The organism is Methylophaga sp., assembly GCF_009711715.1.
Taxonomy (GTDB): Bacteria; Pseudomonadota; Gammaproteobacteria; order Nitrosococcales; family Methylophagaceae; genus Methylophaga.
Genome location: NZ_VENF01000003.1, coordinates 170,539 through 214,222 on the forward strand (window position 1 = coordinate 170,539; position 43,684 = coordinate 214,222).

The window sequence follows — 43,684 nt, forward strand, 5'->3', positions numbered from 1 at the left end:
GGTCATATTCTGCATGCGCCGGTGATTTCCCCACTGCAGGTGCCGCCGCATAACAACTCGGCGATGGATGGCTATGCCATTCACAGCGGGGATATGCAGGCTGACAGTTACTCGCTGAGATTGGTGGGTACCGCCTTTGCCGGTCAGCCTTATCAGGGGCCTGTCGCTCGCGGGGAATGCGTGCGGATCATGACCGGCGCAATGATGCCGCCGGAATGCGATACCGTGATCATGCAGGAACACGTTGAAGTCAACGGTGAACAGATTACGGTTCACGGTGATCATCAGCCCGGACAGAATGTACGCATGGCTGGTGAAGATATTCAACAGGGTCAGACCGTTTTGCCGGCAGGTCATCGTATTATGCCGGCTGATATGGGACTGATTGCCTCGCTGGGTATCGGTGAAATCAGGGTCAAACGTAAAATCAGGGTCGCCTTTTTCTCCACCGGCGATGAACTGCGTTCTATTGGCGAACCACTGGAAGCCGGTCAGATTTACGACAGTAACCGCTACACACTCTACGGCATGCTCAAAAGGCTTGATGCCGATGTGCTCGATATGGGTGTGATACCCGATGAAAAAGCCGCGCTCAAAAATGCGCTGGCTCAAGCAGCCGCCGAAGCCGATGTGGTCATCACTTCCGGTGGCGTATCGGTCGGTGATGCGGATTACGTGAAGGAAATGCTGGCTGAACTGGGCCAGGTCAATTTCTGGAAAATCGCGATGAAACCCGGTCGTCCGCTCGCCTTTGGTAAAATAAATGACGCCCTGTTCTTCGGTCTGCCCGGCAACCCGGTGTCGGTGATGGTGACCTTCTATCAGTTTGTGCAGCCGGCTTTGAAAAAAATGGCTGGTGAGAATGCGCACCCGCTGCCTTTAATGCAGGTGGAAACTGACAGCCGAATCCGCAAACGACCCGGCCGTTTCGAATTTCAGCGCGGCATTCTGTTTGAAGATGAAATCGGCCGCCTGAAAGTAAACACCACCGGACAGCAGGGCTCGGGCATTCTGCGCTCGATGAGCGTAGCCAACTGCTTCATCCTGCTGGATGAAGACTGTGACGGCATTGAGCCCGGCACTCTCGTTACCGTTCAACCTTTTGCAGGTCTGGTTTAATCATGTCTGAAGCACTCGTAAAGCAACAACGCGAATTCAATAAACTGCGTAAGCGTCTGCGCCGCAATGTCGGCCAGGCTATCGCCGATTACAATATGATTCAGGACGGAGACAAGGTCATGGTATGCCTCTCGGGCGGCAAGGACAGTTACACCATGCTGGATATCCTGATTAATCTGCGCGACCATGCACCGATTAATTTCGAACTGATAGCGGTCAATCTGGATCAGAAGCAGCCCGGCTTCCCGGAACATGTGCTGCCGGAATATCTGTCGTCGATTGATGTGCCTTTTCATATTATCGAAAAAGACACCTACAGTATCGTCAAGGAAGTCGTACCGGAAGGCAAAACCACCTGCGGCATCTGCTCGCGGCTGCGCCGCGGTTCACTCTATGGCTATGCCCGTGAAAACGGCATCAGCAAAATCGCATTGGGCCACCACCGCGACGATATTATTGAAACCCTGTTCCTGAACATGTTCTACGGGAGCAAGATCAAGGCCATGCCGCCCAAGCTGCTCAGTGATGATAAAAGCAATATCGTGATTCGGCCTTTGGCCTATGCCTGTGAGGCTGACATTGCCCGTTATGCCGAGGCGATGCAATTCCCGATTATTCCCTGCAATCTGTGCGGTTCACAGGAAAACCTGCAACGTCAGAAAATCAAGGAAATGCTGCAAAGTTGGGAACGGGAAACCCCCGGGCGACTGGAAAATATCTTCCGCAGTATTCAGAACATCTCGCCATCTCAGCTGGCTGATGCAGATTTATTTAACTTCACTGATCTGGAACTGGAACGTGAAGAATCCGCTGAAGAGAAAAATCTGTTTTCGGATGATCTGCAGCAACCGGCTCTGGCCCGCTGAGATTATTAAACCGGTATTTGGAAAGAAAGTTATCACCAGTTAGCAAGCAAATTATTCTTGCTTGATAAGATTCACCGCTAAGTCATTGAATCTCTCAAAAATTAATATAAGTTATTGTTTTTAATTAGCAATTTATTATTGACGAGATTTTAACCATTGCCGTGCAGGCTGTTACAGAATAATGACTTAGCGATTTTCCCATCAGTTAACCACAGAGTTATCCACAGAAAATGTGGGTAACTCTGTAAGTCACTGATCAAGACTGCAAGTGCTTATTTTTGCAGTGGTGGTGGCGTAAAATCTTCCGCAAACTCCAATGCATTACCATCAGGATCCCGGCAGAAAAACGCGGCCCGTCCGGACTTACTGCGCGAATATTCAATATTGGCCGCATCCAGCCGGGTTGCCAAAGCCTCCAGATCCTCGACAACCAGTGCCAGGTGGCGATCACGGCCACCATGAGCCGGACGGCCTTCAGTGGAATCCGGATTGGGCAACTGCATCAGGTGAATCATCTGATCGTCACCGATATCCAGCCAGGCGCCGTCAAACGGAAAGTCGGGGCGATTGGGATTGAGCGGCAACTGCAGCACATCACAATAGAATTTAAGTGAGCGCGGAACATCTTCGACAAGGAAACTGGCGTGCGCGATTGATTTGATCATGCTTTAACCCGATTGGTTGATGAAAAACAATCTGCTTGCCACTGTAAGGCAAAACAGCTGATTGCTTATTTTAACGTGAAGCGACAGCTGTACCCAAGATTCAGGGCATTTTACCGAGTCGTGCCATGCCGTAGGCGGCGATGAATATCAGTGCCCCGCCCAGCCATTCAGCACCACTCATACTTTCATCCGTCAGCAGCCAGGCGGATACTGCTGCGACCAGCAATTCAAACAGCATCAAAATGGCTGCACGGAATACGGCAATGCGCGCCAGCCCATAAAGCACTGCCACGGTCATTGACACAAAAGCCAGGCCGCCGAATATGGCCACCATGAGCCAGATATTGATGCTGACCTCGGGTAGTGTGGCCTGCTGCAGGAAAAGCACGGCAATCGCCACAATCACCACGCCCCAGTAAACAGTAAAAGTTTTGATTTCCATCGGCACTACCGCCAGCTTGCGGCTGAGCACGTTATTTACCGAAAACATAAAACTGGCAAACAGCGCCAGCCAGTCAGCCAGCCCGTGTGGCCAGGGAAAGCCGATTTCCGGATGCCACAGCATCATAAAAGTGCCTGACATCGCGATCAGAATCATCAGCAGCGACTGCCGCGATATACGTTCACCCAGCCACCAGTGACCGAGTAGCACAGACCACAGTGGGGACAGGTAAAACAGCAGCATCACGCGCACGACTTCACCTTCAATCAGGGCCACCAGAAAAGCCAGGTTGGTCAGTCCGGCTGCCAGCGCCAGGGCCCATAGTGTCGGTGGCCAGTGATGCTGAAGCCGTTTTCTGATCCAGAGCAGTTGTGCCGTCGCCGTCAGTGCCGCAGCGACATAGGCAATCAGGGTCGTCCACACCACCGGCATACCGACTTGTTCCAGCAAACGCATCGGATACCAGATAAGTCCCCACATCGCGGCAGAGAAGAGGATGGCACCGACGGCCAGTGAATATTCTTTGTTGTATGTATTACTCATCGCCACACCTTATACCACGAGAGGCAGCTAACCCGTTATAATGGTCTGATTTTTCATTCTTCTCTGGTCGTTATGAATCCGGAACTGGCAAAACTGCATCCCTATCCTTTTGAAAAACTGGCGCAGCTCAAACAAGGTTGTCATCCGCCGGAGGACCTGCCCCATATTGCGCTTTCAATCGGTGAACCCAAACACCCGACACCCGGCTTTATCACTGAAGCGGTGATTACTCACCTGCATGGATTGTCGAGCTATCCGACCACAGCCGGCACGAATGAACTGCGTCATGCGATCGCAACCTGGCTGGATCAACGGTTTCAGCTGGACGGTCATATCAATGCCATGACCCAGGTCTTACCGGTTAACGGCACCCGTGAAGCCTTGTTTTCCTTCGCTCAGGCCGTGATCGACCGCAGTGAAAATCCGCTGGTCGTGATGCCCAATCCTTTCTATCAGATTTATGAAGGCGCCGCGATTCTGGCCGGTGCCGAACCGTTTTATCTTAACTGCGATGCGGGAAATGGCTTTATTCCTGATTTTGAATCAGTCAGTGAAGCCACCTGGCAGCGCTGCCAGCTCTTGTATATCTGCAGCCCGGGCAATCCGACCGGCGCCGTGATTGATGAACAAACCCTGCAGCGACTTATCGAACTGGCTCACCAGCATGATTTTGTGATTGCCGCCGATGAGTGCTACTCGGAAATTTACCATGATGAAGCACAGCCACCGGTGGGCCTGCTGCAAGCTGCCTATAACGGTGGATACACGGATATGAGCCGCTGCGTGGTCTTCCACAGCCTGTCCAAGCGTTCCAATGCACCGGGCTTGCGCAGTGGTTTTGTCGCCGGTGATGCCGCCATTCTCAAACAATTTCTGCGTTACCGGACCTATCACGGTTGTTCGATGCCTCCGGCGACCCAGGCTGCCTCGATTTCAGCCTGGGAGGATGAAGCGCATGTGGCGCATAACCGCGATCTTTATCGGGAAAAATTCGAAGCGGTTCTGGAAATCCTGTCACCGGTCATGAACGTCTACATGCCGGAAGCCAGCTTTTATTTATGGGCGGAGACACCGCTTGCCGACACCGAATTTGCCCGTCAGCTGTTTGAACAGCAGAATGTCACCGTTTTACCGGGCAGCTATCTGGGGCGTGACACGGCCGAAGGCAACCCGGGTGCCAACCGCGTTCGTATGGCCCTGGTGGCACCACTGGAAGAATGTATTGAGGCTGCTCACCGCATCCGCAGCCTGATCGAAAAATTAAATTAAATCAATGGAGAACCTCATGAGCGATATTCAGAATATTATCGAAGAGGCGTTCGAGCGCCGTGCTGAAATCAACCCTGCCAATGCTGACAGCGATGTCCGTAATGCGGTCAATGAAGCGCTAGCTATGCTGGACAACGGCAGCGCCCGGGTGGCTGAAAAACAAAATGGTGACTGGGTCGTCAACCAGTGGCTGAAAAAAGCCGTACTGCTGTCATTCCGTCTGAACGACAACCATCCGATGGCCGGCGGCGAAACCCAATACTTCGATAAAGTCGAACCCAAATTCGCCAACTTCTCTGAAGCCGATTTCAATAAGGCCGGGGTCCGTGTTGTCCCGCCCGCCGCTGTGCGTCGTGGTTCCTATATTGCGCCGGGCGTTGTACTGATGCCGTCTTACGTTAATATCGGCGCCTATGTCGACTCCGGCACCATGGTCGATACCTGGGCCACCGTCGGCAGCTGTGCCCAGATCGGTAAAAACGTGCATCTGTCTGGCGGCGTTGGTATCGGTGGTGTGCTGGAACCGCTGCAGGCCGGTCCGACCATTATCGAGGACAACTGCTTTATCGGTGCCCGTTCTGAAGTCGTGGAAGGCGTCGTGGTGGAAGAGGGCTCTGTAATTTCCATGGGCGTTTACATCGGCCAGAGCACCAAGATTTTCAACCGCATGACCGGTGAAATCACCTATGGCCGCATACCTGCCGGTTCGGTTGTAGTATCCGGTAATCTGCCATCCAAAGATGGCAGCTACAGCCTCTACTGCGCGGTGATCGTCAAACAGGTCGATGAGAAAACCCGTGGTAAAGTGGGTATCAACGAATTGTTGCGCGATATTTAATTCATCGTCTTTCAACAGGCTCTTAATTCCTTCCACAGGTAGGAAATCACTCTTGCCTCTCCACTCCCTGGAGAGGCAGGGTGAGGAGACTAAATAAAAAAGAATCTATGATTGTTTACGGCATCAAAAACTGCGATACAGTGAAAAAAGCGCGACGCTGGCTCGATGAGCATGGCGTCCACTACCAGTTTCATGATTTTCGTCAGGATGGGCTGGACGAGGCCACGATTCATCACTGGCTGCAATCGGTTGACTGGGAAACCCTGCTGAACAAGCGCGGCACCACCTGGCGCAAGCTTGACGATCCACGTAAAGACAATCTCGATCAGTCGACTGCTGTAGCATTAATGCTGGCTAATCCGACGCTGATTAAAAGACCCGTTGTTGCGTCTGACAATGGCTGTACAGTGGGCTTCAAAGAAGCTGACTTTGCCGACAAATTCGGGAAATAACGATGTCTGATACTCTCGCACTGACCCAGGAACTGATTCGCCGCGACAGCGTTACGCCGGAAGATAAAGGCTGTCAGATTCTGCTGTCAGATCGCCTCGCACCGTTGGGTTTCAAAGCCGAGCACATGTATTTTGAAGAGGTCGAGAACCTGTGGCTGCGTCGTGGCAACAGTGGCCCGGTCATTGCCTTTGCCGGCCACACCGACGTGGTCCCAACAGGCCCATTGGATAAATGGACTCATCCGCCCTTCGAGGCTGAAGTCGTTGACGGTATGTTATTTGGACGCGGCGCTGCCGATATGAAAGGCAGTATCGCTGCCATGGTCACCGCCTGTGAGCGTTTTGTCAGCCAACACCCGGAGCATGAGGGCAGTATCGCTTTTCTCATCACCAGTGATGAGGAAGGTCCGGCGGTGAACGGTACCGTTAGAGTCATTGAAACCCTGCAAAGCCGTGGTGAAAACATTGACTGGTGTCTGGTCGGTGAACCCTCCAGCACGGAAAAAGTCGGGGATATTGTTAAAAATGGCCGCCGCGGCTCTTTGAACGGCAGACTGTCCGTCAAGGGTAAACAGGGTCATATCGCCTATCCGCATCTGGCTTTAAACCCGATTCATCTGCTGGCACCGGCCTTAACCGAGCTCTGCAACATTGAATGGGATCAGGGCAATGCCGACTTTCCGCCTACCAGCTTTCAGGTGTCCAACCTCAATTCCGGCACCGGTGCGACCAATGTGATCCCCGGTACCGCCGAGATGGTATTTAATTTCCGTTTCTCCACTGAAGTCACTCATGAGGAACTGCAAAGCCGGGTAGAAGCGGTGCTGAACAAGCATCAGCTGGACTATGAGCTGAAGTGGGAGCTTTCCGGTAAACCGTTCCGTACTGCCAGCGGTGAATTACTGGAAGCAGTGCAGCATGCTGTCAAAGCCGTCACCGGTTACGAAACAACCCTCTCAACCTCCGGTGGCACCTCAGACGGCCGCTTTATTGCACCGACCGGTACCCAGGTCATAGAACTGGGTCCGCTCAATGCCACCATTCACCAGATTGATGAATGTGTCTCTGTCGCTGATCTTGACACTTTGTCGGAAATTTATGAGACTTTGCTGTCTCGGTTACTTATCAAGTAAATATCATCGTGTTCAACAGACATCTCAATCGACACACTATTTTTGCGCTGGCAGCGATCGTGCTGCTGCTGCAGTCGTTTGCCGTCTGGCATGATGCCGAACATCCCTTCCACACTGCTGAAGTCCAGTGTGAACGCTTAAATGCGATTAATCATCTTCCTGTTGCCGACATCACGCCTGCCCTGACGGTCAGCCTGCAGACAGAAAGCATCGTTTTTGAATCGCCTGTCTATGCGTTTCAACTGCCGGCAACCAATCGCCAACAACACGCTATCCGCGCCCCACCTGTTTTTTCCTGAAACACCGCCCTTTTGTTGAATTGAGGTCGTCGCATTGAAATGGCGATCTGCCCCGTCTGTGATGGTAATTCAGTAACGGCCGCCGCGCTTATCGAGCCAGCGTTGCCTAATTACTGAACCAATGATCAGCGGGACGTGTGTATGAGGAAAAAACATGTTCCAGAAAAAACAGTCTGCACTGCTGATCAGTGCAATCGTTGCTACCCTGCCAGCCAGCGTTTTCGCGGCTTCAGACCATCAAACCGAAAAACCGGTTGAAATTCCCAGTCTGACGGTCACCGCCGATCCGCTGGGTGCCCGAACCGCTGATGAGCTTATCTTTCCAGTCACTGTACTGGCTGATGAAGAGTTGGATAAACACCGTGCCGCCACTTTGGGTGAAACTCTGAATAGCGTGCCGGGCGTTTCCAACTCTGATTTCGGTCCCGGTGTTGGTCGCCCGGTAGTCCGCGGCCTGCAGGGCTCACGGGTTCAGGTCCTGGAAGACGGTCTGAAAACAGTCGATGTCTCAGGTGAAGGCGGTGATCACACTGTCGCCATTGATCCGGGTCGCGCCGAGCAAATCGAAGTCTTCCGCGGCCCTGCCACCCTGTTGTTTGGCAGCGGTGCCGCCGGCGGTGTCATCAATGTCAAGAGTGGCCGTTTTGATCCCGAATTCGGCGACGCGCCCCGCGTCAATGGACAGCTGGGCTATGGTTATAACGGCAATGAGCGCCAGGGCAACATCGGCCTTGAACTACCGGTTACTGACAACTTTGTATTACGCACTGATTACGGTCTGCGTCGCAGCCACGATTTTGATATCGATGGTTACCAGCAAATCGGTCAGACAAGTGGTGACAAAGATACCCTGCAGAACAGTGACGCTGTCAGTGATAGCTTCTCGGTAACCGGCCTGTACAAAGGAGACTGGGGCCATGCCGGCCTGGGTTATAGCCGCTGGCGCACGGATTACGGTATTCCTGAAGTCTTCCTGGGTGAAGGTGAAGAGGAACAGGAGCGTATTCATGCCGATTACGATCGCGTCGATTTCCGTAGCGAATTGAACAACCCGCTGCCGGGCTTCAGCACTGCCCGGCTGAAACTCGCTCATACCGAGTTCAACCAGCAGGAAGTCGGGAGTGAATTCTTTAATGGTGAACTGGAAGAACGTGGTGTGGAAACCGAATTCACCAACGACGAGACAGAAGCCCGTCTGGAACTGGTTCATAACCCTATCGGGCTATGGCAGGGTGTGATCGGTCTGCAGTTGAATAACCGTGAGTTCGGTGCCGAGGGTGCCGGGCATGGTCATGGCGGACATGGTGGCGATGGTTTCTATATCCGAGATAATGACACCCGTTCAATGGGTGTATTTGCACTGGAAGAATTACCGACCGACTTCGGCCGACTCGAATTTGCGGCCCGGGTGGATCATGTTCGTTCTGATCCGGTCACGCTCGATGAAGAACGTCATATCGATCTGCCAAGCGGTGAAGAACTGCATCAGGAAGCCAATCTGGGTAGCCGCAGCTTCACCCCGTTCAGTCTCTCAGCCGGTTCAATTATTGATCTGGATGAAAATCATCACCTGCGTCTGGCCGTCACCCGTTCTGAACGGGCACCATCTGCTGAACAGCTGTATGCCTTTGGTGCACATGCTGCTTCCGGCACGGTTGAAGTCGGTGATACCGGTCTGGATGAAGAGACTTACACCAACTTTGAAATCGGTCTGGATCGTCATGCCGGGGCTTTCCGTTTTGATACCACCCTGTTCTATAACTATGTGCAGGACTTTATCTATCTGGCCTCACGCGATGACGGCACCGGCAATCCGGTCATGATTGACGGTGATACCCTGGTTTTCAACCAGCAGGATGATGCCCGCTTCTATGGTGCTGAATTCACCGCTGCCTGGGATGTGAAACAGGGTGCCGTACCGGTCACCCTGCGCCTGTCCGGCGATTATGTCCGTGCCAAGCTGGATAATGGTGACAACCTGCCGCGAATCAGTCCGGGGAGACTGGGCTTTGGCGTCGATACTGCCTACCAGGACTGGTCGCTCAGTGTGGATTACCGCCATGTGTTCAGACAGAGCAAAAGCTCAGCACTTGAATCAGATACCGATGGCTACGACCTGCTGTCATTGAATGCCAGTTGGGCACCTGACAGCCTGAAAGGCGCCGAGGTATTTGTTCAGGGCCGCAACCTGCTCAATGAGGATGGTCGTCGTCATCAAAGCTTCCTCAAGGATGAAGCACCAATCATCGGTCGCACTGTGATGACCGGTATTCGCTTTGATTTCGGCGGCTGATAAACCGGGTAAAGCTGCAGCCGCCGGTCGGCGGCTGCAGTTAAGCACTCAGGCATCAGCGCTGCAAATTTGCTAGATTAGTGGATGATTCCAACACAAGGAAATGGGCATGGCAGATAAAGAGCAAAACAGTCAGAATACAGCCAAGATTGTCTATCTGCTGTTTCTGGTCAATATCTTTATTCAGTTTCTGGGCATCATCGGCGTCATTATCGCTTATGTAAACAAAGACGATGCACCGGCCTGGTTGCAGACACATTATCAGTTCCAGATCCGAACCTTCTGGATTGGTTTGCTGTATCTGTTTATCGGCGTCATCCTGGCGATGGCAGTGGTCGGTTATTTTATCTTGCTGTTCTGGGTGATCTGGGTTATCGTCCGCTGCGTTAAAGGTATGAAGTATCTGGACCAGAACCAGGCTTATCCCAACCCGACAACCTGGCTTTTCTCCTAGCCAGAGTTTGAAAACACCGCGCTTCGGCGCGGTATTTTATTCCCGGTGAAAAGACATCGGCCCATTCGCTTCATGAGTGGGCATCAGTTCCATTGTAGTCACATTGACATGTTCCGGCGTATTCACCAGCCACCAGACGGTATTGGCAACATCCTCAGCGCGCAGGGCAACGGTACCCTCGTAGACTTTGTCAGCACGGCTTTTGTCATCCTTGAAACGCACCAGCGAAAACTCGGTTTCGGCATTGCCCGGCTCAATATTCGTCACCCTGACATTGCTGCCCAGCAGATCGGCTCTGACTGCCAGTGAAAACTGACGAACAAAGGCCTTGGTGCCACAATAGACATTGCCGCCGGGGTAAGGCCAGTTGCCGGCTACCGAGCCGATATTGATAATGTAACCCGCCTTGCGTTCGACCATATTCGGTAATACTGACCGGGTACAATAAAGCAGGCCCTTGATATTGGTATCCACCATGCTTTCCCAGTCATCAAGCCGGGTTTCATGGGCAGGCTCCAGCCCCAGCGCCAGTCCGGCATTATTGATCAACACATCGATCTGACTGAATGATCGGGGCAAGCTGGAAAAAGCCTGCTCCACCGCTTGTCTGTCACTGACATCGAAACAACAGGTATGGGTTTTTTCTGCACCGCCCAGTGCCTGTTGCAATTCATCCAGCCGCTGCTGTCTGCGACCGGTGATAATCAGCCGCCAGCCCTTGTCGGCAAATAGCCGGGCACAGGCTTCACCGAAACCGGAAGTGGCACCGGTAATCATGATGACAGGAGATGTACTCATCACGGATCCTCAGTTTTCCTCATTATGATAAATAACATTGGCCGCAGCCACGGCAGCGCCCTGATTAATTTCGACGCCCATACTGCAGAGCACATTATCCAGCGCGCCCAGACACAAGAGCACATTTTTCTTATTCGCTGAATGGCCCATCAGACCGATGCGCCAGACCCGGCCTGCCATGGCACCGAGGCCAGCACCAATTTCAAGCTGATAGTCATTCAGCAGATGACTGCGCACGGCAGCGTCATCGACCCCGGCGGGAATTGTTACCGAATTCAGTTGCGGCAGACGATAGGTTTCCTCGACCAGGAAATTCATGCCCATCGCTTCGATACCGGCTTTCAGTGCATGATGGTGCAGCCGATGTCGTGCCCAGGCCGCTTCCAGTCCTTCTTCCCGCAGCATCAGCAGTGCTTCGTGAAGACCATACAGCGCATTAATCGGTGCCGTATGATGATAAGCCCGCTTACTGCCCTCACCCCAGTAGCCCATCACCAGGTTCAAATCCAGAAACCAGGACTGAACTTTGCTTTTGCGGTTTCTGATGACTTCAGCTGCTTTTTCACTGAAACTCACCGGCGCCAGGCCCGGCGTACATGACAGGCATTTCTGGCTCCCCGAATAGACTGCATCGATACCCCACTCATCGATTTTTACGGGGATACCGCCCAGCGATGTCACCGTATCCATGATCGTCAGACAGTCATGTTTCCGCGCCAGTTTGGCAATCGACTCGGCATCAGATCGGGCACCGGTTGACGTCTCAGCATGGACAAAAGCCACCAGCCTGGCTTCAGGATGGGCTTCCAGTGCATCAGCCAGCTTATCCAGTGATACCGGCCTGCCCCACTCATTTTCGACCATCACCGACGTGGCACCACAGCGCTCGACATTTTCTTTCATGCGGCCGCCAAATACACCGTTCTGACAAACAATCGCCGTATCCCCCGGCTCGAGCAGGTTGGCAAAACAGGTTTCCATACCGGCTGATCCCGGAGCTGATACCGGGAAGGTCAGTGGATTATCTGTCTGAAAGGCATACTGAAGCAGATGCTTCATTTCATTCATCATGCCGATAAAAGCCGGATCCAGATGTCCGATGGTCGGGCGGGCCAGCGCTTGCAGGATGCGCGGGTTGACGTCAGACGGACCGGGCCCCATCAGGGTGCGTTGTGGTGGATAAAATGACTTGGCTGTGGTCATAGATGCCTCTTCAGCTTATATCAGGCGCCCTCGGAAAAGACGATGGTTCTGCGACCGCTGATAATAATACGGTGCTCGATATGCGCTTTTACCGCTCTGGCCAACACCAGTCTTTCGATATCTTTACCGATCATGACCAGATCTTCCGGGCTGTTGTCGTGCATGACTCTTTCTACATCCTGCTCAATAATCGGGCCTTCATCAAGCTCTGCCGTCGCATAGTGCGCGGTCGCACCAATCAGTTTAACGCCACGATCATAGGCCTGATGATACGGCCTCGCCCCCTGGAAGGCAGGCAGAAAGCCATGATGGATATTAATGACACGGCCGGCGAATTCCTTAACAAACTGTTCCGACAGGAGCTGCCTATAACGCGCCATCACGACCAAATCGATCTGGTATTCTTTCAGCAGCTTCTTGATTTCCGCTTCCTGCTGCGCTTTGGTATCTTTCGTGATGGGCAGATGATAGAAAGGCTTGTCGAACTGACGCGCCATATATTCCAGATCAGCATGATTACCGATGATCAGTGGAATCTCACATTTGAGTTCGCCTTCCAGCTCTCGAAGCAACAAATCATAACCGCAGTGGGAGGCACGGGTGACCATCAGAGCCACGCGGTAGGGTTTCGTGCTGTATCGAACCGACCAGGTCAGGTTCATTGGCCGGGCAAACTGTTCAAACTCGCTCTCAAGCTGCGCCGCTGGCATCTGCCCCTCGTCCTCCAGCCTGATTCGCATAAAGTACTGGCCGTTCTCGACATCGGTGTACTGCTGACAATGCAGAATATTAAACTCACGTTGGGCAAAAAACCCGGTGATGCCCGCCACCAGTCCCTTGCGGTCGGGGCATTGAACCAGGAAAACAATCGCGCTCATTTCAGTCTTTCCATAAAGGCGGCAAGGCCGCTTTGCCAAATGCCAAATCCTACCTGATTATTCATACTCGTTGTACTTATCAGCACGGCCTTTGACTCTGTCTTTGGGATACTTGGCCGCATTCTTGATCATCTTGTTTTTCACCACCTGATTCAGATCTATACCCAGATCATGGCAGAGGTAACTCAGATAAACAGCGACATCCGCAATCTCATCTTCCAGCTTCTCACGTTTATCTGAGGCCAGCATTTCACTGACTTCCTGCTTGTTACGCCACTGGAACCACTCCAGCAGTTCTGCCGCTTCGATAGATAAAGAAATCGCAATATCCTTGGGGTTATGAAACTGCTCCCAGTCGCGCTCCTTGCGAAACTGAATCAGTTCCTGCAGTAAGCTTTTTTCAATCATGGCGTAAGAAGTCCTCAACGACTTGTTTGAACTGTTGGGGCCGTTCGGCATGTACCCAGTGTCCCGCTTTCTCGATGGCCTGGAATTGCGCCTGCGGAAAATGCCGTTTAATCAGGCTTCTGTCTTCTTCTGTGACATAGTCTGACTGGGCACCGTAGACAAAGAGGCTGCTGGCAGACACTGTCTTATCCTCGCACACCGGGGCCATCAATTGCTGATAATTGGCTTTCAATGCCGGCAGATTAATTCGCCAGTAAAGCCCGTCGTCATCGGCCTGCAGGTTCATCAGCAGAAACTGGCGAACACTCTTATCCCTGACCTTGTCCGCTAAGGCTTCATCCACCGCCGCCCGTGAGTCCAGGCTTTTCAGATCCAGCGCCAGCATCGCATCCATCAGCGGCGTGTGTTCACTGAAGTAGCGCCGTGGCGCGATATCGACCACGACCAGTTTATCGATCCAGGCAGATTGCTCGGCCGCAAATTGCATGGCCACCTTACCTCCCAGCGAGTGCCCCAGCAGATGCAGCTTGTGCAGACCCAAATCACCGCACAACTGTTCAATATCCGCCGCCATGCTGCTGAAGTCCTGAACATCACTGTGAGGAGAGCGGCCATGGTTACGCAGATCGACACTGATAACACGGTAAAACCGGGAAAAATATCTGGCCATGCTACGCCAGTTATCGGAAGAACCGAACAGGCCGTGGATAATCAGTAAGGGATGTCCCTCGCCGGTGTCTTGGTATTGCAATTTCATGGCGTGCTGCTTGAAAGATATAATGTTGAATTATTTAACGGGAGTATAACGTGGAAGACGAAGCAATTCTGGTGATGCTGGTCAAGCAATATTCAGACAAGTTCGGTATAACCTTCAGCTCGAAATACCTGGACGATCCTGACAAGAAACAAAAGCTCATCACGCTGATTCAGGAAGCCGTGGCCGGCAAGCGTGGGCCGGTGACCGACGCCGATCTGGAAGCATAAAAAAAGCCACCGCGAGGTGGCTTTTTCATTAATCTTCGAGCTTTTCAAATACCAGGCAGGCATTGGTACCGCCGAAACCGAAACTGTTCGACATTACCGACGTCAGGCCAGCATTATCGATCCGTTCGCGCAGAATAGGCATGCCCTCTGCTTCCGGATCCAGGGTTTCGATGTTGGCAGAAGCGGCCAGGAAATCATTTTCCAGCATCAACAGGCTATAGATCGCTTCCTGCACACCGGCAGCACCGAGAGAGTGGCCTGACAGTGACTTGGTTGAGCCCACATGCGGGATGGCATCACCGAAGGTGCGTTTAATCGCGCCCAGCTCCGCCAGGTCTCCTACCGGGGTCGAGGTGCCGTGGGCATTGATATACTGGACTTTACCGCGGGCCGTAGACATCGCCAGTTGCATACAGCGCTCCGCACCTTCACCTGACGGAGCGACCATATCGTAACCATCCGAGGTGGCACCGTAACCGGTCAGTTCGGCATAGATTTTAGCCCCACGGGCTTTGGCATGTTCGTACTCTTCCAGCACGATAACCCCGCCACCGCCGGCAATAACAAAACCATCACGATCAGCGTCATAGGCGCGTGAGGCTTTTTCCGGCGTGTCATTATATTTGGTCGACAAAGCGCCCATCGCATCAAACAAAGAACTCATCGACCAGTGTTCTTCTTCACCGCCGCCGGCGAAGACTATGTCCTGTTTGCCAAGCTGGATCTGCTCCATCGCTGTGCCGATACAATGGGCACTGGTGGCACAGGCGGAGGACATTGAGTAGTTAACGCCTTTGATTTTGAATGGCGTTGCCAGACAGGCTGAAGTAGTACTACCCATAACCTGGGTCACGCGATAAGGCCCAATACGCTTGAGCCCTTTTTCACGCAGAATATCAGCCGCCTCAACCTGGTTCGATGATGAAGCACCGCCGGAGCCCATGATCAGGCCGGTGCGGATATTGGAAATCTGATCTTCTTTCAGACCGGCATCGTCAATGGCCTGCTGCATGGCTATGTAACTGTAGGCTGCCGCGTCGCCCATAAAACGCAGGGTCTTGCGATCGATGAATTCCTTGAAATCGATATCAATCGTCCCGGCGACATGGCTACGGAAACCCATATCGGCATAATCCTGCTTGAAACGAATGCCGGAGCGACCTTGACGCAGGGATTCAGTGACCGTCGCGGCATCCAGCCCCAGACAGGATGTGATACCCAGTCCTGTGACAACAACACGTCTCATCATTAAATCCTAAAAATCATCTGTGGAGGTAAACAAACCGACACGCAGGTCTTTGGCCACATAAATCTCGCGACCATCAACCGATACTGTACCATCTGCAATAGCAAGAACAAGCTTGCGTGCGATCACCCGTTTAAGATCAATCCGGTAGGTCACCTTTTTGGCTGTCGGCAACACCTGGCCGGTGAATTTGACTTCTCCCGACCCCAAAGCGCGGCCTCTGCCGGGATTACCGTCCCAGGCGAGGAAAAAACCGACCAGTTGCCACATGGCGTCCAGACCAAGGCAGCCGGGCATGACCGGATCACCGGGGAAATGACAGGCAAAAAACCACAGATCAGGGTGTATATCCAGTTCCGCGATGATTTCCCCTTTGCCATATGCTCCGCCGGTGTTGGAGATATGAGTAATGCGGTCCATCATTAACATATTTGGAATGGGTAACTGGGCATTGCCGGGACCAAACATCTGTCCGTGTCCGCATTGCAATAATTCTTCGTAGGTAAATGATGATTGCTTACTCATGAACTCTCTTAAATAACCCGCCAATAGGGCATCGTATGATAGCACGAACGTTTCCAAACCAGAAAAAAACTGGCTTTCACGCCACTAAAAAAAAGCCACGACATTTTGTCGTGGCTTTATCTTTGAAAAAATACGCCGGTTTTATTGGTTGGCGGCGACCGTTGTCGCAGCTTCCGGCACTTCCACATCCAGACCTTGCAGCAACATACCCATGCTGTTGAGAATGCGATACATCGCATACATTTCATCATACTGGGTATTGGCCAGTGCAGTGCGGGCTCTGAACACCTCGTTTTCAGAGTCCAGCAAGTCAAGCAATGTCCGCTGGCCGAGGCTGAACTGTTGTTGATAGGCATCACGCGCTTTTTCACTTGATTGCACGTGCTGCTCACGAGCCGGCATCTGTGCTCTCAGTGTCTGCCAGGCATTCCAGGACAGGCGCACACTCTCTTCAACCTGACGATGCGTGTTATTGCGAATTTCCGCTGCCTGATTAATCAGAAATGCGGTTTCTTCACGGCGGGCACTGTCTCGACCACCATTGTAGAGATTGTAACGTAGCCGCAGCATCGCAGTGATGTCTTTGTCCTTACCTTCCTGACCATCAATATCATGATCAGCCCGGGTGCCGAGTTCAAAGTGCAGGTCCGGGTAGAAAGGCGCCTTGGCCGTCGCATGCTGTTCCTGAGCGGATTCAACGTCATAGCTAGCCAGGCGTAGCGTCGGATGATTTTCTATGGCCTGCGCAATGGCTTCATCAACACTGGCCGGAATCATGGTAATCGGCGAATCTGGCTTGCTCAGTGAAGACGGCGGCATACCGACAACACGCAAATAAGCCGTTTCAGCATCTCTCAGATTACTTTGTTCTGACTGCAGGTTCGCTTCGGCTAATGCGAGACGACCCAGGCTCTGATCCATATCGGCTTTACGACCAACACCGCGTTCAGCCCTGAGCATGATTTGATCATGGGTACGCTGATGCGCTTCCAGATTTGTTTGTGCCAGTTCAACCAGCTTCTGGCGACGAAGCACATTGAGGTAAGCTTCAACTGCTTCCAGGCCGGTATTTTCTGCTGCGCTGTAAACGCCGAAAGCACGGGAATTGGTTCTGGCCTGTTGTCGGTCAACTTCGTTACTGGTCTCAAAACCATCAAACAGCATCTGTCTGAGGTTAAGGCTGGCTTCATCGCGGTTGAGGTGGACTTCACCTCTGCCGGAAGCCCGCGTACTTGGATTGTCGGTCATTTCCCAACCGGTACCGACTGCCAGGTCCAGTGTGGGGTAGTAGCCCGCTCGAGCTTGATCGATTTCTTTGGAGACTGCCTGACGTTCATGGGTGGCCGCGAGAACATCAGGATTGGTTTTTACGGTTGCATCCACTGCTTGCTGCAGCGTATCGGCGTTAGCAATGCCAACCGAGATGCATAAGGGGATGACGATAGCTAAAGGTTTCATATTGCTGATCCTATCTGTGGATGTGATGCTTTCGGCGGCCCCTCAGGCATCACGAATAAAACGTCCAAAATTGTTTTAAGTTGTACTCATAAGCAACTGTATTACAACACAAGCTGTCCCGCAATAGAATCCTTAACGCAGATCACGAAATAATATTGCAAGGGACAAACGATCGGGCAAATTCATTTTCTGGAATATCGCCGTCAGATGTGCTTTGACGGTGCGTTCAGTAATATTCATCTGCCTTGCGATCATTTTATTGGTGGCGCCATGGCTGACCAGATTCGCCACCTCCATCTCCTTCGGAGACAGTGTTTCCAGGGCCTGACGCTGCGCGTCACTTATTTTCGGTTTGTGTGTCAGCTCGTCGATAAGACCGGCAATGACGTGACGCTCAACCCAGACTTCGCCATTCAGTATCAACTGCATGGCATCATGCAGTTTTTCCAGTGGTAAATCATCATTGAAATAGCCCCGGGCGCCCTGCTTCAGGGCAGTAATCTGTATTGCCATCGGCCGGGGTGGCCCGATAATCATTACACGGCTCCCGGCATACTGCTGTGTCAACGACGTCAGTTGATGATTATAGTCACCTTCAAATAAGGATTGATGACACAGAATAATGGCAGGGGCATCATCGCCTGCAGCAAGCAGCATGTCATCCAGATCATCGAAAGCGTTAAAGTCGTAAACTTCCGGCAGTGCCTGCTCGATTGCTTTCAGCCTACTTTTTTCAGGTATCACGGCAAACAGGCGGGTCTGTGTCATGGTTGTCTCATTCATTGTGATGATTCCGTCCATCAACGCTCGCGGAGCGCCTCATTTTTGGCCTTCAGAATTGGTTTCAGTAAATAATCCAATACTGTTTTCTTGCCTGTCAGTATATCGACCGTCACGGTCATACCCGGAATGATCTCCAGCTGACCCTTGCTACTGTCAATATAGTTCTTTTCCGTACGCAAATAAATCAGGTAAAAACTTTCATCTTCCTCGTTGGTAATCGTATCAGCGCTTATCCGCTCCAATGTTGCCGGCAGACCGCCATAGATTGAAAAGTCATAAGCGGTAAACTTAATCATCGCCTTCTGGCCGGGACGAAGAAAAGCAATATCAGAGGGGCGGATGTGGGCTTCGATTAACAGGCTGTCATCCAGCGGAACGATTTCCACAATATCCTCACCGGGCTGAATTACCCCACCCACGGTGTTAATCATCAGACGATTGATCTTGCCTCTTACCGGCGCTCTCACTTGTGTGCGGCTGACACGGTCCTTGGCTGATGTAATCGTTGTCTCGGTTCGACTCAGTTCAGCCTGAACTTCACTCAATTGAGAGGAAGACTCAGATTGAAACCGCACTTTGACGTCTTCAATTTTCTCCCTGACTTCTGACAGACTGGAACGGATACGGGGGATTGCCAGTCTGGTTGTTTCCATTTCGCCACGCAAATCATTGACCGTACGTTTAAGACGCAGGACTTCAACTTCGGATATCACCCCGACCGATACCAATGGCTCAGACATTTCGAGCTCCTGTTTGCTGAGCTCGTAACTGGTGGTCAACTTATTCAACTTGGCCTGATTTTCGGCCAGTTCCTGCTGCCGCTGACGGGCCTGCTGCTCCAGTACATCAATATTACTCTGCAACTCACGCTGACGCGTCTCGTAGAGCCGACGTTCTGCAGCCGCGAGTGCCGGCCGCTCAACCACTAGTTGTTCTGGCAGTTCCAGTTCTTTTCCGTCAGCTTCTGCTTTGAGTCTTGAAGCTCGTGCCAAAAGCTCCCAGTATTTCAACTTGCTTTCCATAAAGGAAGATGAAAAACGGGTGTCGTCGATCTTGACCAACACATCACCCTTGTCAACGATTTCACCTTCTGAAACCAGCACCTCGGAGAGGATACCGCCTTCAAGATTCTGTACTATTTGAATTTTACTTGATGGAATGACTTTACCTTCACCGCGGGTGACTTCATCCAGTTCAGTCTGATTCGCCCACCAGATAGCACAAACAAAAAACAAAGCGGTCAGAATGAGCAAAGAGTGACCGGTGCGGGGCGAGCCTTCCATCGTCGCCGCACTGACTTCGGACATAAACTCAATATCTTCGGGGTTGGTGCGTTTGAACCAGGCCATGCGTTTATCCTTTCGATACCTTGATATGGCCTTTTTTCAGTGCCGCCAGAATTTGATCCCGTGGACCATCGGCTACCAGATGACCCTGATCCATCACAATGATTCTATCTACCAGGCTTAGCAGGGAAGCTTTATGCGTGACCAGCAGTAATGTTTTGTCTTCCAGCTCTTCGGAGAGCTTGGCCTTGAAGCGTTCCTCTGTGCTGTTATCCATGGCGTTGGTCGGTTCATCCAGTACTACTACCGGTGGGTCCATCAACAATGCCCGCGCTACAGCCACACTCTGCCTCTGACCACCCGACAGTCCCTCGCCGCGTTCTCCAACCGGCATATCAAAGCCAGACGGATGACGGTTTACAAACTCGGTAACCCCAGCCACATCAGCCGCTTTCAATACCGCAGCATCATCGGCAAATGGGGCAACCATCGTAATATTGTCGCGGATGCTGCCGAAGAACAGCACCACATCCTGAGGCGCGTAGCCGATACTACGCCGCAAATCGACCGGATCGACCTGACGTATATCCGTACCATCCAGCAATATGGCGCCGTCGTCAGGTTCATACAATCCGAGGATGAGTTTTTCTATTGTGCTCTTGCCGGAGCCGATACGACCGATGAAAGCCACTTTTTCACCCGGCTTTATCGTAAAAGAAACTTCCGACAAGGCGTCCATCGGCTGGTTAGGGTAACGGAAAGTAACTTTTTTAAATTCAACACCACCTTTGAATTCAGGGCGATGCAGAAATTCACGACCGGAAGGCCGCTCCACCGGCAGATTCATCAGCGAGTTCAATGACTGCAAGGCGGCTTTGGACTGATGATAACGGGTCAGAATCCCGGCCAGTTGCGCCATTGGTGCCAGTGCGCGACCAGTCAGAATGGTGGCAGCAATCAGCGCCCCCATCGTGATTTCATTCTCGGTGATCAGGTAGACGCCATAGACCACCACGGCGATGGTCGCCATCTGCTGCAAAAAGGAAGTGAAGTTGACTGCACTGGACGACAGCAAACGGGCACGCTGACTGTACTTGGTCATAAAGCCGACTGTCTGTTCCCATTTACGCTGGATCGGGGTCTCGGCACCAATACTTTTGATAGTTTCAAGTCCGGTCAGGGTTTCAATCAAAGTTGAACTACGCTGTCCCGAATGTCGAAACAGGTGTTGTATGGTGCGGCCCAGCGGGATTTGAATGATCAGACTGACCAGGATGGTCAGCGGGATCACTGCCAGCGGAATATAGGCAACCGGTCCGGCTATCATCCAGATAACAGCGATGAACAGGAACGCAAAGGGTAAATCAATCAGTGTGGTCAATGTCGCTGAGGTGAAAAAGTCACGGAATGACTCAAACTCCTGCATGCTGTTGGCAAACGACCCCACAGAGTTGGAGCGTGCTGCCATTTTAACGGCCATCACTTTTTCAAAAATCGTCGACGACAGCATCACATCAGCACGTTTGCCGGCCATATCTATAAAGTAGGCCCTCAGCGTTCGCAGCAGCAGTTCAAACACAAAGACGGTGGCGACGCCGATTGCCAGCACCCACAGCGTTTCTGTCGCATGATTGGGCACGACACGGTCATAGACATTCATGATGAACAGGGGGGAAGCCAGGGCAAAGCTGTTGACCAGAATCGAGGCAATGAATACCTCACTGTATATCGGCCAGAAGCGCATGATGGTGCCCCAGAACCAATGTGACGCACGAGGTATCGTAGTGTATTCGGTGCGCTTATCGAAATGATGAACCGGCTTGATAAAAATCGCATAGCCGGTGTAGGCGTCTTCCAGCTCCTTGACGCTGAGTTCTGACTCGCCCTCACCGGTTTCCGGAAAAATTACCCGCGCCCGTTTGCCTTTGATTTCCAGCAGGATGCAGGCATTACTGCCTTCCAGTATCAACACGGCTGGCAGCACCAGGTTGGAAATTTTACTCAGCGACCGTTTGACCACTTTAGAAGACAGTCCGGCCCGTTCAGCTGCGCGTGAGAACAAGCGAGGGGTAAGCCGGTTATCGACCAGAGGCAGGCCCGCCGTCAGTGACTCGGGGCTATGGGGTTTATTAAGGAACTTGGAGAGTAAGGTCAGACATCCCAGCAATGGATCGTCAAAACTACGGTGGCTTTCCTCTGCCTCCCATTGCGTTTGCTTATTCACGTCGATGATTTGCTCCGTTTTCATCTGTTTCTTAGCTGGGATCTAAATAATTTGATGAGTTTCACAGTTTTTTGTTTTACTGTAAAGCCCACTATACATTAAATTTCAGACTTTAAAGCGACAGCCGGAGCACAGATCATGGCCTATGTAAAGCGAGATGAGCAGGGAAAAATCATCGCAGTGTTTGATTCACCAGATGCCGGTGCAGATGAGTATCTTTCGATTGAATCTGCTGAACTTATCGCATTTCTGACTCAATCAGACAATGCTGATGTAGAGGCCGCCCGTGCTGCGCTTACAGTATCTGATATGGCCCTGGTCAGGGTGCTGGAGGACCTGATTAATACGCTGATAGATAAAGAGGTCATTTTATTTACCGACCTGCCCGCTGCTGCCCGCGAAAAACTGGCCAACCGGGAAAAAATCCGGGGCCATTTGAATGATTTGGATAATCTAATGGGAGATGATCAGGGCATCCTCTGATGCCCGGAACACTAGTGTTTTCGACTGCGTCTTGGCGGTCTTTGTGACTTCTTCTCAGTATGCTCGGCCGGTTTCGGCTTTCTGTCGCGGAAGGGATTATCGCTGGTTTTAAATTCAATCATCACCGGCGTACCCTGCAGCTTCAGTACTTCCCTGAAAGTATTTTCCAGATAACGCTTGTAGCTGTTCGGAGTCGCTTCGGTCTGATTACCATGAATAATGATTCTTGGCGGGTTCTTGCCCCCCAGGTGAGCATAGCGGAATTTGATCCGACGCCCTCTCACCAGTGGTGGCGGATGGTCTGCAACCGCATCCTCCAGCACCCGCGTCAGACGCGAGGTCGGGACCTTGGTCATCGCAGACTGATAAGCCTGTCGGACCGTCTTTAACAATAAGCCGACTCCACTGCCGTGCAGCGCCGAAATAAAGTGGGTTTTGGCAAAATTCATGAAAGGCAGACGTCGCTCCACATTGGCAGCCACCCACTCCCGTTCACTCTTTTCCAGGCCATCCCATTTATTGACTGCCAAAACGACAGCCCGCCCACTTTCAACGATCAGTCCGGCCAGATGCAGATCCTGCTCAACGATGCCTTCATGAGCATCAAGTACCAGCAGCACCACATTGGCGTCTTCCAGTGCCTGCAGCGTTTTGAGCACGCTGAACTTTTCCAGCTTTTCCGAAACCTTGGAGCGGCGTCTGACACCGGCTGTATCAATCAGCGTGTATTTAACGCCATCTTTCTCAAACGGGATGTGAATACTGTCGCGGGTAGTGCCAGGCTCATCAAAGGCCACGACCCTCTCCTCGCCCAGCAGTCGATTGATCAGTGTCGACTTACCTACATTAGGACGCCCCAATACGGCCAGCCGAATATCGTCAATCTGGTCTTCGGGCTCAGTCAGTTCTTCTTCACTCAGCTCAACGACCGTCGCTTCCGGCACTGCCGATCTGATCTCATCAAACACGGCAGTAATACCCCGCCCCTGCGTGGCTGAAATCACTACAGGCTCACCGACACCCAGCGCATAGAATTCGGCTGCGACCAGTTCCCGCTGTTCGCCTTCAGTTTTGTTGATGACCAGAGCGATTGGCTTTCCCTGGTTGCGCAGCTGTTGCGCAATATCATGATCTGCCGGCATCAGTCCGGCACGGCCATCGACGACAAACAGCACCAGGTCTGCTTCATCAATAGCCAACTGAGCCTGTTTTCGCATCAGATCTGCCATATTGTCAGACTGATCAGTCAGACCGCCGGTATCAATCAGAATAAAGTCGAGACCTTCCTCACGTACCGTACCGTAAATACGGTCACGAGTCAGACCGGCAAAATCAGCGACCAGTGCATCACGGCTGCGGGTCAGCCGGTTGAACAGGGTCGATTTGCCAACATTGGGTCGGCCTACCAGAGCAATAACGGGTTTCAAAGTCAGGGTACCTGTACAGCGACAACAGTGCCATCAGCAGCTGTGGCATAAAGCTTGCCGTCACGAACAAAAGGTTTGCTTACGATGGCGCTGTCAGCAATCTGCTGTCTGGCGACAAAACGACCATCATTGCGTGCAATCCAGTGCAGATAACCTTCAAAATCCCCCACCACCACATAATCACCCGCTACTGCCGGGCCAGTCACCTGACGGCGTACAAGCCGGGTCTGTCGCCACAGCGCATCGCCGCTGCCATCCTGTACGGACCAGACATTGCCCTCATCATCGGTCACATAAACCGCTTCTCCCGGGACTGCATCAAGTCCGGCCTGAGATGACATTTCACGTGACCAGTAAACCTGGCCTGTCGCCAGGTCTACACCGGCCACATTGCCCTGGTAGGTAACAACATAGACTGTTTCATTGATAATAACCGGATCGGCATCAATATCGACCAGGCGATCCAGTTCGGTACGACCACTGGGCACGGCAATGCTTTTTTCCCAGATGACACTGCCGTCAGTAATCGACAAGGCGACGAGTTTGCCGTTGTCATATCCGGCAATCACCCGACCGTCAGCAATGACCGGCGCCCCGGCACCGCGAAGGCTCAGTAGCGGCACGGCGCGTTGATATGACCACAGCACTTCGCCGGATTCTGATGACAAACCGCTGACCCGTCCGTCTGCTGTTCTGGCCACGACGACTCCCTCAGCGGCGGTGGGTGGTGCCAGTACTTCACTGGTCAGCCGGGTGCGCCACAGTTCCTCGCCGTTTTCTGCAGTCAGGGCCACGACTTGGGCGTTTTTAGTACCGATAATGGCCATGTTCAATCCGCCACCGGCACCAGTCACAACCGGCAGATCCAGTTCGGTTTCCCACAAACGACGGCCAGTTTCAGCATTAAATGCACTGACTTCCCCTTCGTAATCGACTGCGAACACCTGGCCATCGTGCCAGGCAGCAGCCAGTTGATTGCCGGTTTCATCGGCGCCATCACCAGCCTGATTGTCCCAGATAACTTTTGGTTCAAACTCCGGCGTAAATTCAGTCAGTTCACTCGGCGGGGCTTCGTAAACGTCCTCAACAAAAAGATATTCGACAGCACTGCAGCCTGTCAGCAGCAGTGACAGCGGCAATAACCATAATGGAAAGAAATGTTTAACCTTCATTCGCTTTCGCCACATCATCAAGTTTGATTTCTATCAGGGATTGTCTTGGCTCGCCCGGTGTAAGCTGAGTCAGTGCCTGCTGGTAGGCAGTATAAGCCGCACTGCTGTCACCCTGAGCCAGTTTGATATCACCTTCAAGTTCAGCAAACAGGGAACTGAACGCCTGTGAGTCAGTTTCAGCAATCAGGCTCAATGCCTCATCCAGTTTATCCTGGCTGAGATAGACCCTGGCCAGACGCAGTGTCGCCAACTCACGGTGGCTTTGCAGTTTGGCTTCCTCTTTCACCCAGTTCAAATAATTTGCGGCAGCATCAGCCTCGCCCTGGGAAAGCTTGCTTTGCGCCATTTCCAGAGCAGCGAAAACGGCATAGGCAGTGGAGGCATAGTCCTGCATCAGCGTCTCAACCATGCGCTCAGCATCTGCCGCCTGCGACTGAGACAACTGGATAGAGGCCTGTTGATAAATGACTGCGGCCTGCTGAGTCTGCACCTGCTGATAGTTCATCCAGTAACGGAAACCGAAAATCGCTGCCAGGCCGAGTATGATGCCGGCAATGACTGAGCGTCCGTTATCGCGCCACCATTGTTTTATCGCTTCTGCTTTTTCTTCATCAGATGCATAGATATCCATGCTTTCTCCTCGCGCTGTCTATTCGCAGACCAGTTTATTCAAAACCTGAGATTATACGTTTTTCTTGACAGCTTGTGGATCTTGTCTGCAAATGATTAACAACGCACCCGGATGGTGCGGAAAAAGCACTGACCGCACCACAAAAAGGCATCCTGCCGCACAAGTTTTGCGCATCAACTTCGTAGGTTATTGATTTATATAGCTTGTCTATTTTGGTGCAACTCTTGCTATTTTGGTGCTCTACCCATAACAAAAGAAGGACAGGATTGTGCAAACCTCAGCTGATGTTTTATTCATACTACTGGGCGCCATCATGGTCTTAGCCATGCATGCCGGCTTCGCGTTTCTTGAAGTGGGCACGGTGCGAAAGAAAAATCAGGTCAATGCGCTGGTCAAAATCATCGTGGATTTTGCCGTCTCCAGCATTGCCTACTTTTTTATCGGCTATGGCATCGCCTACAGCCTCAACTTTTTCGATGCGGCCCCCTCACTGACGGAGAGCAATGGCTACGCACTGGTTAAATTCTTCTTTCTGCTGACCTTTGCGGCGGCCATTCCGGCCATTGTCTCGGGAGGTATTGCCGAGCGCGCCCGCTTCAACCCACAGTTGATCGCGACGTTTTTTATCGCCGGTTTTGTCTACCCGTTTTTTGAAGGCATTACCTGGAACGGCGCTTTCGGCATTCAGGACTGGCTTGCCCGCCAATTCGGTGCCGGCTTCCATGATTTCGCAGGGTCGGTCGTGGTTCATGCCGTCGGCGGCTGGATTGCACTGGCCGCGGTGCTGCATCTCGGACCACGCAACGGACGCTATGGTAAAGGTGGTGAAATGTACGCCCATCCGCCTTCCAGTATTCCATTCCTGGCACTGGGCGCCTGGATATTGACCGTAGGCTGGTTCGGCTTTAACGTGATGTCAGCTCAGGAAATTGACGGAATCAGCGGACTGGTTGCAGTGAACTCCTTGATGGCTATGGTCGGCGGTATTCTGGCCGCCTGCCTGGTTGGTCGTAATGACCCCGGCTTTGTTCACAATGGTCCGCTGGCAGGCTTGGTGGCGGTCTGTGCCGGCTCTGACATTATGCACCCACTTGGTGCATTGACAACTGGCCTGGTGGCCGGTGGCCTGTTTGTCTGGACCTTCACCCTGACCCAGAATAAGTGGAAAATAGATGATGTGCTGGGTGTCTGGCCACTGCATGGTCTGTGTGGTGTCTGGGGTGGTATTGCGGCCGGTATTTTTGGTCAGCTTGCACTCGGCGGCATGGGCGGCGTCAGCTTGATCTCACAGCTGATTGGCACCGCGCTGGGCGTGCTTGTGGCCTTTGCCGGTGGCTTTATTGTTTATGGGGTGTTGAAGGTCTTGATGGGACTGCGACTAAGTCAGGAAGAAGAATATCAGGGTGCCGATTTAAGCATTCACAAAATTAACGCTTCACCCAGTAACGATTGATCAAAAGGTATCCGGTAGCTGTTCAAACAGCTACCGGATAATACCGCCTTCCTGTTTATCCAGGAAGGAGAACAGGATTTCCAGCTCTTTATCTTGCTGTTCCATTGATTGTAGTTTCTGTTCGGCCTCTTCCATCCGCAGACCGGAACGATACAGATATTTGTATGCCTGACGGATATTTCTGATCTGGCCATCACTGAACTTCCGTCGGCGCAGTCCTTCCACATTGACACCGACCGGTTTCGCCATATGACCTGAAACCAGCACGTAGGGCGGCACATTACGAGAAATCACACTCCCCATCGCACTGAAGCTGTGGGAACCCAGGTAATTGAACTGACTCACCAGGGTAAAACCACCCAGGATGACATAATCATCAATCAGCACATGCCCTGCAAGCGAGGCATTGTTGGCAAAGATATTCTCATTACCCACGATGCAGTCATGGGCGATATGAACATAGGCCATGATCCAGTTATTGTTACCAATGCGGGTCACACCACCACCACCCACTGTGCCACGATTGATGGTGACGGATTCGCGGATCAGATTGTTATCACCGATTTCCAGCCAGGTGTCTTCACCGTGGAACTTCTTATCCTGAGGCTCCTCACCGATAGAGGCAAACTGGAAAATACGGTTGTTTTTACCGATTCGGGTGGGACCGTTAATGACAACATGGGACGCTATTTCGCAGCCGGAACCGATTTCCACCTTCGGTCCGATGACTGTAAAAGGGCCAATTTTGACGTCGTCTGCAATGACGGCGCTGGGGTCGATAATGGCGCTGGGATGAATCACTTGGGCATTTCTTGATTAACACACATGATATCAGCGCTGACAACAACTTCACCGTCAACACTGGCTTCGCCGCTGAACTTCCATAAGTTACGTTTATTTTTAATCAATTTGACTTCCAGTTTCAATTGATCGCCGGGCTCGACCGGCTTTTTGAAGCGGGCATTGTCAATGCCGGCCAGATAATAAAGTGCTTCATCAGAGCGGATGGCATCCGCCGTCTTGAAAGCCAGCAGACCGGTCGCCTGGGCCAGCGATTCAAGGATAAGTACACCGGGCATGATCACACGCTGGGGGAAATGGCCGGTGAAATGCGGCTCGTTAAAGGTGACATTCTTGATGCCGACCAAGTGCTCACCGGGTGTAAATTCAATCACTCTGTCAATCAGCAGGAATGGATACCGATGCGGTAACAGACGTTGAATTTCATGTATATCAATCGTGTTCAAACCAATACCCTTGGACTTATCGTTGTAACAAAAGACCAACAATCTTACTGTGAGTCACCCTGCCGGTAAAGTAAAAAAGGCAGCGCTACAGTCCGACCATCAGTCTTTCAGTCGTTTTTCCAACAGGGTTACCCGCTCAAATAACTTATCCATCTGCCGATAGCGGATCACGTTCTTGTGCCATTGGCGGGCAGGTTCAATCGGGATACCGGATGAATAGACGCCGGCCTCGCTAATCGATTTGGTAACCATGCTCATGCCGGTCAACTGCACACCATCAGCAATCTCGATATGACCGGCAATGCCGGTTCCGCCACCAATCGCGCAGTAACTGCCGATATGGGTACTACCAGCAATACCGACACAGCCGGCAATCACCGTATGGTCACCAATGGTCACGTTGTGGCCGATTTGAATCTGGTTGTCCAGTTTGACGCCCTGGCCTATAACGGTGTCATCGATCGCACCGCGATCAATCGTTGTATTGGCACCGATTTCGACATCATCACCGATAATGACCCGCCCTACCTGCGGGACTTTGATCCAGCGCCCCTGATCATTGGCAATACCAAAGCCGTCAGCCCCGATAACAACGCCAGGATGAATGACAACGCGTTCGCCAATCTGCACCTCACGGCAGAGAGTGACGTTCGCTTTGATAATGGAATTGCGACCGATTTTTACATCCGCCTCAATCACGCTACCGGGACCGATAGCCACGTCTTCGGCAATCACAGCCCCCCGCTCTATGGTGACCTGAGCTGCGATACTGGCAGTCTCTGCAACATGTGCCTCAGGGTGCACCCAGGCTGAGGGGTGAATACCCGCTTCAGCTTTGGGAAGCGGATGCATCATTGTGGCCGCCCTGGCATAGGCAACATAGGCATCGTCAACCACAATCAGGTTGGTCGCCGCGTCCGTCTCTGTTCCTGCTGCAACAATAACGGCACCAGCACCCGTGGTGGCAAGATATTTTTTGTATTTGTTATTCGCCAGGAAACTGATTTGTTCCGGGCCAGCATGGGTCAGGGTGCCGACACCCCGGATAAGATATTCCGGGTCACCGACAACCTGACCGTTAACATGCTGAGCGATCTCCGCTAATGTCCAGCTCACGCTCTGGCTCTATTTCGCTTTGGCTTTCAGTCTTTCCAGTACTTTGTCAGTCAGATCGACTTTATCACTGGCAAAAATCACGCCCTGATACAGAATCAGGTCAAAAGATTCATCTTTTGCCAGATTCACAATCGTTTCAGCGATATCTTTTTCCAGTTCACGCAGTTCTTCATTGCGGCGGATAGACAAATCTTCGCTGTACTCATCCTGCAGACGCTGAAGTTCACGCTGGTCGCTGAGAATATCACGCTCTTTTTCACGACGTTCATCAGCACCGAGAATGGCACCATCTTTATTCAGTTTTTCCTGAGCAGCACGGAGCGCTCTGTGCTTGGCTTCAAGAGACTGGCTTCTGGACGCAAATTCTTTTTCCAGTCGAGCCAGTGCGGCAGCCTTTTGAGGAGATTTATCCAGCACAACGCCAGCATTGACAACACCGATCTTCAAATCTGCCGCATAACTGGCAGGTGCAGCAATCATCAAAGCGAACAACAGCCAAATAAACTTCATATTTTTCACACTCAACTCCAATGGTTAATTAAAACGTCGATCCTAACGAGAATTGGAATGCCTCAGTCTCGTCACCGTCTTCTTTATTGATCGGGGCAGCGATACTGAATGTCATTGCACCGAAAGGTGAAATCCAGATAGCCGACAGACCGGCTGAATAACGCAGCAGACCGGCATCGAAATCCTGGTTCACGTCGTAGACATTACCAAAATCAGTAAAGGCACTCAGGCGGAACGATTTCAGGGCTTTATCCATAAAGGGGACAGGGAAAATGATTTCTGCGCCACCTGAAACAAGAAGATTACCCCCAACCGGCTCCTCATCCCCATCTGATGTACGTTCTTTAACACCCAATGTATTCGCCTGGAAACCGCGAACACTTCTGATACCACCCGCATAAAAATTTTCAAAGAATGGGAATTCGTTTGTATCGCCGTAGGCGTCACCATAACCAAACTCACCACGAATCGCAAAGGTCAGATCCTCGGTGATTGGCCTGTAGGCATTCGCCTTGTAGCGTAGTTTATAAAACTGCAGTGACGGACCAGGAATAGCGACTTCAGCATTGACACTTTGTGCAATACCGCTGGTCGGCAGAATCGCACTGTCACGGCTGTCACTCGACCAGCCGGCATTCAAGGTCACGGTATCAAAGGTATCGCCTTCGCGATCGATGAAGTCCTCATAACGAAGAATTCTATCCCTGCTGGGCAAATCAATCTGCGTGTGTTCATAGCCAAAGCCCAGATCGATTCTATTCTCTTCAGAGATAGGGATACCGTAAGTGAAATCACCACCGAAGGCATCCAGGGTATAGCGGGCAATATTGGCCTCGTCGGCATCCGTTTTACGATAGTAGGCATTAAAGCCCTGACTGATACCGTCTATCGTCGCGTACGGATTGGTATAACCAAAGCTGTATATGGTGTTGATACTGCTGTTATTAAAACCGAAGCGGATGTGTTTACCACTACCCAGAAAGTTTTTCTGCGTCACGTTGGCATTGAAAATAATACCGTCTGACTGGGAGTAGCCGACACCGGCAGACAGACTGCCCGATGGCGTTTCAGTCACGCTGTATTCCAGATCCACCTGATCCTGCACGCCCGGCACCGGAATGGTTTCCACGTTGACATTTTCGAAATAGCCCAGTCGGGAAATACGGGCTTTGGACTGTTCCACCTTGTCAGTGGCAATCCAGGCCGATTCCTGCTGGCGCATTTCACGGCGTAATACTTCATCCCGGGTTTTACTGTTACCGGAAATCTGAATCCGTCTGACATAGGCACGGCGACCCGGATCAACGAAAAAGGTCAGGTCGACTTCTTTGGCTTCACGGTCAATTTCCGGTACCGCGTTGACGTTTGCAAAGGCATAGCCGTCATTACCGAGACGGTTGGTCAGGTTTTCGGTACTTTTGGTAATCGCTTTGCGTGAGAACACAGAATTCTGTTTAATCGTCACCAGATCGAATAATTCTTCTTCCGGCACAATCAGATTACCGGCGAGACGCACTTCATCAATTTTGTATTTCTCACCTTCACTGATATTGATAGTGATAAACATATTTTTCTTGTCATCACTGATCGATACCTGGGTGGATTCTACCGTGAAGTCGACATAACCGCGGTCCAGATAGAAAGAACGCAGGGTTTCCAGATCCGCCGACAGCTTCTGACGTGAATACTGGTTATCTTTGGTGATGAATGACAGCAAGGTGCCGGTGGTGGTCTGGAATTCCTCGGTCAATTCTTCCTGCTCAAAAGAGTCGTTACCGACGATGTTGATATCCTTGATCGTGGCGACGACACCTTCAGCCATTGTGATACGGATGGCAACCCGGTTACGTGACAGTGGCGTCACTTCTGACTCAATCGCCACACCGTATTTACCACGGCTGAAATACTGGCGTTCGAGTTCCAGTTCGACCCTTTCCAGCATCGCCTGCTCGAAGACCTGACCTTCACCGAAACCGATTTCACGCAAAGACTTGAGCAGTTCTGCCGAGTCCATGTCCTTGTTACCCACCAGTTCGATACTGGAGATAGCCGGTCTCTCCTGCACTTTGATAACCAGCACATTGTCCTGGCGTTCAACCTGCACATCGTTGAAGTACTTGGATTTATACAGGGAGCGGATAATACCGCGGGCATCGTTGTCGGTCATTTCATCGCCGACTTTGACGGGAAGGTAATTGAACACCGTGCCTGCAGATATGCGCTGCAGCCCTTCTACCCGAATATCTTCAATCGTAAAGGTCTCTGCCATGGCTGCTGCAGAGAGACATAACATGACCAGAAATTGCAGTAATTTTCTCATTGTAGTTAGTACTAACGATCCGTCGACGAAGTTGTAAGTGTACCTGCAAAGACAGCATTATCCAAACAGTCTTGATAAATCATTGAAAAAGGCCAGAAACATCAGCATTAGCAACAGGAACAGCCCGATCTGCTGACCTCTGATCTGCACTTCATCGGGCAAGGGTTTACCCCGAACAGCTTCAATAATAAACATCATTAAATGGCCGCCATCGAGCATCGGAATCGGTAACAAATTTAAAATTCCCAACGTAATACTGATCATGGCCAAAAAGCTGACAAAACTCATCAATCCCTGCTCGGCTGAACTGCCGGCAATCTGGGCAATACTGATTGGACCGCCAATATTATCCGTGGAAACATCACCGGTGATCATGCCCCACAAACTCGTTAATGTAGAACTGGTAAACAACCAGGTCTGAAGCACGGCCTCTTTAACGGCAGCCAGCGGACCATAACGCAACTCTGACTGCAGTTCAGCAGGCAGACTGCTGAAGTCGGTGTCGACGCCGGCACCAATCCGGCCTTTACCATCGTCTCCGGCTTCCGGGGTTAGAGACAACTCCAATGTTTGCTGTCCCCGCTCTACTGTTATCAATAGGGTTTCGCCGGCTTTTTGCTGAATCAATGCCACCCAGTCATTCCAGTTGCCCAACTGACGGCCATCAGCAGCAACCAGCCTGTCCCCTTGCTGTAACCCGGCCTGCTCCGCAGGAGAATCTGGCACAATTTGTCCCAGTACCGGTGCAATCTCCGGTCTGAGCGGCGTGATACCCATTTCACTGAGCAGTCGACTGGCCTCATCGACCGCTAACGTCGGTACTTTTACGCTGTATGTTTGCCGGGTCCCACCTGATGCCACTGTGAGTTCAGTCTGATCACCCTGTTCAGCATGTCTCAATAAGGCTTTGAACACACTATTCCAGGTCGGGGTATCGCGGCCATCAACTTGCACAATTTCATCGCCGCCGACCATCCCCGCCTCTGCCACTACCGATTCAGGGGCGACCTCAGCAATGATCGGTTTAATGCCCGGAATACCGACGACAAACAAAAACCAGTAAGCCAGCACGGCAAAAGCCAGGTTGGCCAGTGGTCCTGCCACGACAATCGCCATACGCTTAGGCAGAGACTGGCGATTAAAAGCCTGATCAAGCGCGTTTTCCGGTACCTCGCCCTCTCGTTCATCGAGCATCTTTACATAGCCGCCCAACGGAATCGGGGCAATTACATATTCCGTGCCGTCACGACCAAGCTTGCGCCAGATCGGTTTACCAAAACCGACTGAGAAACGCAGTACCTTGACACCACAGCGTCGGGCGACCCAGAAATGGCCATACTCATGAATCACAATGAGTATGGAAAGCGCAATGAGGAAATAGAGCAGTGAGAGCATCAGCAGACGAGTTCCCGAGCAAGGTGACGTGCAGCCGCGTCATCGGCGAGGATTTGCTCCAGGCTGTCAGCCGGCTTGGCAGGCAATGTTTGCAACACCTGCTCAATAAGACGGGCAATATCGGTAAAGCGGATCTGTCGCTGTAAGAAGGCTGCTACGGCGACTTCGTTGGCCGCATTTAAAATAGCGGTACTGGTACCACCGGCTTCCAAAGCCTGATAGGCAAGACGCAAACAGGGGAAACGGGTAAAGTCGGCTGTGGCAAAATCCAGTCGTCCGGCAGCCACCAGATCCAGCGGCGCTACACCGGAGTCAATCCGTTGCGGCCAGGCCAGTGTGTTGGCAATCGGCGTACGCATATCGGGATTCCCCATCTGCGCTAAAACGCTACCATCATCATAATCGACCATCGAGTGAATAATGCTCTGGCGGTGCAGAATGACTTCAATCTTATCGCTGGGGAGACCAAACAGCCAGTGGGCCTCAATCACTTCCAGGCCTTTATTCATCATGGTCGCTGAATCAACTGAGATTTTCTGCCCCATCGACCAGTTGGGATGGGCGACGGCCTGCTCGGGCGTCACCTCATCCAGCGAGGCCAGATCAGCATCGCGGAATGGTCCGCCGGAAGCGGTGAGAATAATCCGGCGCACACCTTTATCACTAAAATCGTACTGGTGCTCACTACCCAGCGGCATACATTGCCAGATAGCATTGTGTTCACTGTCCACCGGCAGCAAAGTGGCCTTGTTTTGCTGCACTTCATGCATAAACAGGGCGCCGCTCATCACCAGTGCTTCTTTGTTAGCAAGCAGAATACGTTTGCCGGCGCGGGCAGCAGCCAGCGTCGGCAACAGTCCGGCAGCGCCCACAATAGCAGCGACAACATAATCGGTCTGGTCGCTGCCAGCCACTTCCTCTAATGCGCTTTCCCCTGCCAGAACCTGAGTTAGGCAGTTATTTTCCCGCAAACGCTGACTCAGGGTATCTGCCGCTTGAGCATCGAGCATTACAGCGACCTGCGGCTGATGTTCAAGGCACTGCGCCAGCATCGCCTCAACCGAGCCGTTGGCAGTCAATGCATAAACAGAAAACTTGTCACGGTGACGGCTCAGCACATCCAGAGTACTGACACCAATTGACCCGGTAGACCCCAGGATCGTCACTGCTTTCATTTATTGGGCTCCGAGAATCAGCAGGCTGACTGTAAATACCGGGATCGCCGCTAGCAGACTGTCAATACGATCGAGCATACCGCCATGACCAGGTAACAGTTGACCGCTGTCTTTAACATGAAAACTGCGCTTGAAGACACTTTCCAGCAAGTCACCCACTATCGATACCATCACAATGAAAGCCGTCAGCAGTAACCAGCTGAGTAAATCCTGTAACGGGTTACCGACGGTAAAGTGGAAGCCGGTCGCCCAAATCAATGCCAATACCAGGGCACCATAAACACCTTCCCAGGTTTTGTTGGGACTGATGGCAACGGCAAGTTTGTGTTTGCCGAAACGCTTGCCAGCAAAATAACCACCACTATCAGCCAGCCAGACCGTAACCAGTACATACAGCACAAGAGCCGGTCCTTGCGGCCAATGGCTATGGAGCAGGCCGGCACTGGCGACAAAGCCTGCCAGGATCAAGGTCATGGCGATGAAAACAAACACCTTTGACTGAAACAGATGAATCAGGGCAGGATTCAGTGGCCTGTTGGCGAAAAAAATCACCAGTAAGGTCGCGGAAAGCCAGACGCAGAGACTCATCGACAGGATTGCCATGATTGGCAGGTAAAACAGGGCTAGGCCCACCAGCAACACCGCCAGGCTGACAAGGATCGCTTTGATAGCGCTGTTTTGAATGCCCGTCAGACTCAGCCATTCCCAGGCGGCCAGCACGGAGACGACGCTAAACAGCAAGGTGACGACGCCGCTTTGTAAACCCAGCAGTGCCCAGACAACCAGCGGGATGAGAATCGCGGCAGTAATCAGGCGTTGTTTAAGCATCAGAATCATCTTGCAATTGTTCTGAAGTTCGACCAAAGCGTCGCTCACGACGGGAAAAGGAATCGATGGCCTTATTCAACTGATTGGCATCGAATTCCGGCCAGAGCACATCTGTAAAAAAGAACTCGGTGTAGGCCATCTGCCAGAGCAGAAAATTACTGACCCGCTGCTCGCCGCCGGTGCGGATAAACAAGTCCGGTTCAGGCAGTGAAGCAGTCATCAAATGGCTGTTAATCATCTCTTCTGAAATCGCTTCTGCTGCCAGTTCACCACGTGCTACCTGCCCGGCCAGTTGTCTGACAGACTGGGTAATATCCCAGCGGCCACCATAGTTGGCAGCAATATTCAAAATCAGGCCGGTATTATGCTGGGTAAGTTCATGTGCCTTGGCAATTTGCGTTTGCAGCGACGTTGAAAAGCCACTTATATCGCCAATCACCTGTAGCCGGATGTTGTTTTCGTGGAGCTTTTTGACTTGATTATTCAGAGCATGACTGAACAATTCCATCAGTAGTGAGACTTCTTTACTGGGGCGGCGCCAGTTTTCGCTGCTGAATGCAAACAGGCTCAGGACTTCGACACCGAGTTGGGCACAGCGCTTAACGATACCTTCTACCGCTTTAACACCCGCACGATGGCCCATAAAACGGGGTTGCAGACGTTGTTTGGCCCAGCGGCCGTTGCCATCCATGATGATGGCGATATGTTTCGGTACTTTGATGTTTTGATCACTCATACGAGTGTGATGATAATGGAGTGTAACCGGATGGTTACACTTCCATCAGATCCGATTCTTTATCCGACAGGATATGATCGATTTCCTTGATTGTCGCATCGGTCAGTTTCTGAATTTCTTCTTCCGCACCGCGCTCTTCATCTTCTGAGATTTCTTTCTCTTTCAGCAGATCTTTCAGCGTGCTGTTGGCGTCACGACGGATGTTCCGCACAGCCACACGGGCATGTTCTGCTTCTGCTTTCGCCACTTTGACAAGATCACGGCGACGTTCCTCTGTCAGCGGTGGGATCGGAATACGGATAGTCATGCCGGCACTCATCGGGTTAACCCCCAGATCCGAGGTCATGATCGCTTTTTCAATCACTGACACCATATCTTTTTCCCATGGGGTCACAGACAATGTGCGGGAATCCTCAACACCGACATTGGCCACCTGGTTCAGCGGCACATTTGAACCGTAGTATGGGACCTGCAGATGATCCAGCAGGCTGGTATGTGCCCGGCCGGCACGGATTTTAGCCATTTGTGAACTCAGAGCCGAGATGCTTTTCTGCATTCTGTCCGCGGCATCTTTTTTAATTTCTTCGATCATGATCCGTCCTATTTTACTAGTGTGCCAACATCTTCACCGTAGATGATTTTGGTCAGATTACCGGGTTTATGCACATCAAACACACGCAAAGGAATTTCCTGCTCCTGACACATCACCACCGCGGTTGTATCCATGACTGCCAGCCGGTTGTTGATGACTTCATCGTAACTCAGTTCGGTATAACGAACTGCATCGGCATTCTTACGGGGATCATCGGTGTAAACACCATCGACCTGAGTCGCTTTGAGCATCAACTCTGCACCGATTTCCACTGCACGCAGACTGGCTGCGGAGTCGGTCGTGAAAAATGGATTGCCGGTGCCTGCCGCAAAAATCACGACCCGGCCTTTCTCCAGATGCCGGATAGCCCGGCGACGGAGATAATCTTCGCAGACTTCGTGAATGCGAATCGCCGACATGACCCGGCAGAATGTGCCATTACGTTCCAGGGCATCCTGCAGCGCAAGGGCATTCATGACGGTAGCCAGCATGCCCATATGGTCAGCACTGACCCGGTCCATACCGCTGGCAGCCAGACCGGCGCCACGGAAAATATTGCCACCGCCGATGACGATACCGAGCTCAACACCCTGGGCGTTGAGCTCGGTGATCTCTTTGGCAAAGCGGGAAATGACTTCGGGCTGGATGCCGTACTCGGCATCCCCCATCAAAGCCTCGCCACTCAGTTTGAGCAGAACACGCTTGTAAACTGGTTGACTTCCCGTTGTCATCAATTATTTACCTCTGGCTTGAGCCATCACTTCTTCAGCAAAGTTGTCTTCTGCTTTCTCGATACCTTCACCCACTTCATAGAAAGCAAAACCTTCTACTGTGGCACCGGCCTGTTTGACCAGTTTTTCTACGGTCAGGTCCGGGTCTTTAACGAAAGGCTGACCCAGCAGGCTGATTTCGTTGACGAATTTCGCCATGCGGCCTTCGATCATTTTCTCGATGATGTTGTCCGGCTTGCCACTGTCTTTCGCCTGAGTCGCGACGATATCACGCTCTTTGTCCAGCAGTTCCTGAGACAGATCATCAGGAGAAACCGCTTGCGGACGGCTGGCTGCAACATGCATGGCCAGGTCTCTTGCCAGATCTTCGTCACCACCCTTGATGTTGACCATCGTACCAATGCGGTCACCGTGGCGATAGAAACCGATAATGCCATCGGTTGACATCGTTGTGAAACGACGCACCTGGATGTTTTCACCGATTTTGGCTACCAGCGCCTGACGCTTGGATTCGACGGTTTCACCAGAGTCCAGTGTCAGTTCTTTCAGCGCATCCAGATCAGCCGGTTGCGCGGCCAGTGCTTTTTTAGCGACTTCATTGACAAAATTGACGAAATCATCGGCTTTAGCGACAAAGTCAGTTTCAGAGTTGACTTCCAGCATGATCGCATTCTTGTTATCACTGCTGACTTCGATGGCGATAACACCTTCAGCGGCCACGCGATCGGCTTTCTTGTCAGCTTTTGCCAGACCGGCTTTACGCATTTCCTCGATAGCCAGTTCGATATCGCCGTTTGCTTCAACCAGTGCTTTTTTGCACTCCATCATGCCTGAGCCAGTACGCTCACGCAGTTCTTTTACTAAAGCTGCAGTAATTGCCATTGTTCTCACCCTTCAAATCAATTCGGTTTGTGCCGGTCTGATTATTCAGACCACACATACAACACAGGCCCGCCCTCACGGGCGAGCCTGCTGAGTTTCTCAGTAGAAATTACTCGGCTGCTTTTTCAGCACTGTCTTCAGCAACTTCTACAAATTCTTCGTTAGCATCTGCCGTTGTCACAGAGGCGCGACCTTCCAGGATGGCATCGGCAATATTCGCAGTGTAGAGGCGAATCGCACGCATGGAGTCGTCGTTACCCGGAATAACATAATCGATGCCGTCAGGATCACTGTTACTATCGACAACAGCAATAACCGGAATGCCCAGTTTCTTCGCTTCTTTAATAGCGATGCTTTCATGTTCGACGTCGATAACAAACATCGCATCCGGCAGGCCACCCATTTTGCGGATACCACCGATGCTTTTTTCCAGTTTTTCCTGCTCGCGTGTCAGGTCCAGTACTTCTTTCTTTTTCAGACCTTCAGTTTTACCTGATTCGATCATTTCCTGGATATGATCCAGACGTTTGATTGATGCACGGACAGTCTGGAAGTTGGTCAGCATACCGCCCAGCCAGCGACGGTTAACGAAAGGCATACCAGCGCGTTCTGCGTCTTCGCGGATTGCATCCTGGGCAGCACGTTTGGTGCCGACGAACAGGATTTTGCCTTTCTTGGAAGCCAGCTTGCTGACATAGTTCAACGCATCATTGAACAGGGGCAGGCTTTGCTCCAGGTTGATGATATGAATGTTGTTGCGTTTACCAAAAATGAAAGGACCCATTTTTGGATTCCAGTAACGGGTCTGGTGACCGAAATGTACGCCTGCTTCAAGCATTTGGCGCATTGTAGTTTTAGCCATGATTATACCTTTAGAGTATGGGGTTTAGCCTCCATGTACCCCAGTTGTCGACTGTTCGAGTCTTATCGACAGCACCCCGACAACTGTGTCGGCACATGTGTGATTTTGCCTCGTTCTGCTCAGATAGAGAGCAGTAGCGGGCGCGCATATTATTCCACAAATGAGATGTAAAACAAAGCCAAATCATCTCCCCGCCTGTTTTGTCGAAGCATCACTGGTGACCGGCCAGGATTTCCGGCAAACTATGGTCTTGGCTTACAACATTATTTAATTGGGAATTGTACATGGCAGTCAGTATCAAAACTGCAGACGAAATCGAAAAAATGCGAATTGCCGGTCAGCTCGCCGCTGATGTATTGATGATGATCACACCGCACGTCAAGGCTGGCATCACCACTGACGAACTGAACCAGATCTGTCACGACTACATCGTTAATGTGCAAAAAGCGATTCCGGCGCCGCTGAATTATCATGGCTTTCCCAAATCGGTCTGTACATCGGTCAATCACGTTATCTGTCACGGTATTCCCGGCGATAAAAAACTGAAAGACGGTGACATCATTAATATAGATGTGACGGTGATTAAAGACGGCTATCACGGTGATACCAGTAAAATGTTCCATGTCGGCAAAACCTCGATACTGGCCGAGCGTTTGTGCCGCGTCGCCCGTGAATCGATGCTGATCGGGATCGATCTGGTCAAGCCCGGCATTCGTCTGGGCGATATCGGCCATGCCATTCAGCAGCATGCTGAGAAAGAGAACTTCTCTGTGGTACGCGAATACTGCGGACACGGTATCGGTACCGTTTTTCATGAGGAGCCCCAGGTACTGCACTACGGCACCCCCGGCACCGGCATGGAACTCAAACCCGGCATGACCTTCACTATCGAACCGATGATCAATGCCGGTAAACGTCATGTCAGACAATTACCCGACGGCTGGACCGTGGTCACCAAGGATCGTTCACTGTCAGCACAGTGGGAGCATACGATTCTGGTCACTGACACTGGTCATGAAGTACTGACCCGCCGCAGCGAAGAAGACGATCTCTGATACAGGATATTTCATGACTCAACAGGCCATCTCCATCTGGGAAGTCGGCAACCTCGTCATGCCACCCGATGCCGAGGTCAACAGTGAACTGTGCCGGCAGGCTTTGAAACAGAGTCAACAACACCTGAAACAACAATTTGACCAGGGCGTGCCGGTTGCAGAGCTTGTCTATCAACGCGCAGATTTTGTCGATGAAATCCTGCAACAAATCTGGCAGCAGTTCATTGATGACAACACACCGGTCTGCCTTGTTGCAGTCGGTGGTTATGGGCGTGGCGAATTGCATCCCTACTCCGATGTCGATCTGCTGATCCTGCTGGATGAGTCGGTTTCTGCTGAACCACCCTCTTCACTATCGGACTTTTTAACCCAACTATGGGATATCGGTCTGGAAATCGGCCATAGTGTCAGGACCATTCAGGAATGCCGGCAACAGGCAGAAGAAGACATCACGATCGCCACCAACCTGCTGGAAGCCCGGTTTCTATGCGGCGATAAGCGTTTGTTCGATGCACTGGAGCAATTGACGGTCGAAAACAAAACCTGGGATACCCGCCGCTTTTTTGAGCTGAAAAGACAGGAACAGTTTGACCGCCACCAGAAATACAATGACTCCGCCAGCAATCTGGAACCGAATCTGAAAGAATCACCCGGCGGGCTGCGTGATATACAGGTCGTGACCTGGGTCGCCCAGCAGCATTTTGACGTGCGTAACCTGGAAGGTCTCAGGCAAAAAGGCTTTCTCGCCAACAGCGAATTCGAGACACTGCATAAAGCCCAGCAATTCCTCTGGACTATCCGTTTTGCCCTCCACCAGCTGGCCGGTCGTAAGCAGGAAAAACTGATGATTGATCATCAGCGTGAACTCGCAAAACAGCTGGGTTATGTCGACAACGAGTCACGCCTCGCGGTCGAGCAGTTCATGAAGGATTACTACCGCTGCGCCCGCTCGGTAGGCCAGATGAACAGCCTGCTTTTGCAGCTGTTCGAAGAAACCATCATCCTCGCTGATGAGCCACGTGATATTAAAATCATCAACCGCCGCTTTCAGTCCCACAACGGTTATCTGGAAACCATCAATCCCGGCATATTTGCCTATTATCCCTATGCCCTGCTGGAAGTGTTTCTGGTGCTGGAGCAAAACCCGCAGCTTAAAGGTGTCCGGGCCTCGACGATTCGTCAGATTCATGCTCACCTGCATCTGATCGATAATAAGTTCCGGGCCGACTTACGTAACCGCAGCTTATTCATGGAAATCATCCGCCAGCCAAAAGGGGTGACCCATGAATTCCGCCGGATGAACGAACTGGACGTACTTGGCGCCTATCTTCCCGAGTTCGGTCGCATTGTGGGTCAGATGCAGCATGACCTGTTCCATGCCTATACGGTGGATGAACATACGCTGTTTCTGGTTCGTAATCTCCGTCGTTTCTCCTGTGAGGAATACCGTGACGAATTTCCGTTGTGCTCAGCTGTGTTCAACCAGTTACCCAAACCTGAATTGCTCTATATCGCCGGCATCTACCATGATATAGCCAAGGGCCGGGGTGGCGATCACAGTGTACTGGGCGTGATTGATGCCAAAGCCTTCTGTGAACGACACAGCCTGAGCAGCTATGACACCGAGTTAATCTGTTTTCTGGTCCGTCATCACCTGGCGATGTCCTCAACGGCGCAGAAAAGCGATCTGGAAGATCCGGATGTCATCAAAAAATTTGCCGATCTGGTGCAAACCACCGACCGGTTGAATTACCTGTATCTGCTGACTGTGGCTGATATACGCGCCACCAATAATAACCTCTGGAACGGCTGGCGAGATTCGTTACTGAAACAACTCTATCACAGTACGCGTCAGTGGATTGAACACACTGAAGCACAAGCAAAAAGTACCCGCGAAAAGAGCTATAAGAAATACCAGGAAGCGATGCAGAAGCTCATGGAAAAAGATCGTCTGCAGCAGGATATCAGTTTGCTCTGGCAAGGCTATGATCTGGAATACTTCCTGCGTCACTCCGTGGATGAACTGGTATGGCAAACCGAAGAAAGGCTGGATCATGCCGGCGAAGACCCGCTGATTACTCTGCGAACCCACAATGAGCAGCAGACGCTGGAAATCTTTGTGGTCACCAAGGATCGTCCCGGTATTTTCGCCGCCATCACCTCAGCACTGGAGCAATGTCAGCTAAACGTGCTGGATGCCAAGATCAATGTCACCAGTGAGCTGGATGCGCTCAATACCTTCATTGTCAACGGCGACACGCTGGAATCCCGCGAGATTATCAAGGCACTGCAGAAGCAGCTTGCCAATACCGGTGATATCAAAGCCTACTGCCCGGTGATTACGCCCAGAACCATGAAGCTGTTCAAGACACAACCCAGTATCGAATTTGAGACTAATCCGCAGCAAAATCACACGGTCATGTCTCTTTACACACACGACCGACCGGGCCTGGTTTCTGCCGTGGCCCAAGTCTTTCTGGCCTGCGATATTCAGTTGATTAACGCCAAGATCAACACCCTCGGCGATCAGGTGGAAGACGTTTTCTTTATCACTACCAAGGATGATGGGGCACTGAATGAGGAAGAGGAAGACGAGCTCAAGTCACGGCTGGTCGAAAGCCTGTCGCATTAAAAAAACGGCATGACTGCAAGCCAGCCATGCCGTTTTTCTCTGAATTCTGACCTATTTTGTCACGGTCACATCATCAGAGAGGCTCTGCAACTTCTTGTCGCCGATACCTTTGACGCTTTTAAGCTCCTCGACACTATCAAAGCCGTAAGCGTTTAGGCGTTACACCCTAGACAGCTTCGTTAACGGCTGACAGGTCGAGGTCAATATTCCATGGCAGCAGTTGTTCCACCTGATTGATGGGGGTGTTGTTAATGCGTTTGAGCACGGCAGT

At 51.8% G+C, this 43,684-nt stretch carries 43 protein-coding genes (1 of these 43 cut by a window edge); 14 read left to right on the forward strand and 29 right to left on the reverse strand.

Annotated features, from left to right (window positions below; genetic code table 11):
• A protein-coding gene (locus FH755_RS02310) for a bifunctional molybdopterin-guanine dinucleotide biosynthesis adaptor protein MobB/molybdopterin molybdotransferase MoeA (protein ID WP_292438264.1) crosses the window boundary here: on the forward strand, positions 1-1,119 show its 3' portion. 141 nt of this gene lie to the left of the window's left edge; 1,119 of the gene's 1,260 nt are visible here — the last part of the coding sequence; its start codon lies off the left edge, out of view; it ends in the stop codon at positions 1,117-1,119.
• 2 nt (positions 1,120-1,121) lie between these two features.
• On the forward strand, positions 1,122-1,985 hold the full coding sequence (ttcA, locus tag FH755_RS02315; protein WP_292438266.1) for a tRNA 2-thiocytidine(32) synthetase TtcA: 864 nt from the start codon (positions 1,122-1,124) through the stop codon (positions 1,983-1,985).
• A 272-nt stretch (positions 1,986-2,257) separates the two neighbouring features.
• Here the strand turns inward: ttcA and FH755_RS02320 are convergent, their stop codons facing one another.
• A complete protein-coding gene (locus FH755_RS02320) occupies positions 2,258-2,650 on the reverse strand; it encodes a VOC family protein (RefSeq protein WP_292438268.1) in 393 nt (130 codons plus the stop codon).
• Positions 2,651-2,750: 100 nt separating this feature from the next.
• Positions 2,751-3,635 (reverse strand): DMT family transporter, encoded by an 885-nt coding sequence (locus FH755_RS02325; RefSeq protein WP_292438270.1) that lies wholly within the window; start codon positions 3,633-3,635, stop codon positions 2,751-2,753.
• 72 nt (positions 3,636-3,707) lie between these two features.
• Between FH755_RS02325 and dapC the strand changes: the two genes are divergently transcribed.
• The 7 genes from dapC (at position 3,708) to FH755_RS02360 (ending at position 10,373) form a co-directional block, all read left to right on the forward strand.
• A complete protein-coding gene (dapC, locus tag FH755_RS02330; protein ID WP_292438272.1) occupies positions 3,708-4,904 on the forward strand; it encodes a succinyldiaminopimelate transaminase in 1,197 nt (398 codons plus the stop codon).
• 16 nt (positions 4,905-4,920) lie between these two features.
• Positions 4,921-5,742, forward strand: a complete 822-nt coding sequence (gene dapD, locus FH755_RS02335; protein WP_292438274.1) for a 2,3,4,5-tetrahydropyridine-2,6-dicarboxylate N-succinyltransferase — start codon at positions 4,921-4,923, stop codon at positions 5,740-5,742.
• Between the two features lie 80 nt (positions 5,743-5,822).
• Positions 5,823-6,194 (forward strand): ArsC family reductase, encoded by a 372-nt coding sequence (locus FH755_RS02340; RefSeq protein ID WP_292438276.1) that lies wholly within the window; start codon positions 5,823-5,825, stop codon positions 6,192-6,194.
• A 2-nt stretch (positions 6,195-6,196) separates the two neighbouring features.
• Positions 6,197-7,327 (forward strand): succinyl-diaminopimelate desuccinylase, encoded by a 1,131-nt coding sequence (gene dapE / locus FH755_RS02345; protein WP_292438278.1) that lies wholly within the window; start codon positions 6,197-6,199, stop codon positions 7,325-7,327.
• Positions 7,328-7,386: 59 nt separating this feature from the next.
• A complete protein-coding gene (locus FH755_RS02350; RefSeq protein WP_292438280.1) occupies positions 7,387-7,626 on the forward strand; it encodes a hypothetical protein in 240 nt (79 codons plus the stop codon).
• Between the two features lie 154 nt (positions 7,627-7,780).
• On the forward strand, positions 7,781-9,919 hold the full coding sequence (locus FH755_RS02355; protein ID WP_292438282.1) for a TonB-dependent receptor: 2,139 nt from the start codon (positions 7,781-7,783) through the stop codon (positions 9,917-9,919).
• Between the two features lie 109 nt (positions 9,920-10,028).
• Entirely contained in the window at positions 10,029-10,373 is a 345-nt protein-coding gene (locus tag FH755_RS02360; protein WP_292438284.1) for a DUF4870 domain-containing protein, read from the forward strand.
• 36 nt (positions 10,374-10,409) lie between these two features.
• Here the strand turns inward: FH755_RS02360 and FH755_RS02365 are convergent, their stop codons facing one another.
• The 5 genes from FH755_RS02365 to FH755_RS02385 are packed head-to-tail and all read right to left on the reverse strand — an operon-like array spanning position 10,410 to position 14,417.
• Positions 10,410-11,171 (reverse strand): SDR family oxidoreductase, encoded by a 762-nt coding sequence (locus FH755_RS02365; protein ID WP_292438286.1) that lies wholly within the window; start codon positions 11,169-11,171, stop codon positions 10,410-10,412.
• Positions 11,172-11,180: 9 nt separating this feature from the next.
• The gene (locus tag FH755_RS02370; RefSeq protein ID WP_292438289.1) at positions 11,181-12,374 is read right to left on the reverse strand and encodes an alanine--glyoxylate aminotransferase family protein; all 1,194 of its coding nucleotides are present in this window, start codon (positions 12,372-12,374) and stop codon (positions 11,181-11,183) included.
• Between the two features lie 20 nt (positions 12,375-12,394).
• Positions 12,395-13,252: a formyltetrahydrofolate deformylase gene (gene purU / locus FH755_RS02375; protein ID WP_292438291.1), complete on the reverse strand. Its 858-nt coding sequence runs from the start codon at positions 13,250-13,252 to the stop codon at positions 12,395-12,397.
• A gap of 57 nt (positions 13,253-13,309) precedes the next feature.
• Positions 13,310-13,660: a nucleotide pyrophosphohydrolase gene (locus FH755_RS02380; protein ID WP_292438293.1), complete on the reverse strand. Its 351-nt coding sequence runs from the start codon at positions 13,658-13,660 to the stop codon at positions 13,310-13,312.
• Complete coding sequence (locus FH755_RS02385; protein WP_292438295.1) at positions 13,653-14,417, reverse strand: alpha/beta fold hydrolase; 765 nt, start codon at positions 14,415-14,417, stop codon at positions 13,653-13,655. The genes FH755_RS02380 and FH755_RS02385 overlap by 8 nt, the downstream gene beginning before the upstream one ends.
• Positions 14,418-14,467: 50 nt before the next feature.
• Between FH755_RS02385 and FH755_RS02390 the strand changes: the two genes are divergently transcribed.
• Complete coding sequence (locus FH755_RS02390) at positions 14,468-14,644, forward strand: hypothetical protein (RefSeq protein WP_292438297.1); 177 nt, start codon at positions 14,468-14,470, stop codon at positions 14,642-14,644.
• A 28-nt stretch (positions 14,645-14,672) separates the two neighbouring features.
• On the opposite strand, the gene fabB is transcribed toward FH755_RS02390, so the two are convergent.
• The 6 genes from fabB to FH755_RS02420 all read right to left on the reverse strand — a co-directional run bounded on the left by fabB (position 14,673) and on the right by FH755_RS02420 (position 22,190).
• Positions 14,673-15,890 (reverse strand): beta-ketoacyl-ACP synthase I, encoded by a 1,218-nt coding sequence (fabB, locus tag FH755_RS02395; protein WP_292438351.1) that lies wholly within the window; start codon positions 15,888-15,890, stop codon positions 14,673-14,675.
• 9 nt (positions 15,891-15,899) lie between these two features.
• On the reverse strand, positions 15,900-16,415 hold the full coding sequence (gene fabA, locus FH755_RS02400) for a 3-hydroxyacyl-[acyl-carrier-protein] dehydratase FabA (protein ID WP_266237365.1): 516 nt from the start codon (positions 16,413-16,415) through the stop codon (positions 15,900-15,902).
• A gap of 141 nt (positions 16,416-16,556) precedes the next feature.
• Entirely contained in the window at positions 16,557-17,873 is a 1,317-nt protein-coding gene (locus tag FH755_RS02405) for a TolC family outer membrane protein (RefSeq protein ID WP_292438300.1), read from the reverse strand.
• A gap of 132 nt (positions 17,874-18,005) precedes the next feature.
• Positions 18,006-18,656 carry a response regulator transcription factor gene (locus FH755_RS02410; protein ID WP_292438302.1) on the reverse strand — a complete coding sequence of 217 codons (651 nt, stop codon included), beginning with the start codon at positions 18,654-18,656 and terminating at the stop codon, positions 18,006-18,008.
• 17 nt (positions 18,657-18,673) lie between these two features.
• Positions 18,674-20,005, reverse strand: a complete 1,332-nt coding sequence (locus FH755_RS02415) for an HlyD family type I secretion periplasmic adaptor subunit (RefSeq protein WP_292438304.1) — start codon at positions 20,003-20,005, stop codon at positions 18,674-18,676.
• A gap of 4 nt (positions 20,006-20,009) precedes the next feature.
• Entirely contained in the window at positions 20,010-22,190 is a 2,181-nt protein-coding gene (locus tag FH755_RS02420) for a type I secretion system permease/ATPase (RefSeq protein ID WP_292438306.1), read from the reverse strand.
• A 114-nt stretch (positions 22,191-22,304) separates the two neighbouring features.
• On the opposite strand from FH755_RS02420, the gene FH755_RS02425 reads away from it, so the two are divergent.
• A complete protein-coding gene (locus FH755_RS02425; RefSeq protein ID WP_292438308.1) occupies positions 22,305-22,649 on the forward strand; it encodes a hypothetical protein in 345 nt (114 codons plus the stop codon).
• Between the two features lie 11 nt (positions 22,650-22,660).
• On the opposite strand, the gene der is transcribed toward FH755_RS02425, so the two are convergent.
• From der to FH755_RS02440, 3 genes are read right to left on the reverse strand one after another with little or no spacing between them, the layout of a single operon-like run.
• Positions 22,661-24,076 (reverse strand): ribosome biogenesis GTPase Der, encoded by a 1,416-nt coding sequence (gene der / locus FH755_RS02430; RefSeq protein WP_292438309.1) that lies wholly within the window; start codon positions 24,074-24,076, stop codon positions 22,661-22,663.
• Positions 24,077-24,078: 2 nt separating this feature from the next.
• Positions 24,079-25,248: an outer membrane protein assembly factor BamB gene (gene bamB / locus FH755_RS02435; RefSeq protein ID WP_292438311.1), complete on the reverse strand. Its 1,170-nt coding sequence runs from the start codon at positions 25,246-25,248 to the stop codon at positions 24,079-24,081.
• On the reverse strand, positions 25,238-25,879 hold the full coding sequence (locus FH755_RS02440; RefSeq protein ID WP_292438313.1) for a tetratricopeptide repeat protein: 642 nt from the start codon (positions 25,877-25,879) through the stop codon (positions 25,238-25,240). Before FH755_RS02440 ends, bamB begins: the two co-directional genes overlap by 11 nt.
• Before the next feature lie 268 nt (positions 25,880-26,147).
• Here FH755_RS02440 and FH755_RS02445 point away from each other — a divergent pair, with 268 nt between their 5' ends.
• On the forward strand, positions 26,148-27,332 hold the full coding sequence (locus FH755_RS02445) for an ammonium transporter (RefSeq protein ID WP_292438315.1): 1,185 nt from the start codon (positions 26,148-26,150) through the stop codon (positions 27,330-27,332).
• A gap of 30 nt (positions 27,333-27,362) precedes the next feature.
• Here the strand turns inward: FH755_RS02445 and lpxA are convergent, their stop codons facing one another.
• The 13 genes from lpxA to rpsB all read right to left on the reverse strand — a co-directional run bounded on the left by lpxA (position 27,363) and on the right by rpsB (position 39,726).
• A complete protein-coding gene (lpxA, locus tag FH755_RS02450; protein ID WP_292438316.1) occupies positions 27,363-28,133 on the reverse strand; it encodes an acyl-ACP--UDP-N-acetylglucosamine O-acyltransferase in 771 nt (256 codons plus the stop codon).
• Complete coding sequence (fabZ, locus tag FH755_RS02455) at positions 28,130-28,579, reverse strand: 3-hydroxyacyl-ACP dehydratase FabZ (RefSeq protein WP_292438318.1); 450 nt, start codon at positions 28,577-28,579, stop codon at positions 28,130-28,132. The genes lpxA and fabZ overlap by 4 nt, the downstream gene beginning before the upstream one ends.
• Before the next feature lie 99 nt (positions 28,580-28,678).
• Complete coding sequence (gene lpxD / locus FH755_RS02460) at positions 28,679-29,695, reverse strand: UDP-3-O-(3-hydroxymyristoyl)glucosamine N-acyltransferase (protein ID WP_292438320.1); 1,017 nt, start codon at positions 29,693-29,695, stop codon at positions 28,679-28,681.
• Positions 29,696-29,704: 9 nt separating this feature from the next.
• Positions 29,705-30,205: an OmpH family outer membrane protein gene (locus tag FH755_RS02465; RefSeq protein ID WP_292438322.1), complete on the reverse strand. Its 501-nt coding sequence runs from the start codon at positions 30,203-30,205 to the stop codon at positions 29,705-29,707.
• Between the two features lie 28 nt (positions 30,206-30,233).
• Complete coding sequence (bamA, locus tag FH755_RS02470; RefSeq protein ID WP_292438325.1) at positions 30,234-32,525, reverse strand: outer membrane protein assembly factor BamA; 2,292 nt, start codon at positions 32,523-32,525, stop codon at positions 30,234-30,236.
• Positions 32,526-32,582: 57 nt separating this feature from the next.
• Entirely contained in the window at positions 32,583-33,920 is a 1,338-nt protein-coding gene (gene rseP, locus FH755_RS02475; RefSeq protein WP_292438327.1) for an RIP metalloprotease RseP, read from the reverse strand.
• Positions 33,920-35,095 carry a 1-deoxy-D-xylulose-5-phosphate reductoisomerase gene (gene ispC / locus FH755_RS02480; RefSeq protein ID WP_292438329.1) on the reverse strand — a complete coding sequence of 392 codons (1,176 nt, stop codon included), beginning with the start codon at positions 35,093-35,095 and terminating at the stop codon, positions 33,920-33,922. Before ispC ends, rseP begins: the two co-directional genes overlap by 1 nt.
• A complete protein-coding gene (locus tag FH755_RS02485) occupies positions 35,096-35,923 on the reverse strand; it encodes a phosphatidate cytidylyltransferase (protein ID WP_292438331.1) in 828 nt (275 codons plus the stop codon).
• Positions 35,916-36,659 carry an isoprenyl transferase gene (locus FH755_RS02490; protein WP_292438333.1) on the reverse strand — a complete coding sequence of 248 codons (744 nt, stop codon included), beginning with the start codon at positions 36,657-36,659 and terminating at the stop codon, positions 35,916-35,918. Before FH755_RS02490 ends, FH755_RS02485 begins: the two co-directional genes overlap by 8 nt.
• 34 nt (positions 36,660-36,693) lie before the next feature.
• A complete protein-coding gene (frr, locus tag FH755_RS02495; protein WP_292438335.1) occupies positions 36,694-37,251 on the reverse strand; it encodes a ribosome recycling factor in 558 nt (185 codons plus the stop codon).
• An 8-nt stretch (positions 37,252-37,259) separates the two neighbouring features.
• Positions 37,260-37,982 carry a UMP kinase gene (gene pyrH, locus FH755_RS02500; RefSeq protein ID WP_292438337.1) on the reverse strand — a complete coding sequence of 241 codons (723 nt, stop codon included), beginning with the start codon at positions 37,980-37,982 and terminating at the stop codon, positions 37,260-37,262.
• 3 nt (positions 37,983-37,985) lie between these two features.
• Positions 37,986-38,864 carry a translation elongation factor Ts gene (tsf, locus tag FH755_RS02505; RefSeq protein ID WP_292438339.1) on the reverse strand — a complete coding sequence of 293 codons (879 nt, stop codon included), beginning with the start codon at positions 38,862-38,864 and terminating at the stop codon, positions 37,986-37,988.
• 109 nt (positions 38,865-38,973) lie between these two features.
• A complete protein-coding gene (rpsB, locus tag FH755_RS02510) occupies positions 38,974-39,726 on the reverse strand; it encodes a 30S ribosomal protein S2 (protein ID WP_292438340.1) in 753 nt (250 codons plus the stop codon).
• A gap of 284 nt (positions 39,727-40,010) precedes the next feature.
• Between rpsB and map the strand changes: the two genes are divergently transcribed.
• Together map and glnD are read left to right on the forward strand one after the other, a co-directional pair.
• A complete protein-coding gene (gene map / locus FH755_RS02515; protein ID WP_292438342.1) occupies positions 40,011-40,781 on the forward strand; it encodes a type I methionyl aminopeptidase in 771 nt (256 codons plus the stop codon).
• A 13-nt stretch (positions 40,782-40,794) separates the two neighbouring features.
• Positions 40,795-43,413 (forward strand): [protein-PII] uridylyltransferase, encoded by a 2,619-nt coding sequence (gene glnD, locus FH755_RS02520; protein WP_292438344.1) that lies wholly within the window; start codon positions 40,795-40,797, stop codon positions 43,411-43,413.
• The last annotated feature ends 271 nt before the right edge of the window (positions 43,414-43,684 follow it).

What these genes read in the sequence shown, in the direction of transcription:
- ttcA (WP_292438266.1), top strand. Translation starts at nt 1,122, where the DNA reads ATGTCTGAAGCACTCGTAAAGCAACAACGCGAATTCAATAAACTGCGT.
- FH755_RS02320 (WP_292438268.1), bottom strand. Translation starts at nt 2,650, where the DNA reads ATGATCAAATCAATCGCGCACGCCAGTTTCCTTGTCGAAGATGTTCCG.
- FH755_RS02325 (WP_292438270.1), bottom strand. Translation starts at nt 3,635, where the DNA reads ATGAGTAATACATACAACAAAGAATATTCACTGGCCGTCGGTGCCATC.
- dapC (WP_292438272.1), top strand. Translation starts at nt 3,708, where the DNA reads ATGAATCCGGAACTGGCAAAACTGCATCCCTATCCTTTTGAAAAACTG.
- dapD (WP_292438274.1), top strand. Translation starts at nt 4,921, where the DNA reads ATGAGCGATATTCAGAATATTATCGAAGAGGCGTTCGAGCGCCGTGCT.
- dapE (WP_292438278.1), top strand. Translation starts at nt 6,197, where the DNA reads ATGTCTGATACTCTCGCACTGACCCAGGAACTGATTCGCCGCGACAGC.
- FH755_RS02355 (WP_292438282.1), top strand. Translation starts at nt 7,781, where the DNA reads ATGTTCCAGAAAAAACAGTCTGCACTGCTGATCAGTGCAATCGTTGCT.
- FH755_RS02360 (WP_292438284.1), top strand. Translation starts at nt 10,029, where the DNA reads ATGGCAGATAAAGAGCAAAACAGTCAGAATACAGCCAAGATTGTCTAT.
- FH755_RS02365 (WP_292438286.1), bottom strand. Translation starts at nt 11,171, where the DNA reads ATGAGTACATCTCCTGTCATCATGATTACCGGTGCCACTTCCGGTTTC.
- FH755_RS02370 (WP_292438289.1), bottom strand. Translation starts at nt 12,374, where the DNA reads ATGACCACAGCCAAGTCATTTTATCCACCACAACGCACCCTGATGGGG.
- purU (WP_292438291.1), bottom strand. Translation starts at nt 13,252, where the DNA reads ATGAGCGCGATTGTTTTCCTGGTTCAATGCCCCGACCGCAAGGGACTG.
- FH755_RS02380 (WP_292438293.1), bottom strand. Translation starts at nt 13,660, where the DNA reads ATGATTGAAAAAAGCTTACTGCAGGAACTGATTCAGTTTCGCAAGGAG.
- FH755_RS02385 (WP_292438295.1), bottom strand. Translation starts at nt 14,417, where the DNA reads ATGAAATTGCAATACCAAGACACCGGCGAGGGACATCCCTTACTGATT.
- fabB (WP_292438351.1), bottom strand. Translation starts at nt 15,890, where the DNA reads ATGAGACGTGTTGTTGTCACAGGACTGGGTATCACATCCTGTCTGGGG.
- fabA (WP_266237365.1), bottom strand. Translation starts at nt 16,415, where the DNA reads ATGAGTAAGCAATCATCATTTACCTACGAAGAATTATTGCAATGCGGA.
- FH755_RS02405 (WP_292438300.1), bottom strand. Translation starts at nt 17,873, where the DNA reads ATGAAACCTTTAGCTATCGTCATCCCCTTATGCATCTCGGTTGGCATT.
- FH755_RS02410 (WP_292438302.1), bottom strand. Translation starts at nt 18,656, where the DNA reads ATGAATGAGACAACCATGACACAGACCCGCCTGTTTGCCGTGATACCT.
- FH755_RS02415 (WP_292438304.1), bottom strand. Translation starts at nt 20,005, where the DNA reads ATGGCCTGGTTCAAACGCACCAACCCCGAAGATATTGAGTTTATGTCC.
- FH755_RS02420 (WP_292438306.1), bottom strand. Translation starts at nt 22,190, where the DNA reads ATGAAAACGGAGCAAATCATCGACGTGAATAAGCAAACGCAATGGGAG.
- FH755_RS02425 (WP_292438308.1), top strand. Translation starts at nt 22,305, where the DNA reads ATGGCCTATGTAAAGCGAGATGAGCAGGGAAAAATCATCGCAGTGTTT.
- bamB (WP_292438311.1), bottom strand. Translation starts at nt 25,248, where the DNA reads ATGAAGGTTAAACATTTCTTTCCATTATGGTTATTGCCGCTGTCACTG.
- FH755_RS02440 (WP_292438313.1), bottom strand. Translation starts at nt 25,879, where the DNA reads ATGGATATCTATGCATCTGATGAAGAAAAAGCAGAAGCGATAAAACAA.
- FH755_RS02465 (WP_292438322.1), bottom strand. Translation starts at nt 30,205, where the DNA reads ATGAAGTTTATTTGGCTGTTGTTCGCTTTGATGATTGCTGCACCTGCC.
- bamA (WP_292438325.1), bottom strand. Translation starts at nt 32,525, where the DNA reads ATGAGAAAATTACTGCAATTTCTGGTCATGTTATGTCTCTCTGCAGCA.
- rseP (WP_292438327.1), bottom strand. Translation starts at nt 33,920, where the DNA reads ATGCTCTCACTGCTCTATTTCCTCATTGCGCTTTCCATACTCATTGTG.
- ispC (WP_292438329.1), bottom strand. Translation starts at nt 35,095, where the DNA reads ATGAAAGCAGTGACGATCCTGGGGTCTACCGGGTCAATTGGTGTCAGT.
- FH755_RS02485 (WP_292438331.1), bottom strand. Translation starts at nt 35,923, where the DNA reads ATGCTTAAACAACGCCTGATTACTGCCGCGATTCTCATCCCGCTGGTT.
- FH755_RS02490 (WP_292438333.1), bottom strand. Translation starts at nt 36,659, where the DNA reads ATGAGTGATCAAAACATCAAAGTACCGAAACATATCGCCATCATCATG.
- frr (WP_292438335.1), bottom strand. Translation starts at nt 37,251, where the DNA reads ATGATCGAAGAAATTAAAAAAGATGCCGCGGACAGAATGCAGAAAAGC.
- pyrH (WP_292438337.1), bottom strand. Translation starts at nt 37,982, where the DNA reads ATGACAACGGGAAGTCAACCAGTTTACAAGCGTGTTCTGCTCAAACTG.
- tsf (WP_292438339.1), bottom strand. Translation starts at nt 38,864, where the DNA reads ATGGCAATTACTGCAGCTTTAGTAAAAGAACTGCGTGAGCGTACTGGC.
- rpsB (WP_292438340.1), bottom strand. Translation starts at nt 39,726, where the DNA reads ATGGCTAAAACTACAATGCGCCAAATGCTTGAAGCAGGCGTACATTTC.
- map (WP_292438342.1), top strand. Translation starts at nt 40,011, where the DNA reads ATGGCAGTCAGTATCAAAACTGCAGACGAAATCGAAAAAATGCGAATT.
- glnD (WP_292438344.1), top strand. Translation starts at nt 40,795, where the DNA reads ATGACTCAACAGGCCATCTCCATCTGGGAAGTCGGCAACCTCGTCATG.